The organism is Solimonas variicoloris DSM 15731, from assembly GCF_000382285.1.
GTDB lineage: Bacteria > Pseudomonadota > Gammaproteobacteria > Nevskiales > Nevskiaceae > Solimonas > Solimonas variicoloris.
Genome location: NZ_KB907927.1, coordinates 1 through 56,822, shown reverse-complemented (window position 1 = coordinate 56,822; position 56,822 = coordinate 1). Strand labels below are relative to the sequence as shown.

At 69.5% G+C, this 56,822-nt stretch carries 50 protein-coding genes, 2 tRNA genes and 1 pseudogene (1 of these 53 running past the window's edge); 27 read left to right on the top strand and 26 right to left on the bottom strand.

Annotated elements, in window-relative coordinates:
• The 11 genes from H149_RS0104945 to H149_RS23065 form a co-directional block, all read right to left on the bottom strand.
• Positions 1-277, bottom strand: the 5' portion of a protein-coding gene (locus tag H149_RS0104945; protein WP_020648631.1) for a molybdenum cofactor biosynthesis protein MoaE. 242 nt of this gene lie to the left of the window's left edge; the window shows 277 of its 519 coding nt (coding positions 1-277); it begins with the start codon at positions 275-277; its stop codon lies off the left edge, out of view.
• A gap of 49 nt (positions 278-326) precedes the next feature.
• Positions 327-674 carry a zinc ribbon domain-containing protein YjdM gene (locus tag H149_RS0104940; RefSeq protein ID WP_020648630.1) on the bottom strand — a complete coding sequence of 116 codons (348 nt, stop codon included), beginning with the start codon at positions 672-674 and terminating at the stop codon, positions 327-329.
• 92 nt (positions 675-766) lie between these two features.
• Positions 767-1,015 carry a MoaD/ThiS family protein gene (locus H149_RS0104935; protein ID WP_020648629.1) on the bottom strand — a complete coding sequence of 83 codons (249 nt, stop codon included), beginning with the start codon at positions 1,013-1,015 and terminating at the stop codon, positions 767-769.
• Positions 1,016-1,037: 22 nt separating this feature from the next.
• On the bottom strand, positions 1,038-2,036 hold the full coding sequence (gene moaA / locus H149_RS0104930; RefSeq protein WP_020648628.1) for a GTP 3',8-cyclase MoaA: 999 nt from the start codon (positions 2,034-2,036) through the stop codon (positions 1,038-1,040).
• Complete coding sequence (gene mobA, locus H149_RS19750) at positions 2,033-2,638, bottom strand: molybdenum cofactor guanylyltransferase MobA (RefSeq protein ID WP_020648627.1); 606 nt, start codon at positions 2,636-2,638, stop codon at positions 2,033-2,035. Before mobA ends, moaA begins: the two co-directional genes overlap by 4 nt.
• 3 nt (positions 2,639-2,641) lie before the next feature.
• Positions 2,642-5,344 (bottom strand): nitrate reductase, encoded by a 2,703-nt coding sequence (locus H149_RS0104920; protein WP_020648626.1) that lies wholly within the window; start codon positions 5,342-5,344, stop codon positions 2,642-2,644.
• Positions 5,345-5,417: 73 nt separating this feature from the next.
• Positions 5,418-7,013: a nitrite reductase small subunit NirD gene (gene nirD, locus H149_RS0104915; protein WP_020648625.1), complete on the bottom strand. Its 1,596-nt coding sequence runs from the start codon at positions 7,011-7,013 to the stop codon at positions 5,418-5,420.
• The gene (gene nirB, locus H149_RS0104910; protein ID WP_020648624.1) at positions 7,010-9,577 is read right to left on the bottom strand and encodes a nitrite reductase large subunit NirB; all 2,568 of its coding nucleotides are present in this window, start codon (positions 9,575-9,577) and stop codon (positions 7,010-7,012) included. The genes nirD and nirB overlap by 4 nt, the downstream gene beginning before the upstream one ends.
• A 37-nt stretch (positions 9,578-9,614) precedes the next feature.
• A complete protein-coding gene (locus tag H149_RS19745; RefSeq protein ID WP_051101795.1) occupies positions 9,615-10,970 on the bottom strand; it encodes a NarK family nitrate/nitrite MFS transporter in 1,356 nt (451 codons plus the stop codon).
• Positions 10,971-11,293: 323 nt separating this feature from the next.
• Positions 11,294-12,757 carry an OmpA family protein gene (locus H149_RS0104900; RefSeq protein WP_083930812.1) on the bottom strand — a complete coding sequence of 488 codons (1,464 nt, stop codon included), beginning with the start codon at positions 12,755-12,757 and terminating at the stop codon, positions 11,294-11,296.
• Positions 12,758-12,944: 187 nt separating this feature from the next.
• Positions 12,945-13,337 (bottom strand): hypothetical protein, encoded by a 393-nt coding sequence (locus H149_RS23065; RefSeq protein WP_154654644.1) that lies wholly within the window; start codon positions 13,335-13,337, stop codon positions 12,945-12,947.
• A 365-nt stretch (positions 13,338-13,702) separates the two neighbouring features.
• Between H149_RS23065 and H149_RS0104895 the strand changes: the two genes are divergently transcribed.
• The 6 genes from H149_RS0104895 (at position 13,703) to H149_RS0104870 (ending at position 18,394) form a co-directional block, all read left to right on the top strand.
• On the top strand, positions 13,703-14,755 hold the full coding sequence (locus H149_RS0104895; RefSeq protein ID WP_020648621.1) for a DUF3034 family protein: 1,053 nt from the start codon (positions 13,703-13,705) through the stop codon (positions 14,753-14,755).
• A gap of 25 nt (positions 14,756-14,780) precedes the next feature.
• Entirely contained in the window at positions 14,781-15,251 is a 471-nt protein-coding gene (locus tag H149_RS0104890; RefSeq protein ID WP_020648620.1) for a group I truncated hemoglobin, read from the top strand.
• A 129-nt stretch (positions 15,252-15,380) separates the two neighbouring features.
• Entirely contained in the window at positions 15,381-16,013 is a 633-nt protein-coding gene (locus tag H149_RS0104885) for an FMN-binding protein (protein ID WP_020648619.1), read from the top strand.
• A gap of 5 nt (positions 16,014-16,018) precedes the next feature.
• Positions 16,019-16,909 carry a PepSY-associated TM helix domain-containing protein gene (locus H149_RS0104880; RefSeq protein WP_020648618.1) on the top strand — a complete coding sequence of 297 codons (891 nt, stop codon included), beginning with the start codon at positions 16,019-16,021 and terminating at the stop codon, positions 16,907-16,909.
• Between the two features lie 123 nt (positions 16,910-17,032).
• The gene (locus H149_RS0104875; RefSeq protein WP_020648617.1) at positions 17,033-17,320 is read left to right on the top strand and encodes an EF-hand domain-containing protein; all 288 of its coding nucleotides are present in this window, start codon (positions 17,033-17,035) and stop codon (positions 17,318-17,320) included.
• 84 nt (positions 17,321-17,404) lie between these two features.
• Positions 17,405-18,394 (top strand): FAD:protein FMN transferase, encoded by a 990-nt coding sequence (locus tag H149_RS0104870; protein ID WP_020648616.1) that lies wholly within the window; start codon positions 17,405-17,407, stop codon positions 18,392-18,394.
• Positions 18,395-18,452: 58 nt separating this feature from the next.
• Here H149_RS0104870 and H149_RS0104865 read toward each other — a convergent pair whose 3' ends face one another.
• From H149_RS0104865 to pspF, 8 genes are all read right to left on the bottom strand, one after another.
• Positions 18,453-18,740 (bottom strand): hypothetical protein, encoded by a 288-nt coding sequence (locus H149_RS0104865; protein WP_020648615.1) that lies wholly within the window; start codon positions 18,738-18,740, stop codon positions 18,453-18,455.
• Positions 18,737-19,396 (bottom strand): tetratricopeptide repeat protein, encoded by a 660-nt coding sequence (locus tag H149_RS0104860; protein WP_020648614.1) that lies wholly within the window; start codon positions 19,394-19,396, stop codon positions 18,737-18,739. Before H149_RS0104860 ends, H149_RS0104865 begins: the two co-directional genes overlap by 4 nt.
• Entirely contained in the window at positions 19,380-22,205 is a 2,826-nt protein-coding gene (locus H149_RS0104855) for a tetratricopeptide repeat protein (protein WP_020648613.1), read from the bottom strand. Before H149_RS0104855 ends, H149_RS0104860 begins: the two co-directional genes overlap by 17 nt.
• Positions 22,202-23,878 (bottom strand): ATP-binding protein, encoded by a 1,677-nt coding sequence (locus tag H149_RS19740; protein WP_039748082.1) that lies wholly within the window; start codon positions 23,876-23,878, stop codon positions 22,202-22,204. The genes H149_RS0104855 and H149_RS19740 overlap by 4 nt, the downstream gene beginning before the upstream one ends.
• Positions 23,841-24,050, bottom strand: coding sequence for a hypothetical protein (locus tag H149_RS0104845; protein ID WP_020648612.1), 210 nt, complete (start codon positions 24,048-24,050; stop codon positions 23,841-23,843). Before H149_RS0104845 ends, H149_RS19740 begins: the two co-directional genes overlap by 38 nt.
• A 138-nt stretch (positions 24,051-24,188) precedes the next feature.
• Positions 24,189-25,403, bottom strand: a complete 1,215-nt coding sequence (locus H149_RS19735; RefSeq protein ID WP_020648611.1) for a CmpA/NrtA family ABC transporter substrate-binding protein — start codon at positions 25,401-25,403, stop codon at positions 24,189-24,191.
• Entirely contained in the window at positions 25,400-26,293 is an 894-nt protein-coding gene (locus H149_RS0104835; protein WP_245540465.1) for an ANTAR domain-containing response regulator, read from the bottom strand. Before H149_RS0104835 ends, H149_RS19735 begins: the two co-directional genes overlap by 4 nt.
• 41 nt (positions 26,294-26,334) lie before the next feature.
• On the bottom strand, positions 26,335-27,393 hold the full coding sequence (gene pspF, locus H149_RS0104830; protein WP_020648609.1) for a phage shock protein operon transcriptional activator: 1,059 nt from the start codon (positions 27,391-27,393) through the stop codon (positions 26,335-26,337).
• Positions 27,394-27,581: 188 nt separating this feature from the next.
• Here pspF and H149_RS0104825 point away from each other — a divergent pair, with 188 nt between their 5' ends.
• From H149_RS0104825 to H149_RS0104770, 11 genes are all read left to right on the top strand, one after another.
• The gene (locus H149_RS0104825) at positions 27,582-27,857 is read left to right on the top strand and encodes a hypothetical protein (protein WP_020648608.1); all 276 of its coding nucleotides are present in this window, start codon (positions 27,582-27,584) and stop codon (positions 27,855-27,857) included.
• Between the two features lie 53 nt (positions 27,858-27,910).
• Positions 27,911-28,597 (top strand): phage shock protein PspA, encoded by a 687-nt coding sequence (gene pspA / locus H149_RS0104820; RefSeq protein ID WP_026352863.1) that lies wholly within the window; start codon positions 27,911-27,913, stop codon positions 28,595-28,597.
• A 3-nt stretch (positions 28,598-28,600) separates the two neighbouring features.
• Positions 28,601-28,843 (top strand): envelope stress response membrane protein PspB, encoded by a 243-nt coding sequence (gene pspB / locus H149_RS0104815; RefSeq protein WP_026352862.1) that lies wholly within the window; start codon positions 28,601-28,603, stop codon positions 28,841-28,843.
• Positions 28,830-29,267, top strand: a complete 438-nt coding sequence (locus H149_RS0104810; protein WP_083930811.1) for a PspC domain-containing protein — start codon at positions 28,830-28,832, stop codon at positions 29,265-29,267. Before pspB ends, H149_RS0104810 begins: the two co-directional genes overlap by 14 nt.
• Positions 29,268-29,281: 14 nt before the next feature.
• Complete coding sequence (locus H149_RS0104805; protein ID WP_020648604.1) at positions 29,282-29,491, top strand: hypothetical protein; 210 nt, start codon at positions 29,282-29,284, stop codon at positions 29,489-29,491.
• Between the two features lie 95 nt (positions 29,492-29,586).
• Complete coding sequence (locus tag H149_RS0104800; RefSeq protein ID WP_020648603.1) at positions 29,587-30,222, top strand: TetR/AcrR family transcriptional regulator; 636 nt, start codon at positions 29,587-29,589, stop codon at positions 30,220-30,222.
• 135 nt (positions 30,223-30,357) lie between these two features.
• Positions 30,358-32,724, top strand: coding sequence for an efflux RND transporter permease subunit (locus H149_RS0104795; RefSeq protein WP_020648602.1), 2,367 nt, complete (start codon positions 30,358-30,360; stop codon positions 32,722-32,724).
• 52 nt (positions 32,725-32,776) lie between these two features.
• Positions 32,777-34,123, top strand: a complete 1,347-nt coding sequence (locus H149_RS0104790; protein ID WP_020648601.1) for a DUF1329 domain-containing protein — start codon at positions 32,777-32,779, stop codon at positions 34,121-34,123.
• A 247-nt stretch (positions 34,124-34,370) separates the two neighbouring features.
• Complete coding sequence (locus H149_RS19730; protein WP_020648599.1) at positions 34,371-34,664, top strand: hypothetical protein; 294 nt, start codon at positions 34,371-34,373, stop codon at positions 34,662-34,664.
• A gap of 54 nt (positions 34,665-34,718) precedes the next feature.
• Complete coding sequence (locus H149_RS0104775) at positions 34,719-35,396, top strand: response regulator transcription factor (protein WP_020648598.1); 678 nt, start codon at positions 34,719-34,721, stop codon at positions 35,394-35,396.
• 11 nt (positions 35,397-35,407) lie between these two features.
• Positions 35,408-36,754 (top strand): ATP-binding protein, encoded by a 1,347-nt coding sequence (locus H149_RS0104770; RefSeq protein ID WP_020648597.1) that lies wholly within the window; start codon positions 35,408-35,410, stop codon positions 36,752-36,754.
• 21 nt (positions 36,755-36,775) lie between these two features.
• On the opposite strand, the gene orn is transcribed toward H149_RS0104770, so the two are convergent.
• Positions 36,776-37,333: an oligoribonuclease gene (gene orn / locus H149_RS0104765; protein ID WP_020648596.1), complete on the bottom strand. Its 558-nt coding sequence runs from the start codon at positions 37,331-37,333 to the stop codon at positions 36,776-36,778.
• A gap of 137 nt (positions 37,334-37,470) precedes the next feature.
• Between orn and H149_RS0104760 the strand changes: the two genes are divergently transcribed.
• Positions 37,471-37,806 (top strand): 4a-hydroxytetrahydrobiopterin dehydratase, encoded by a 336-nt coding sequence (locus H149_RS0104760; protein WP_020648595.1) that lies wholly within the window; start codon positions 37,471-37,473, stop codon positions 37,804-37,806.
• A gap of 58 nt (positions 37,807-37,864) precedes the next feature.
• Here the strand turns inward: H149_RS0104760 and recR are convergent, their stop codons facing one another.
• From recR to ppsR, 3 genes are all read right to left on the bottom strand, one after another.
• On the bottom strand, positions 37,865-38,464 hold the full coding sequence (recR, locus tag H149_RS0104755; RefSeq protein ID WP_020648594.1) for a recombination mediator RecR: 600 nt from the start codon (positions 38,462-38,464) through the stop codon (positions 37,865-37,867).
• Between the two features lie 92 nt (positions 38,465-38,556).
• Entirely contained in the window at positions 38,557-40,158 is a 1,602-nt protein-coding gene (locus tag H149_RS0104750; protein ID WP_245540464.1) for an alkaline phosphatase D family protein, read from the bottom strand.
• Between the two features lie 205 nt (positions 40,159-40,363).
• Complete coding sequence (gene ppsR / locus H149_RS0104745) at positions 40,364-41,176, bottom strand: posphoenolpyruvate synthetase regulatory kinase/phosphorylase PpsR (protein ID WP_020648592.1); 813 nt, start codon at positions 41,174-41,176, stop codon at positions 40,364-40,366.
• A gap of 255 nt (positions 41,177-41,431) precedes the next feature.
• Between ppsR and ppsA the strand changes: the two genes are divergently transcribed.
• The 3 genes from ppsA (at position 41,432) to H149_RS19725 (ending at position 45,118) form a co-directional block, all read left to right on the top strand.
• The gene (gene ppsA / locus H149_RS0104740) at positions 41,432-43,804 is read left to right on the top strand and encodes a phosphoenolpyruvate synthase (RefSeq protein ID WP_026352861.1); all 2,373 of its coding nucleotides are present in this window, start codon (positions 41,432-41,434) and stop codon (positions 43,802-43,804) included.
• A gap of 125 nt (positions 43,805-43,929) precedes the next feature.
• The gene (locus H149_RS0104735; protein ID WP_020648590.1) at positions 43,930-44,550 is read left to right on the top strand and encodes a ribonuclease T2 family protein; all 621 of its coding nucleotides are present in this window, start codon (positions 43,930-43,932) and stop codon (positions 44,548-44,550) included.
• 172 nt (positions 44,551-44,722) lie between these two features.
• On the top strand, positions 44,723-45,118 hold the full coding sequence (locus H149_RS19725; protein ID WP_020648589.1) for a response regulator transcription factor: 396 nt from the start codon (positions 44,723-44,725) through the stop codon (positions 45,116-45,118).
• 114 nt (positions 45,119-45,232) lie between these two features.
• On the opposite strand, the gene H149_RS0104725 is transcribed toward H149_RS19725, so the two are convergent.
• Both H149_RS0104725 and H149_RS0104720 read right to left on the bottom strand, forming a co-directional pair.
• Positions 45,233-45,308: transfer RNA gene (locus tag H149_RS0104725), tRNA-Glu, on the bottom strand.
• A 15-nt stretch (positions 45,309-45,323) separates the two neighbouring features.
• Positions 45,324-45,399, bottom strand: a tRNA-Ala gene (locus tag H149_RS0104720).
• Positions 45,400-45,553: 154 nt separating this feature from the next.
• On the opposite strand from H149_RS0104720, the gene H149_RS19720 reads away from it, so the two are divergent.
• A complete protein-coding gene (locus tag H149_RS19720; RefSeq protein ID WP_020648588.1) occupies positions 45,554-48,538 on the top strand; it encodes a discoidin domain-containing protein in 2,985 nt (994 codons plus the stop codon).
• Between the two features lie 2 nt (positions 48,539-48,540).
• Positions 48,541-51,804: a GH36-type glycosyl hydrolase domain-containing protein gene (locus H149_RS0104710; protein WP_020648587.1), complete on the top strand. Its 3,264-nt coding sequence runs from the start codon at positions 48,541-48,543 to the stop codon at positions 51,802-51,804.
• Here the strand turns inward: H149_RS0104710 and H149_RS0104705 are convergent.
• On the bottom strand, positions 51,797-53,497 hold the full coding sequence (locus H149_RS0104705; RefSeq protein ID WP_020648586.1) for an ABC transporter ATP-binding protein/permease: 1,701 nt from the start codon (positions 53,495-53,497) through the stop codon (positions 51,797-51,799). The genes H149_RS0104710 and H149_RS0104705 overlap by 8 nt on opposite strands.
• A 285-nt stretch (positions 53,498-53,782) precedes the next feature.
• Here H149_RS0104705 and H149_RS23060 point away from each other — a divergent pair, with 285 nt between their 5' ends.
• The 4 genes and pseudogenes from H149_RS23060 to H149_RS0104690 form a co-directional block, all read left to right on the top strand.
• Entirely contained in the window at positions 53,783-54,154 is a 372-nt protein-coding gene (locus H149_RS23060; protein ID WP_169518310.1) for a c-type cytochrome, read from the top strand.
• A 174-nt stretch (positions 54,155-54,328) separates the two neighbouring features.
• Positions 54,329-55,225, top strand: coding sequence for a PD40 domain-containing protein (locus H149_RS19715; RefSeq protein ID WP_020648584.1), 897 nt, complete (start codon positions 54,329-54,331; stop codon positions 55,223-55,225).
• A 282-nt stretch (positions 55,226-55,507) separates the two neighbouring features.
• Positions 55,508-56,485 (top strand): annotated as a pseudogene (locus tag H149_RS24480) (AAA family ATPase); the annotation flags it as partial.
• Between the two features lie 109 nt (positions 56,486-56,594).
• A partial coding sequence (locus tag H149_RS0104690; RefSeq protein WP_020648583.1) for a transposase occupies positions 56,595-56,822 on the top strand: 228 nt, incomplete at its 3' end.

Here is a 56,822-nt window from a genome sequence, read left to right as displayed (position 1 = left end):
CGCCGATGGCCAGAGCGCCGACGCGGTGCACGACGCGCAGATACGGCACGCCGTGCTTCGCGGCGACGGCGCGCTCGATATCGCGGATCTGTTTCTCGGCGAGCGGCGCGTAGGCCGTGTAGGCCAGGCTCAGCACCGGCTTGGCGTCGTGATGATCGCGCACGGTGCCGGCGAACAGCGCCAGGCCGCCGCATTCCGGATGGGTGCCCCAGGCCAGCAGCGGCTCGAGCTGCAGCGGCTGGTCCTGGATGCGGGGAAGATCGGAAGTGCCGTTCATCTCGCCTGCCACCTCTTCGCGTTGGTCGTGCGCCGGCCCGCGCGCCGTCTCAGGCCTTGCGCACGAACTCGGACTTGAGCTTCATGTCGCCGATGCCGTCGATGCGGCAGTCGATGTTGTGATCGCCTTCGACGAGGCGGATGTTGCGCACCTTGGTGCCGACCTTGACGACGGCCGACGAGCCCTTGACCTTGAGGTCCTTGATGACCGTCACCGCGTCGCCGTCCTGCAGCAGATTGCCGTTGGCGTCCTTGACGACCAGACCGGTCTCGACCGGCTCCTCGGCGGCGGCGGCTTGCGCCGACCACTCGTGCGAGCACTCGGGGCAGATGTACAGCTCGCCGTCCTGATAGGTATAGGTGGAACCGCACTTCGGGCAATTCGGCAACTCGTTCATTCCGTTTCTTCGTCGAACAGGGATTGGTGGCTGGAATCGCCATTGTCCCATTTGCAGCGCCGCGCAGGGAAACGGGCGCCGTGCCGGGCGACTCAGCCGCCGGCGACCGGCGGCAGCAGCGCGACCGTCTCGCCGCCCTGCAGCGCGTCGCGGCGCAGGATCAGGCGGTCGCCGATCGCGCAGGCGCAGCGCGCCAGCGCGGTGCCCAGCTCGGGGCGCGCGACGGCGAGCGCGTCGAGCGCGGCGGCCAGCGTTGCCGGCGCCGGCACGCTGACGGCCTGCGTGGTGGCGCCGGCGAGGCGCAGCAGCTGGCCGTGGAATTCGAAGGTGATGGTCGTCATCGTCGGCAGATTCGCGGGCGCTTCAGCCGCCCATCGCGTGCATGGTGATCGGGCGCTCGACCGGCGCGCGCGGCTGCGCGGCATAGCCGGCCGGCTTGTGCCAGACCGCGTCGCGAATCCGTTCGAGCAGCTGCGCGTCGCTGTCGCCGCCGCGCAGGCGTTCGCGCAGCGGCGTGCCCTGGGTCGCGAACAGGCAGGTGTAGAGCTCGCCGGTCGCGGTCAGCCGCAGGCGGTCGCAGCTCGCGCAGAACGGGTTGCTGACGGTCGAGATCACGCCGACTTCGTATTCGCCGTCGAGGCGGTAGCGCGTCGCCGGATCGGCGCTGCGCGGCAGCGGCTCGACGCCGAAGCGGCCGCGCAGCGCGGCGAGGATCTCGGCTTCGGCGACGACCTGCGCGCGCTGCCAGCGGCCCGGTTCGTCGAGCGGCATGTATTCGATGAAGCGCAGCGGCAGGCCGCGCGCCCGCGCCCATTCGGCGAGCGCGACGATCTGCCCGCCGTTGTCGTCGCGCAGCAGCACGCTGTTGAGCTTGAGCGGCAGGCCGGCGGCGCGCGCCGCGTCGATGCCGTCGACGACCGGCGCCAGCTCGCGACCGGTCATGCGCCGGAAGGTGTCGGGATCGACGCTGTCGAGGCTGATGTTGAGGTCGTCGAGACCGGCCGCCTTCAGCGCCGCCGCCTGCGGCGCCAGCCGCGAGGCATTGCTGGTCATCGAGATGCGCGTCAGGCCGAGCGGGCGCAGCGCGTCGAGCGCGCGCACCACGTCGAGCAGGCCGCGGCGCAGCAGCGGCTCGCCGCCGGTCAGGCGGATGTGGCTGATGCCCTCGCCGATCATCAGCCGCGCGACGCGCACGATCTCCTCGATCGTCAGCACCTGCGACTTCGGCAGCCACTGCGGCGTGTCCGGCATGCAGTAGCGGCAGCGGAAGTTGCAGCGGTCGGTCAGCGAGATGCGCAGCTTGCGCTTGCGGCGTCCGTGCTGGTCGATCAGTTGCGACGGTATGTTCGGTCCCGCGTTCAAGGCCTTGCACTCTGGGCGGCGGCGAGCCGCTGCGGCGTGTTGAGGTTCAGCGGCAGGCGCGCGTCCCAGCCGTCGATGGCGACGGCGACGGCGCCCTGCCCGGCCAGCCAGCGGCCGACCGCATATTGTCCGTCCCGCAAGGCGCGCTGCAAGTCGTCGAAACACCCCTGCTGCACCAGACACAGCGGATAGACCGGCTCGCCGCGCACCACGGCGTAGGCGGCCGGCCGGCCGCGCGCGCGCGCCGCGCCGTGCAGGCGCGCGACCAGATCGGCCGGCAGGCCCGGCGTGTCGCAGGGCGCGGCCAGCCACCAGTCGTGCGTGCCGCGCGCCAGCGCCGCGTGCAGGCCGGCGAGCGGTCCGCGGAAGTCCGGCCAGGCATCGGCGATCACCTCGGCGCCGAGCGCACGGTAGGCCTCGGCGTGGCGGTTGGCGCTGATGCAGACCTCGGCGACCTGCGGGCGCAGCGCCTCGAGCACGTGCTGCGCGAGCGGCCGCCCGTCGAGCGCCTGCAGGCCCTTGTCGACGCCGCCCATGCGCGTGCCGCGTCCGCCGGCGAGCACGACGGCGGCGACTGCCCCGCGCAGGGCCTCGTCGCGCATCGCTCAGGCCGGCTCGGCGCGCTCGACGAGCGCGCACTCGGCGAGCAGGCCGCGGATTTCCGGCAGGCAGGAGCCGCAGTTGCCGCCGGCCTTGAGGCAGGCGGTGACCTGCCGGGGCGTGCTCAGGCCCTGCTCGCGGATCGCCTTGAGAATGGTGTTGCGGCCGACCTTGTAGCAGGAACAGACCTGCGGCCCGGCGTCGGCGCCGCCGCTGAACGGTTCGGCGGCCATCAGGCTGGCGCGGTCGCGCAGCGACAGGCGCAGGCGCTCGAACAGCCCGGCGAACCAGTCGCGGGCCGGCAGCATCTCGCGCGGCGCGATGTAAAGGCAGGCTTGCAGGCGTCCGTCCCGGATGTAGGCGGCGTGGTAGACGCCGCTGCCGTCGTCACGATACTCGATCCAGTCCGGCGCCGGCTCGTCGACGCCGAGGAAGGCGCGCGCCCACTGCGCGCGGTCGGCGATGACGCCGCGGCCGGCGAACTCGTAGCGCTGCGCCGCCGTGGTCTGCACGCGCGCCCACCAGGCGAGGCGCTGCAGATCGACCGTGCCGCGCGTGTAGGCCAGCCCATGCCAGTCGGCGCGGAACTCCTCGACGCGCACCGGCGTGTGCTTGAACTCGGGCTCGCCGCTGAGCGGATCGACGACCGGATTGACCAGCGCGCCGACGCGCGCATCGGACGCGAACTGGTCGTTCCAGTGGATCGGCACGAAGACCTGGCCGCGGCGCAGCTCGCCGCTGCTGCGCACGCGCACGACCAGCGAGCCCCAGCGCGAGATCACGCGCGCCAGGCCGCCGTCGCGCACGCCGCAGGCCAGGGCGTCGGCCGGATGCAGATCGACGTACGGTTCCGGCAGGTGGGCGCCGAGCGTCGGCGCCAGGCCGGTGCGCGTCATCGTGTGCCACTGGTCGCGCACGCGGCCGGTGTTGAGGACCAGCGGATAGCCGGCGTCCGGCGCATGCGCCGGTGCCACCGGTGCGGTCGGCACGAACACGGCGCGGCCGTCGGCGTGCGAGAAGCGGCCGTCGCCGTAGAGCCGGTCGGTGCCCTGCCCGCGTTCGAGCACCGGCCAGCGGATCGGCGCGAGCGCGTCGTATTCGGCGCGCGTCAGACCGGCCAGGCCGCGCAGGTCGAAGCGGCGGGCGCCGTCGTTCTCGAACGCCGACAGGCGCGCGTGCTCGTCGAAGATCGCCGCCGGCGTGTCGTAGGCGAAGGCCTCGGCCCAGCCCATGCGCGCGGCGACGCCGGCGAACGCCCACCAGTCCGGCCGCGCCTCGCCAGGTGCCGGCCGGAAGGCGCGCTGGCGCGAGATGCAGCGTTCGGAGTTGGTGACGGTGCCGTCCTTTTCGCCCCAGGCCAGCGCCGGCAGCAGCAGGTGCGCGAGCTGCGCGGTGTCGGTGTGCTGCACGACGTCGGAGACGACGACGAACTCGCAGCGGCGCAGCGCCTCGCGCACGCGATCGGCGTCGGGCAGGCTGACGACCGGATTGGTGGCGACGATCCAGATCGCCTTGATGCGCCCGGCGTGCACGGCCTCGAACAGGTCGACGGCCTTCAGGCCCGGCCGCTCGGCGATGCGCGGGCTCGCCCAGAAGCGCTGCACCAGCGCGCGCTGCGCCGGCTCGGCGAAATCGAGGTGCGCGGCCAGCGTGTTGGCGAGGCCGCCGACCTCGCGCCCGCCCATCGCGTTCGGCTGGCCGGTCATCGAGAACGGCCCCATGCCGGGCCGGCCGATGCGGCCGCTGAGCAGATGGCAGTTGATGATGCTGTTGACCTTGTCGGTGCCCTGCCCCGACTGGTTGACGCCCTGCGAGAACAGCGTGACGGTCTTTTCGGTGGCCGCGAACAGCGCGTAGAACGCTTCGAGGCGCTCGCGCTGCACGCCGCACTGGCGTGCCAGCGCGTCGAGGTCGCCGGCGCTGTCGCGGGCCACGGCCAGCGCCGCGTCGAGGCCGCGCGTGTGGCCGTCGACGAAGTCGCGGTCGACGGCACCGTGCGCGGCGAGCCAGACCAGCAGGCCATTGAACAGCGGCACGTCGCTGCCCGGCAGCAGCGGCAGATGCAGATCGGCGAGATCGCAGGTCGGCGTGCGCCGCGGGTCGACGACGACCAGCTTCAGCGCCGGGCGCCGCTCCTTGGCGGCGACGATGCGCTGGTACAGCACCGGGTGGCACCAGGCGGTGTTCGAGCCGACCAGCACGATCAGATCGGCGACCTCGAAGTCCTCGTAGCAGCCGGGCACCACGTCCTCGCCGAACGCGCGCTTGTGGCCGGCGACCGCCGAGGACATGCACAACCGAGAATTGGTGTCGATGTTGCCGGAGCCGATGTAGCCCTTCATCAGCTTGTTGGCGACGTAGTAGTCCTCGGTCAGCAGCTGGCCGGAGACGTAGAACGCGACGCTGTCGGGGCCGTGCTCGGCGATCGTGCGCGCGAAGCGAGCGGCGATCCGATCCAGCGCCGCATCCCAGGCCAGCGGCTGCAGCGTGTCCGGGCCGCTTTCGGCGACGCGCTGCAGCGGTTGCAGCAGGCGGCCCTGCGGCACCAGCGTCTCGTGCAGCGTGCTGCCTTTCACGCACAATCGCCCGCCGTTGGCCGGATGCGTGACGTCGCCCTGCACCGCGGCGTCGGCGGCCGGCACGCGCACGCCGCAGCCGACGCCGCAGTAAGGACAGGTGGTCAGCACGCCAGCATCCGCGCCGCTCATGCCCGCGCTCCTGCAAACGCCCCGCCGCAGCGGCGGCGGAGCATGATTCTTTTCGGAATGGCCATCGCGGGAATCAGCTGCGCAGGGCGAACTCGCGGCCGAACAGCAGCCGGTTGCGATAGCGGCCGACGTCGCTGCCATCGCTGATCAGTTCGAAGTACCAGGCGCCGTCGCGCGTGTCGCCGTACAGCACCGCGCCGACGACGCGGTGCTCGCGCAGGATCAGCCGCTTGTAGACGCCGCGCTGCGCGTCGTGCAGCACCAGATCCTCGGTGCCCTCGCCGCCCTCGAAGTCGCCGGCCGAGAACACCTCGATGCCGGCGACCTTGAGCTGCGTCGAGACCTGCGAACCGCGGTAGCGCATGTGGCCGCGCTCGGCGAGCTGCGCGGCGCAGACGTAGGCCTGGCCCCACAGCGGATCGACCAGGCCGTAAGTGCGGCCGCGGTGCTGCACGCATTCGCCGACCGCGTAGATGCGCGGATCGAAGGTCTGCATGGTGTCGTCGACCAGCACGCCGCGATCGCAGCGCAAGCCGCTGCTCTGCGCGAGCTCGATGTTCGGCCGGATGCCGACGGCCATGACCACGAGGTCGGCGTCGAGCACCCGGCCATCGGCGAGACGCACGCCGCTGACACGCCCGGAAGACTCCGGTCCGCCGAGGATGGCCTCGGTCTTGGCACCGAGGTGGATCTTCATGCCGCGCGCTTCGAGCTTGGCCTTGAGCAGCGCCGCCGCCGGCGCGTCGAGCTGGCGCTCCATCAGGCGGTCGACCAGATGCACGATCTCGACCTGCATGCCGCGCTTGGCCAGACCATGCGCGGCTTCGAGTCCGAGCAGGCCGCCGCCGATGACGACGGCGCGCCGGTGCGTGCTGGCGATCGCCAGCATGGTGTCGACGTCGTCGAGACCGCGGAAGGTCGTCACGCCTTCGAGATCGCGGCCCGGCAGCGGCAGCACGATCGGCTTCGAGCCGGTCGCCAGCAGCAGGCGGTCGTAGCTCGTGGTCTGGCCGGATTGCGAACGCACGGTGCGGCGCGGGCGGTCGATCGCCACGACCGGATCGCCGGCGTGGAAGGTGATGCCGCGCTCGGCGTACCACGACGGCGCGTGCAGCATGATGTCCGCCGCCTTCTTCTCGCCGGCGAGCACCGGCGACAGCAGGATGCGGTTGTAGTTGCCGTGCGTCTCGGCGCCGAACACTTCGATGTCGTAGAGCTCGGGCGCCGCCTCGATCAGCTCCTCGACGACGCGCATGCCGGCCATGCCGTTGCCGACCACGACCAGGCGCATGCGCTCGCGCGGCTTCGGCGCCGGCACGTAGCTGCGCAGCGGCGCCGGATCGACCCAGATCATGCCGTCGCCGACGCGCGTCGCGTAGGCCTGCACGTTGTGGGCGGCGTCCTCGAGGCAGCGGCCGGTGGCGAGGCTGAAGTGCTGCTTGTAGATCGGCGAGGCGACCACGCGCTCGCCCTGCAGATCGCCGACCAGGCCGCGCGCCAGCACATTGGCGCCGGAGAACGGATCGCGATTGTCGATCGCGTAGACGCGATCGTCGGCGCGCATGCGGAACACGGCGATCTGGCGGCCGCCGACGAGCGCCGCGACGCCGGTGTCCGGCACGATGTCGTCGATCGCGCAGACCGGCTGCCAGCTTGCGGAGACGTTCATCGGACCTCCTCCGCGCCGGCGGCCGCCGTCACCGGGATGCCCTTGAACGTCGCGCGCTCCTCGGCGCGCGCCGGCCGGATCTGGCCGCGCTCCTCGACGAAGACCACGTGATCGTCGGCCGCGTCGCTGTTGACGAAGGTGCGGAAGCGCTTGAGCGTCTGCTCGTCCTCGATCGCCGTCTTCCACTCGTCCTGGTAGGTGGCGACGACCAGTGCCATCTCGGCTTCCAGCTCCGCGCCGATGCCGAGGCTGTCGTTGACGATGACATCCTTCAGATAGTCGAGACCGCCTTCGAGGTTGTCGCGCCACACGCTGGTGCGCTGCAGGCGGTCGGCGGTGCGGATGTAGAACATCAGGAAGCGGTCGACGTAGCGGATCAGCGTCGCGCTGTCGAGATCGGCAGCGAGCAACTCGGCGTGGCGCGGCTTCATGCCGCCGTTGCCGCAGACGTAGAGATTCCAGCCCTTCTCGGTGGCGATGATGCCGACGTCCTTGCCCTGGGCCTCGGCGCACTCGCGTGTGCAGCCGGACACCGCGAACTTGATCTTGTGCGGCGAGCGCAGGCCCTTGTAGCGGTTTTCGAGATCGATCGCGAAACCGACCGAGTCCTGCACGCCGTAGCGGCACCAGGTGCTGCCGACGCAGGACTTCACCGTGCGCAGCGCCTTGCCGTAGGCGTGGCCGGACTCGAAGCCGGCGTCGATCAGCTCGCGCCAGATCGCCGGCAGCTGATGCACCTGCGCGCCGAACAGGTCGATGCGCTGGCCACCGGTGATCTTGGTGTAGAGGCCGTACTTCTTGGCGACCGCACCGATCGCGATCAGCTTGTCCGGCGTGATTTCGCCGCCCGGCACGCGCGGCACGACCGAGTACGTACCGTCCTTCTGCACGTTGGCGAGGTAGTAATCGTTGGAATCCTGCAGCGCGGCGTGCTCCTTCTGCAGCACGAAGGCGTTCCAGCAGCTGGCGAGGATCGAGCCGACGGTCGGTTTGCAGATGTCGCAGCCGAGGCCGCGGCCGTGCTTGTGCAGCACCTGCTCGAAGGTTTCGAGCTTGCCGACGCGCACCAGGTGATACAGCTCCTGGCGCGAGTACGGGAAGTGCTCGCAGAGGTGGTTGTTGACGGTGACGCCCTGGCGCTTCAGCTCCGCCTTCAGCACCTGCGTGACGAGCGGCGCGCACCCACCGCAGGTGGTCGCCGCCTTGGTGCTCTTCTTCAGCGCCGCCAGCGTCGTGCAGCCGCTGGCGATCGACTCGCACAGCGCCTGCTTGGAAACGTTGTTGCACGAGCAGATCTGCGCGCTCGCCGGCAGCGCGTCGACACCGACACCCGACGCCTTCGCCGCACCGGCGCCCGCCGCGAGCGGCAGGATCAGCGCCTCCGGCTGCTCGGGCAGCACCAGGCCGTTGAGCATCATCTGCAGCAGATCGCCGTATTCGGCCGCGTCGCCGACCAGCACCGCACCGAGCAGGCGCTGGCGGTCCGCGGAGATGACCAGCTTCTTGTAGACCTGCCGGACCTCGTCGGCGAACTGGTACGACAGCGCGCCCGCGGTGGCGCCGTGGGCGTCGCCGATCGACGCCACGTCGACGCCCATCAGCTTCAGCTTGGTGCTCATGTCGGCGCCGGCGAACGCCAGCGCCGCATTGCCGGCGATGTGATCGGCGGCGACGCGTGCCATCTCGTAGCCGGGCGCGACCAGACCGAAGATCTTGCCGTCCCACAGCGCGCATTCGCCGATCGCGTAGATGTCCGGATCGGAGGTGCGGCAGGCGTTGTCGACGACGATGCCGCCACGCGGGCCGACTTCGAGGCCGGCCTGGCGCGCGAGTTCGTCGCGCGGCCGGATGCCGGCCGAGAACACGATCATGTCGGTCTCGAGCTCGCTGCCGTCGGCGAACTTGAGCTTGTGTCTCGCCTTCTCGCCGTCGACGATCTCGGTCGTGCTCTTCTGCGTGTGCACGGTGACGCCGAGTTCCTCGATCTTCCGGCGCAGCAGCCGGCCGCCGCCGTCGTCGACCTGCACCGCCATCAGGCGCGGCGCGAACTCGACGACGTGCGTCGTCAGGCCCAGATCCTTCAGCGCCTTCGCCGCCTCGAGGCCGAGCAGGCCGCCGCCGATGACGACGCCGATCTTCGCGCTCGCCGCCGCCGCGCGCATCGCTTCGAGATCCTCGATCGTGCGATAGACGAAGCATCCCGGACGCTCCTTGCCCGGGATCGGCGGCACGAACGGAAACGAGCCCGTCGCCAGCACCAGCATGTCGTACGGCACGCTCGCGCCGTCGGCGAGCGTCACGCGCTTCGCGGCGCGATCGATCGCGGTGGCCTTCGCCGACAGCCGCAGGTCGACGCCGTAGGCCTCGGCGAAGTCCGGCCGCGCCAGCAGCAGGTCGTCGGCGCTGCGGCCGGAGAAGAAGTCGGTCAGATGGACCCGGTCATACGCGGGACGCGGCTCCTCCGCGAGCACGGTCAGGGAAAGCTCGGGGCGCTCGACGAGCGCCTCGAGCAGCTTGTGGCCGACCATGCCATGGCCGACGACGACAATCTTGCGGTGATTCATTTTGATTTTTGTCGTGACGAATGGATCGCGGGCGCCTTCACGCCGCTTCCGGCACCGCTCCCGCCGTCGACTGCCGCAGCGCCAGACGCTGCGCCAGCGCTTCCTCGTAGAGCGCGTTCTCGCGCGCCTTGTGCGCGGCGCTGAAGCGCACCGCGATCGCGCACAGCGACGACAGCACGACGAAACCGCCGAGCCAGGCGAAGGTCTGCTGCACATCGCCGACGCCCTTCATCACGAAGCCGGCCGCGACCGCGCCGACGTTGCCGCCCGCGCCGATGATGCCGGCGACGCCACCGAGCGAAGCGCGGTCGATGAACGGCACCAGCGCATAGGTCGCGCCGCAGGCCATGTGCGTGCAGAGGCCGAAGGCCAGCATCGCGACCACCGCCATCGTCACCGACGTGGTCGTCGAGAACCACAGCAGGCCGATACCCTCGCCGAGCATCAGCGCGAACAGCAGCAGCGTGCGCGCATCGAGGCCCTTGCGGCTGGCAACGCGGTCGGAGATCCAGCCGCCGAGCGCGCGCGCGAACAATGCGAGCAGGCCGAAGCTGCCGGCCGCCAGGCCCGCGGTCTTGAGGTCGAGGTCGAACCGGTCGACGTAGTAGCTCGCCGCGACGTTGTGGACGAACAGTTCGAGACCGAAGCAGGCGCCGTAGGTGACGAACAGCATCCACACGCGGTAGTTCGCCGAAGCCGCCTTGAACACCGCCCAGCCGCCCTTCTTGCCGCTCTCGATCTCGACGCCGCGCGCGCGCAATTCCTGATAGTTGCCGTCCGGGCAGTCTTGGGTGTAGCGCCAGTACAGCAGCGCGACGATCAGCATCAGCACGCCCGGCACGATCATCGACACGCGCCAGCCGAAGGCCTTGTCGACACCGAAGCTGATGATCGCCGCGAGCACCAGCGGCATGACCGTCTGCGTGACGCCGCCGCCGGCATTGCCCCAGCCGGCCGCCGCCGCGTTGGCGGTACCGACCACGTTCGGCGCGAACATCACCGAGGTGTGGTACTGGGTGATGACGAAGCTCGCGCCGATCGCGCCGATCAGCAGGCGGAAGAAGAGGAAGCCTTCATAGCTCTTCATCAGGGCGATGCCGAGCACCGGGATCGCGCCGAACACGAGCAGCGCGGTGTAGATCTTGCGCGGCCCGTACTTGTCGCACAAAGGGCCGATGATCAGTCGCGTGAGAATGGTGATCGCGACCGCCGCGATGTTGATGTTGGCGATCTGATCCTTGCTCAGGCCGAACTCGCCCTTGATGACCGGCATCAGCGGGGCGACCGCGAACCAGGCGAAGAAGCAGACGAAAAACGCCAGCCAGGAAAGATGGAACGCCCGCATCTGCGGGCTGGACAAACTGAACAGCTGAATGGATGTGGCCTTCGACATGCTCGTGCTCCCAAAAGAAGAAACGGGGCGCGGGCGTCGTTGACCGCAGACGGTTATGCAAGATCGTCGCTGATCCTGCCTGGCATATCGCAAACCGTATGCCAGAAAATGTGACAGCTCTACTAAAAACGGTGCAGATCCGGGCTCCGCCTGCCTCGCAACGGAACACGCGGGCGACGGCGACGCGCTGCCGTCGGTCCTCTGCGCACTGCATCCGCGCATGCTGCTCCGCCAGAGGGCGCAAGCCGCACCACAAAAATCTCCGCACCGCCTCGCCCGGAGCGCGCCGGCCGTTGCCGGCCGGCGTGCCCGGGCAACGGCGTTTACTGCACGATGATCTTGCCGCTCATCGTCGGGTGAATCATGCACACGTACGGATATTCACCCGGCGTCGTGAAGGTCCGCGTCCACGTGCGGCCCATCGGCAGGCGCGGACTCTGCTGACCGTCGGCGAAGCGCACGATGTGATTCGAGCCGTCGTTGTTCAGGAACGTCACGGTGCTGCCGGCGGCGACCGTCAGCACGCCGGGACCGAACGCCATGTTCTCGATCGTCACCGTCGTGCCGCCGGTGGCCGCCGCGACCGGGGCCGGCGCCGGAGCCGGTGTCGCCATCGGCATCGGCATCGGCGTCTCGTGCTCGTGCATCGCGGCCGGCACTGCGGCCGGCGCTGGCGCCGGCGCGACGGCCGGGGCATAGGTCTGCGCCGGCTGCCCGGCCTGCTCGACCGTCACCGCGCCCTGACTCGATTCGACGACCTTGAGCTCGACGCGGCGGTTGATCGCGCGTCCCTCGTCGCTCGCGTTGTCGGCGATCGGCATCGATTCGCCGAAGCCCTTCGACGCCAGCCGCGACGGCGCGATGCCCTTGGCGAGCAGATAGTCCATCACCGATTTGGCGCGGCGGTCCGAGAGCTTCAGGTTGTAGCTGTCGGAGCCCTTGCTGTCGGTGTGGCCGTCGATTTCGACCTTGATGTCGGCACGCTTCTGCAGCGCATCGACGACCAGGTCGAGCAGACCCTTGGCGTTGAGCGTGAGATTCCACTTGTCGAACTCGAAGTTCACGCCGCGCAGCACGACCGTGTCGCCGGTCTTGCAGCCGCTGAGGTCGACGCTGCCGTCGGCGCCCATGGTGCACGGCGCCGGTGGCGGCGGCGGCGGTGGCGGCGGCGCGACCGGTTCGACGACCTGCACCGGCTCGGCCGGCTGGTAGACCTTGGGCTCGCGATGCGAACCGAGCGGAATGCGCAGGCCGAGGTTGAAGACCGGTTCCTTCAGATCCCAGTCGTAGTTCGACTGCCACAGCGCCTCGGCGCGGACCGCGAAGCCGCGATCGTTGAGCGGCAGGTCGAGGCCGAGACCGGCGTGGTAGACCGCATTGCTGGCCGCCATCACGTCGAGGTGCAGGAACAGGCCGCCGAAGGTGTACGGCGTCAGGAACAGGTTGGTGCCGACGCCGCCGCCGGACACTTCCTGATCCTCGTAAGGCGTGCAGCGCCGCAGCAAACCGCAGGGTTCGTTGGAATTGCCGTCGTCGGCCTTGTACTGCAGGTAGGTGCCGAGCAACTCGATTTCGACGCGATCGGACAGGCGCCAGCCGAGACCCAGCGTGCCGCCGAACGCATCGTCGGTATGGCGATCGCTGTCGGCGATCGAGTACGACGCCATCGGCGCGACGTAGGTGTCGTCGAGCCAGCTGTCCTGCGCCTGCGCGGCCGGCGCCGCGAACGCGGTCAGCACCGCCATCGGCACCAGGCCGCGTCGAAATCCTTTTCTCAACGTCTTCATGCAATCCCCTTGCAGCGCTCTTGTGGTGGACGAGCGACGCCGCGGCCGCGCCGCGCGAGCCGACGATGCGCGAGCCACGCACCGCACGCTTTTCGTTGGCGCAACAAAAAAGTCCACGCCGGTCGGGGGACCGGCGTGGACTTCGATGTCCGTGAACGGGCGACGATGCCTGCTCGTGCGCTGATTCCTAATCACGCGCGCGAAATGCGCAGCAAGCGTTGTGCCACAAGGCGAGGCGCGGCGTCGCAGCGATCGCGCGACGCATCGCCGCGACGCCTGGCGCCCGCGATCCGCGCACGCGCCCTGGCTTCGCGTCGCCATCGCTCGCCATTCCATTTAAGGAACGCGCGAGCAGGCGCCGCGCGTCATCCCGCTCGCCGACACGCCGGCCTGCCACCGCGCCGACGAGCACGATGCGCGGCCGCGCGCGCAGCGCCACAGCGCGGTGCGCGGCGCCCCAGTACGAAACATTTCTGCGCCAGCATGCGGCAACGCACCATGCGGCGCGCGCCGCCGGCCGCAGCGCGCCATGCGCGCGTGCGCCGCGATCAAGACGTGCACGCACGCTGTCGTCCGGCATCACGACGCATGTCGATTTCTCCTACGCAGAACTGCGTTTCAGCGCGGCGTGACGGCGACGCTCCGCGGTCTTCTCCGGCCTTCGGCTGCCATCGTTCGGCAATGATTGGCACAGGCTTTGCGTTTCGTTCCACCGTGCGCCACGGATAGGCACACGAGACGCGTCAAAGGGAGTCGGGCAAAGCCGCTCGATTTCAAACCGGACATCGACGTCCACGTCGCTGGAGACCCCAGCACGTGGACGTTTTTTTTTGCTCGCGATGTCCGCGGCGGTACCGACGGAGCACGTCGGCTGACTCACGCGCCCGGCATGGGCGCGGTCATTTCAGGCTTTGCTTTTCATTCAAACAAAAGGAGTTGGGGCAAATGAATCGGGCACACACGAACAAATGGCGGGGCCTGCGTGGCGTAGCGCTGCTGCTGGCGGGATTGGCCAGCGGTGCCGCGCACGCCGACTGGTACAACAACGGCAAGGTGCTGCTGACCGGCGGCGTGTTCACGGTCGACGGCGCCGGCGGTGGCGGTGCGGTGCCGTGGGCGACGATCAGCGGCTATGAAACGCGCGACGGCATCAACGCCAGCGCCGGCTTCACCTATGCCAACGTGCCGGCGCTGCAGGACTCGGTGTTCGGCGTGAACATCGGTTTCTACGATCGCCTCGAACTGTCGTATGCCTCGCACAAGCTGTCGCTGAATCTGTCGAACCTCGACACCGTGGCGCTGCTGCTCAACACGCTCGGCGTCGGCGGCGGCACCGATCCGTGGAATTCGACGCTGCAGATGGACGTCTTCGGCGCCAAGCTGCGCCTGTTCGGCGACGCGGTCTACACCTCGGACAGCTGGATTCCGCAGGTCTCGATCGGCGGCCTGTACAAGAAGAACCACAGCGAGGCGCTGGTCCACACGCTCGGCGCCGACAAGACCAAGGACTGGGAAGCCTACATCGCGGCGACCAAGGTCTTCTTCCCGATCAGCACGCTGGTCAACGTCGCGGCGCGCTACACCGCCGCCAACGAGATCGGCCTGACCGGCTTCGGCTCCTGCGATAGCGGCCTGCTCACCCAGGGTGACTGCGACTCGAAGAAGGAAGTGCGCTGGGAAGTGTCGATCGCGCACCTGGTGGCCAAGAACACGGCGATCGGCGCCGAATGGCAGCAGCACGGCAACAATCTCGACGGCAAGAGCGTCAAGGTTGCCGGTCTCGATCTGACCAGCATCACCGACATCCTCGGCAGCATCGGCCTCGGCGGCCTGTCGAACACGCTGCAGCAGAAGAAGGAAGGCGACTGGTACGACATCTTCATGGCCTACGCGCCGAACAAGAACATCTCGTTCGTCGTCGCCTACCTGATGCTCGGCAACATCTCGGTGTCGCAGGACAACAACGGCTTCTACTTCTCCACCCACCTGACGTTCTGATCCGGACCGCAACAGGAGATCTTCGATGAAAGTCAGCAAGGCAAAACTCGCGATCGCGGCCGGCACGGCGCTGATGGTCGCCTCCCTGCAGCCGGCCTTCGCCGCCGAGCAGAAAACCAAACCGATCCTCGGCATCCCGAGCTCGGCAGTCGCCAGCTTCGGCGGCGAGTACGGCGTCCACAACTGGGTCGAGTCGCTGTTCTACTACATCATGCTCGACAACCGCATCAACTACATCTTCAAGGAGTTCGGCAACGTCGAGCGCCAGATCGCGCTGAACACGCAGCTGGAGCAGATGGTGCTCGGCGCCAAGGTCGAGTACCAGGGCGCCAGCATGAGCGCCGCGCACGCCGATCTCGGCATCACGATGACGCAGTTCAACGCCGTCGTCGAAGCCGCGTACAACGCCTGCGAGCGCAACCAGATCCCGTACTACAGCTGCAACCACCTGATCGCCGCGCTGGCGCCGTTCACGCGCGTGATCGTCACCAAGTAAGGAGCGCCGCGCACCGGCCTGGAGGAGATCCGGAAGCGGAGCACGCCGCCCCGGCACGCGCCAACGTCCGGCGCGGCGTGTTCCGCCTTTCCGTATCCCGGCCGCCCTCTTCCCGTTTCGAGAACCGCCGTGACAATTCATAAAGCAAAGCGTCCCGCCCGCCTCACGACTGCCTCCCCCGACTTCCCAAATCCCCGCGCGGCTTCGTCCGCCGGGGCTCTTTTCGATCGCCGCCGCCTGCTGCAGGCGCTGGCCGCGCTGCCGCTGCTCGGCCTGGCCTCGCGCAAGGCCGAGGCGATCGACATCTACAAGACTTTCCAGACGCCCGACGCCTTCATCGCCGAGGCGTTCGCCCCCGGCACGCCGCCCTCGCCCACCGTCCTCGATCTCGACGCCGCCAAGCAGGCGCAGATCAGCGCCGTGTTCGGCCGTCCGTATCCGCAGGCGCGCCTGCGCTACTGGAAGGCCGACGGCCGCAGTGCCTGGATCTTCGACGACATCGGCAAGGAGGGTTACGTGCCGACCACCTGCGGTTTCGTCGTCGCCGGCGGCGCGATCGAGCACGCGCGCGTACTGATCTACCGCGAATCGCGCGGCGAGCAGGTCGCGCAGCCGAGCTTCCTGCAGCAGCTGATCGGCGCCAAGGCCGCCGGCGGCAGCCTCGACAAGAAGGTCGACAACATCTCCGGCGCGACGCTGTCGGTGAAGATGATGCAGCGCATGGCCCGCACCGCGCTGGTGTTCGATTCGCTGACCGCCTGAACGCCATGAACCCGGCACACGTGGCGATGAAGGAGCCCTTGTCCCCGCATCCGGCGCCGGCGCGGCAGAAGCTGCTGCCGCGTCTGCGCGCCTGGCGCGGCACGCGCCCGCCGCACAAGGCGGCGAAGCCCAAGCGCAACATCATCGCGCTGCTGCGCGAGTGGCATTCGCGCGCCGGCCTCGTCGCCTTCGCGTTCCTGATCTGGCTGGCCTGCACCGGCGTGCTGCTGACGCGCAGCGTCGAGCTCGGCCTCGACACCGCGCGCGTCGACTGGCCGTGGCTGATGCAGATGTACGGCCTGCACGCCGAGCCGCCGCAGAGCGGCTTCAGCGCCGGCGGGCACTGGCTCAGTGCGACCAACGACTACACGCTGATCGACGGCAAGCCGCTGGCCACGCAGATCGCCGCGCCGCTCGGTTTCGTCGTCGCCGGCCAGAGCAGTCCGCTGCTGTACGTCGCCGGACCGGCGAGCCTGGTGCTGCTGCGCGCGGACGGCGAGCGCGTCGACGAGCTGACGCCGCCGATCCTGCCGGTGTCGACGATCCGCCGCGTCGGCGTGCTCAAGCGCGATCCGCAGATCATCGCCGTGCAGGATCTCGACGCCTATCAGAGCGCCGACGAGGGCAACAGCTGGGCGCCGGTCTCGCCGACCGAGGTCGACTGGTCGCAGGCGCAGGCCCTGCCCGACGCCGAGCGCGAGAAGGCGCTGCCGTATGCCAAGCCGCGCGTGATCGTCGAGCAGGTGCTGATCGACCTGCACAGCGGCCGTCTGTTCGGACCGGTCGGAGCCTGGCTGATCACGCTGATCGGCCTGGTCGCGATGGTGCTGGCGGTCAGCGGCATCTGGATGTGGTGGCGCATCCGCCAGAACCGCAAGCGTCTGGCGCCGCGCTGAAACGACGCGAGGCGGATTCGCCGCCGCCTCGCGCGCATGGCGGCGTCGCACGGCCCAAGGACGGGCCGCGCGGCGCCGCGTCGGCGACTACGCGGGACTCATGGATTCGACAGGGAGATAGACATGGATCGGTCACACCTGCTGTTCATTGCAATGTTCGCCGTTGCCGGCGCCGCCTCGGCGGGAACCGGCACGCTGCCCGGGCACAGCACCGACGCGCCGGGTTCGGCCTCGGTCGGCGCGCCCGGCGGCACCGCTGCCGCCAGCGAGCTGTGGGTCGACAAGAACGGCGACGGCATCATCCAGCGCGACGAAGTCGTGCCGGGCTCGCAACTCGACAAGCGCTTCGAGCGCCGCGATACCAATCATGACGGCCAGCTCACCCAGGACGAATACTTTCCGCCGAAATGAGCGGATGAAGCGGTGCGGCAGCGGGCGGCCGGATCGCGGCCGCCCGCCGGCCCTGCCCGCTTCCCGCTCAACATGATTCCGACCATGGGCTGGCTACGCCGGCCATCGCCGCTGCAGCGTCGCTTCATGGCGATGGGCACATTCGTTACCGTCACCGTGATGACCGAGCCGCGCGGCCGGGTCGCGGCCGATGCGGCGATCAGCGCGATCGAGCGCGAGATCGACGATTTCGGCCGCGATGCCTGGGCCTGGGGCCAGGGCGCGCTGGCGCAATTCAACCGCCGCGTCGCCGCCGGCGAGCGCGTCGCGGTGCCGCTCGAACTGCGCCCGCTGTTCCGCCGCGCCTGGCAGATCCACGAACACAGCGGCGGCCTGTTCGAGCCGCGCATCGGCGCGCTCGTGCGCCTCTGGGGCTTCGACGACATCGCCCGGCTGCGCGCCGAGCCGCCGACCACGGCGCAGATCGACGCGCTGCTGGCGGCGCTGCGCGCGGCGCCAGCCTACGACGGCGGCGAGCACTACGGCCCGGCACCGGACACCGCCTGGGATTTCGGCGGCATCGGCAAGGGTTACATCGTCGACTGCATGCTCGAACGTCTGCAGTCGCGCGGCTACGCCAATGTCAGCATCGACGCCGGCGGCAACCTCGCCGTGCGCGGCCGTCGCAACGAGCGCGCCTGGCGCATCGGCATCCGCGATCCGCGCAACCCCGACGCGCCGCGCCTGCTGGCGACGATGGACGCCTGCGACGAAGCGGTCATCACCCATGGCGACGACCAGCGCTATTTCGAACATCGCGGCACGCGCTACGCGCACCTGCTCGATCCGCGCAGCGGCTGGCCGTGCCGCGGCCTGCGCAGCCTGACCGTCGTGCACGCCGATGCCGCGTTCGCCGATGCCGCCGGCGGCGCGCTGTTCGTCGCCGGCGCCGCCGGCTGGCGGGCGCTCGCCGCGCGCCTCGGCGTCAGTCAGGCGCTCGCGCTCACCGACGACGGCGAACTGCTGGCGACGCCGGCGCTGGCGCCGCGGCTGCGCGCACAGCCCGGCGTGCGCATCCGCGCCATCGCCCGCTGACGCGCGCACCGCCGCCTCGACGCGGCACGCCGCGCCGGGGCGAGCCGGCCCTGGACGCTCAGCGCGGCTCGGTGCGCACGCGCCGATAGGCGGCGCCGGCCTCGTCGGCCGCGCTCAGCGCGCGCAGCCGTTCGCCGTCCGGCGCCTGCGCCGGCATCTCGAAGTGCGCCGGCGGGCGATCGATGTCGCTCGGCGCTTCCTCCTGCCAGGGCAGCAGATAGAGACCGACCGCGGTCTCGCGTTCGCCGACGATGGTGGTGCCGCTGCCGTCCGCCGGCGGCGGTTCGGCGAACGCCGGCGCCGCGATCGCCGTTGCGAACAGTACGAGGTTGAAGAGCCGCTTCATTTCTGCGCTCCGGCCGGCGTGCCGCCGGCGGCGGCGACGGTGCGCGATTCGAGTTCGCGTATCCACACGGCGACCATCGGCTGCGCCGCGTCGCCGGCGAGCTGCTGGTACTGCCGGTAATGCGCCAGCGCGTCCTGCGGCCGGCGCAGCGTCAGGTCATAGAGGATCGCGAGGTTGTAGTGCGCCTTGGCGTAGTCCGGCTGAGCGGCCAGCGCGCGCCGGTAGCACTGCTCGGCGCGCGCGGCGTCACCGCCTTCGCGGTAGAGCACGCCGCGCGCGTTCCAGGCGACGGCGTTGTCTGGATTGGCGCGCACCGCCCTGTCGAAGGCGTCGCCGGCCTCGCGCGGCCGGCGCAGCTGCGCATAGAGGATGCCGAGATCGGTCCACGGCCCCGAGTACTGCGGGAAATCGCTGGTCAGCACCTGCAGGACGGTGATCGCCTCGTCGCGCCGCCCTTCCCGCATCAGCTGCAGCGCGGCGGCGAAGCGCTGCTGCGGATCGGCCTTGTCGGGATCGGCCGGCGCGGTCGCCGCCGACGGCGGCAGCGCGCGCGCGCGCGTTGGCGTCGGGACCGGACTCTGGCTCGCGCAAGCGGCGAGCAGCGCGCCCGTCAGCAGGGCGGCAAGGCCGGCAGTGGCATCAGGGCAGCGCTTCATAGCGATCCTCGCGCAGTTCGTGTTTGCCGTAGCGGGCCGGCGCCAGTTCGGTCAGCGACGCGGCGCTGCGCCGGATCCACTCGTTCCACAGACCCTGGCGCGCGCGCTGCAGATTGGCCGCATGCGCCTCGATCGATTTCTGTTCGAACGGATCGGCCTGCTCCTCGAGCAGGATCTGGTATTGCTCGAGCGCGTCGCCCTGCAGCTTGGCCGGGCGCTCGGAGTCGAGCAGCGCGCTGCCGAAATCGCGATAGACCGCGCCGATCTCGTAGGTCGCCGCCGTCGTGATCTCGGCGTCGCCGCTGCCGGCAGCGCGCAGCAGCGCGGCGATCGCCGTCTCGCTGGCCTGCTTGCGGCGCGACAGGTTCTTGTTGATCGGCGCGGCCAGCGCGATGCGGCGCGCCGCATCGGCGTCGAGCCGGCCGAGCTCGAGATTGGCCTGCGCCGCCATCAGCGCGGTCTGCGCGTTGTGCGCGGCGCCGGCATCGACCGCGACCAGCGTCTGCAGCCAGTGGCGGTAGCGACCCTCGTCGTCCTGCGCGTCGCGGGCCAGATCGGCGAGCCGGCGGCGCGCCTGCAGACTGCGTTCGAGCGGCTGCGGATAGACGTCGAGGCAGGCCTCGTAGGCCTGCACCGCGGCGGCCGTCGCTTGCGCGCGGTCGTAGAGCAGTGCCGCCTGCCAGGCGGCGTCGCGGCGCAGTGCCGGCGTCTCGCCGTCGCGCGCGGCGACGCGGCGATAGACCTCGGCGGCGGCGGCCGGCTGCGCGTCCTGCTCGTAGGCGTAGGCGAGTTTCTTGTCGGCCTCGGCGCTCAAGGCGTGCTGCGGATAGCGCGAGCGGAAAGTCTCCAGCGCCGCCGCCGCGGCGTGCCAGTCCTGCAGGCCCATCAGCGCCGCGGCGGCGTCGTATTCGGCGGTGGCGCGGATGCGCGCATCCGGCACCAGCGCGCCGACGCGCTGGAAATGGCGCGCCGCACCGCGCAGGTCGCCGCCGGCGCGCGCCGCCTCGCCCTGGCGGTAGACGGCGGCGGCGAGCTGCTCGGACGCCGCACTGCGCGCCTCGGCCGGCAGCGCGCTCTCGCGCAGCAGCGCCCCATAGGCGGTCTCGGCCTGCGCGTAGTCGCGCCGTGCGAACTGCGCTGCGGCGAGCACGCCGTAGAGCTCGACCCGCTGCGCCGGCGTCGCGCGGCCGGCGGCGAGCGTGCGCTGCGCGACCGCGACCGCCTGCGCCTCGTCGCCGATCTCGTAGAGATCCTGCGCGCCGCGCGTCAGCGCCGCGCTCCACTGCGGGTGCTCGGCGTAGGCGTCGGCGAAGCGCAGCGTCGCGGCGATCGACGCGCGCAGCGCCTCCGGCCGCTGCGCCGGCGACAGTTCGCTGCCGAGGCGCTGCCAGGCCTGCACGGCCGCATACGCGGCCTCGGCCGAATGCGCGTTCGGCCGTTCATAGGCGACCTGCTCGTAGGCCTGCGCCGCCTCGCGCGTGCGCCCGCCGTCGTAGAGCGCATCGGCGCGCAGCAGGGCGATGGCGGCGGCCGTCTCACCCGGCGCCTCCAGCGCGAGCCGGCGCCGATACCACTCGGCGGCGGCCAGAAAGCCGGCCTGCCGCGCCGCCACGTCGGACGCCGGCAGACGCTGCGCGCGCGCCTGATGCCAGCGCCCGAGATCGTCGAGATCGGCGCGCAGCGCGTCGAGCACGGCCGCGGGCGGCGCGGCGCCGTTCCAGTACGGCGCGCCGGGGCTGTAGCGCTCTACGTAAGTCTCCTGCGCGGCGATCGTCGGCTCGGCGAAGCCGCCCGCCTCGTAGGCGGCGATCACACGCTGCTGGAAGTCCGGCGCCAGGCGGTGCTGCGGATGGCGTTCGATGAACGCGGCGTAGACGCGCGCGGCGTCGTGATAGCGGCGCTGTTCGAGCAGCGCGCCGCCGAGCGCGGCGTAGAGCAGCGTCGAGAAGCGCGGCTCGCCGCGCTGCGCGAAGTAGGCGTTCATCGCTGCGCCACCGCCAAGCGCCGCGAACGAGCGGCCGGCGAGGTTCAGCGCGTCGGCGGCGAAATCGCCCTTGCGCCGGTCGACGGCGGCCAGCGCGGTCTTCGGATCCTCCAGCGTGCCGGGCGGCAGGTCGCTGTCGAGAATCGCCAGCAGCACCGGCAGCGCCGCCTCGTAGCGGCCCTGCTGATACAGCGTCCAGCCGTACTTGCCGCGCGCCGGCACGAAGTACGGCGTGCCGCTGCCCTGCGCGACGACCGCAGCGTAGAGCGGTTCGGCCTCGTCGTAGCGGCGCGCCAGATAGAGCAGCTCGGCGGCGCGAAAGCGCGCGTCGGCGACCAGCGTCGATTGCGGATGCTCGGCACCGAGCGTGCGCAGCGCCGCGATCGCCGCTTCGCTGTCGCCGGCGATCTGCTCGGCACGCGCCAGCTGGTACAGCGCCAGATCGTTGGCCGCGTCCTGCGGATGCTCGGCGAGCAGGCGCCGGTAGAGCGCGATCGCCTGCTGCAGTTCGGTGGCGTCGGCCTGCCCTTGGTCGACGCGGCGCACGCGCAGATAGGCGGCGCGGCGCATCGCCTCGGCGCGCAGCGCCGGATCGACGCCGTCGAGCGCGATCAGGCGGTCGTAGTGCGCGATCGCGCGCACCGCATCGGGCGCGACCGGCGCCGAGGTCTCGACGCGCAGGATGCCCGGCGTGCGCACGATGAAGCGGCCGTTTTCCTGCAGGCCGTTGTTGCGCGTCACCGAGCCGACCGTCGGCGGCTCGTCGCCGCGCGCCGGCAGCGCGGCCGTCAGGCACAGCAGGGCCAGGCCGATGCGGCGAATCATGAGCCGTCTCCGTGCGGGTCGCGGTCGTAGACGCGGGCAAGCGCGAACTCGGCTTCGGCGAGCGCGCGCGTGGTCTGCCGGTCGAGACGCAGCAGCACCACCTGCAGCGCCGCGCGCAGGCGCGCCGCCGCCTCATCGCCGGCCCGCGCCAGCCGCGCGCGCTGCGCGTCGACGCGCGCCGCCAGCGCGGCGTCGCCGTCGTGCGCGGCGAGCTGCGCGGCGGCGGCGTCGAGCGCGCGCGTCAGGGTGCGCAGCTGGCGGTACTCGCGCAGCGGCGCGGCAGCCTCGTCGGCGGCGGCGAACACCCGCAGCGGCACCGCCTCGGCATCGTCGCGCTGTTCGACCAGCAGGCGCGGCCAGCCGCTCGCGGGGTCGGCGTCGCGCGCGTCGAGCGCCGCGAGCAGGCGGCCGTCGGCGATCTCGGCGCGCGCCGCGACGAGCGTGGCGCGGGCGCCTTCGAGCGCGGTGATCGCGCGCGCGTAGTGGCGCTCGGCCTGCTCGTGCGCGCCGAGATGATCGAGCGCGTACGGGATCGCCAGCATGCCTTCCTGCACCGCCGGGTCGAGTGGATCGCGACCGAGCAGCTCGGCCCACGGAATCAGCGCGCGGCGCAGGTCGTCGGCGCGCGCACCGCTCGCCACCGCCTGCAGGTAGCGGAACGGCGACTGGCGCCGCGCCGCGGCCAGCGCGTCGGCCGAGGCCGGCCGCAGCGGCGCGTCGCCCGGGCGCGCGCCCTCGGCGCTCGGCCACAGATAGCACCAGCCGAGACCGAGCATCGCCGCGTTCGAGTACGGACCCGGACTGCGCACGCGCTGGAAATGCTCGATCGCCGCCGCGCCGCGACCGGCGCGCAGCTCGCGATAGCCGAGCGTGACGTTGGCCAGATCGCGCAGACGCAGCCCCTGCGGCGACAGCGCGCCGGCGTCGCCGAGCGCGCGCAGCGCCGCGTCGCCGTCGGCCGCGGCGAGCGCCTGGCGGTAGCGCTCGGCCGGCGCCGCCGCGTCGCTCGCCGCGGCCGACAGCCCGAGCGCTTGCCAGGCGGCGTCGCGGCGCGGCGCATCATCGCGGCCGCTGACGGCGAGGCGCAGCGCCGCCTCGAACGGCCGCTCGCTGCCGAGCAGGTAGTCGACTTCGCGCAGCGCGACGTCGCCGGCCGCGGCCTGCAGTTCGAGGCTGGCGCCGGCCAGCAGGCTGCCGGCGCTGAAGCGCAGTTCGAGCGGCGCACCGTCGGCCGTGAAGCGGCGATCGAGCTGGGCGGCGTAGCGAGTCGCGCCGGGCTTGCCGCCGGCGGCGCGGGCGACGAATTCGGCGCGCAGCCGGTGCGCGCCCGGCGCCAGCGGCAGCAAGGGCTTGAGCGCACCGGCGGCGAGCGCCCGTGCCTCGTCCTCGCTGAACTGGTAGCGCAGCGCCGCGTCATCGTCGAGCTGCACGCGCAGCTCGCGCAGCAGCACACCGTCGGCGACGACGGCGGCGTACAGCGCCGGTTGCGGCTCGGCGCTGCGGCGTCCGGCCTCGGCGGCCAGCTCCAGCGTGGTGCCGGTCAGCGCCGGCAGGGTGTCGGCAGCGGCGGCGGGACCGGCGCACAGGCTCAGCGCGCCGGCGACGGCCGCGGCCAGCCAGCGCGGCCGGCGCGCTTCAGCGCGGCTCGCGTTCGGAGGTGGAGTCCTGGGCATGGGATACCGGATCGGCGCGCCTCGGTGCCTGCGTCCGCCGTGCGCGGCGTTCGCGGGCGCGCCAGGCGTCGCTCAGCGAGAAACAGAAGAACAGCAGGACGAATCCGCCGGCGCAGACGACGATGACCTGCACGGCGGGATCGATGAACGGGAACAGGGCGGCTTCCGGCATGACGACGACTCCTGGCGAACGAGAGCTGGGACAGTCGCGGACAGCGTTGGCCGCATCATTGGCGGGCGGATCAGCTGCGATCCGCCGGTACTTCAACCGCTGCATCACGACGGGCGCCGCGCATCCGGCGCCCGCACCTCAACCGGCGACCGCGGCGCGCGCCGCCTCGCGGTTCCAGCCGCGCGCGGCCAGATACGCGGCCGGGTCGGCCGGGTCGAGTTCGCCGCCGTCGATGAAGCGCGATTCGACGGTCGCGCCGTCGGCGCCGAGCGCGACCGCACCGGCTCCCTCGCGGATCGAATCGACGAGCGGCAGCGGCAGATCGAGCGTCGCCGCGGCGTCGCAGAACGCGGCGACGTCACAGACCGACGCGGTCAGCTGGGCGAGGCTCAGCGGCCGGCTCCACTGCCGCCAGCGCAGCATCTGCAGCGCGCACCACATCAGCTGCGAGCGGCGCGGAAATGCCTGCAGGCCGCTGGTGAAGCGCGGCGCGGCGCCGACGCCCTGGCCGCGCAGCACCGCCTCGACCCAGGAATCCGGCACCGCCAGCACCTGCAGGCGGTGCAGCAGCGCGGCGAGCTCGCGGGTGACGTCGCGGCTGGACAGTTCCTGCAGCGCTGCCATCACCGCGGCCAGCAGCGCACGATGCGTGTGCGGGAACTGCTGCGCCCACTCGCGGGTGACGCCGAGCACTTTCTCGGCGCCGCCGTCCCAGATGTTGCTGGTCGGCGTCACCACGAAGCCGAGCCCGCCCTTGACCGCAGCCGTGTTCCACGGCTCGCCGACGCAGAAGCCGTCGACCGCGCCGCTTTCGAGCAGGCGCACCATCTGCGGCGGCGGCGCGACGGTGAATTCGATGCCGGGCACGTCGCTGTCGAGACCGCCGAGCGCGAGCCAGTCGCGCAGCAGGTAGTGGTGCATCGAGAACGCGAACACGTGCGCGAGACGCAGGCGCCCGCCGCCACGCACGTACTGGGCGACGGCGGCAGCGCTGTCGACCACGCTCATGCCGCTGCGCAGGCCGATGCGATCGGCCATCGTGCGCGAGAAAGTGATCGCCGAGCCGCCCTGCGAAAGGCACAGGCCGGTGACCATCGGCACGCCGACGCCGTCGGCGCCGAGCGTCGCCGCGACCGGCATCGGCGCCAGGCACTGTGCGGCGTCGAGCGCACCGTACGCGAGGCGGTCGCGCAGGCTCGCCCACGAAACCTCGCGGACCAGTTCGACGTCGAGGCCGGCGGCGCGGAAATAGCCGCGGTGCGCCGCCCACAGCAGCGGCGCCGAATCGAGCAGCGGCATGTAGCCGACCGTGAGGTGGCTGATCTCGGGACGAAACGGCAGAACCAGATTCATGAAGACTCCTCCGGCGCGGCACCGCCCAGCGGTTCCTGGCCGGCATCGAGCAGTTCGGCGGCGGCGAGCACGGTGCGTGCGGCCTCGCCGATGGTGATGCGGCGCGCCATCGCGCTCTTGCGCAGCAGCGTGTAGGCCTGCGCTTCGTCGAGCTTGCGCAGGCGCACCAGCAGCGCCTTGGCACGCTCGACGTCGCGGCGGTCGGCCAGACGCGTGCGCATTTCGTCGAGTTCGTTGCGCAGCTTCTGGTGTTCGTGGAAACGCGCGATCGCGACATCGAGGATCGGCTTCAGTCGATGTGCCGCCATGCCGTCGACGATGTAGGCGGAGACGCCGGCGCGCACCGCGCGCGAGATCGTGTCCGGATCGGAGTCGCGGGCGAAGAAAATGATCGGACGCGGCACTTGTTGGGTCACTGCCGCACAGTTATCGAGCACGTCGCGCGCCGGGTTGTCCATGTCGACGAGGATCACGTCCGGACGCACGCGCCGCACGGCGGCGAGCAGGTCCTCGTTGGCGGAGAGGCGTGCCACCACATCGTGGCCGGCGGCGCGCAGCGCCTGCGTCACGAACGCGGCGCGCGCGCCGTCGTCGTCGACGAGCACCACGCGCAGGCTGGCGGCCGGCCGGTTCATGGCGGCAGCTCGCTTGTCCCACGACGGTTCGGCTTCATCCAGCGTACGCATCTCCATCTTCCCCGGTGTCTGTCCTTCCCTGCATCCGACCGACGCCTGCCCGCAAACGAAAAAGGCGTCGGCTGCCTGTTGCGCAGCGGACGCCCTTGTCCTGCGATCGAAACCCAACGGATCAGGGATCTGGAGCCGGAGGCACCGGCGCGGCGTCGTTGCCGCAATCCCTGGGATTTTCGTGTGCCAATTCCGTGCCAGCATCGCCGGCCGGCAAGCCCGCCGCGCGCGATGTCGGCAAATTCCTACTCGGCATCGAGCAGCTTGTACTTACGCAACAGTCCGCGGAACTGGTGGTAGGTCAGCTGCAGCAGCTCGGCCGCCTTGCGCTGGTTGTAGCGCGCCTCTTCGAGCGCCTGACGCAGCAGGCGCGTCTCGAAGACGGCGACCGCCTCCTCGAAGGCCAGCGGCAGGCCCGGCGCGGCCTCGGCGGCAAGCGCCGGCGCCGGCGCCGCTTCGGACGCGCGCGCGGCGGCGGCCGGCGCCGCGGCCGGCAGCTGCGCGGCCATCGCCCGCGGCCGGTACGGCGAGGCGAAGGGATCGAACTCGATGCGCTCGACGACACGCCGCTCGTTCTCGAGCCGGTAGACGGCGCGCTCGATGACGTTGCGCAGTTCGCGGACGTTGCCCGGCCATTCGTATTCGAGCAGGGCGCGCTCGGCTGCCGGCGCGAAGCCGGCGAAGTACTCGCGCCCGAGCTCGCGGGCCATGCCCTCGGCGAATTTCTGTGCGAGCAGCGGGATGTCCTCGCGGCGCTCGCGCAGCGGCGGCACGGTGATGACGTCGAACGAAAGGCGGTCGAGCAGGTCCTCGCGGAACCTGCCGGCGCGTGCCATCGCCGGCAGATCGACGTTGGCGGCGCCGATCAGACGCAGATTGACCTTGACCGTCTCGCTGGAGCCGACGCGCTCGAACTCGCCGTACTCGACGACGCGCAGCAGCTTCTCCTGCAGGCGCAGCGACATCGAAGCCAGCTCGTCGAGAAAGATCGAACCGTTGTTGGCGAGCTCGAAGCGCCCGATGCGGGCCTTGGCGGCGCCGGTGTAGGCGCCGGCGACATGGCCGAACAGCTCCGATTCGAGCAGCTCCTCGTTGAGCGCCGCGCAGTTGAATTTCACGTACGGCCGCGCCCAGCGCTCCGACAGATAGTGCAGACGGGCGGCGATCAGCTCCTTGCCCGAGCCGCGCTCGCCGATGATCAGCACCGGCTTCGACAGCGGCGCGACCCGTGAGACTTTTTCCAGCACCGCCAGGAAGTTATCGGCCTGGCCGAGGATCGGATCGGGACTGTCGCGGAGCTCCATTGCGCCATTGTGCTCGATGTTGGCGAATATCGCCAACTGGCGGCGCCAGATGCCAACAGACGATCCGCATCGCGCCGACCTTCCGATTTTAATCTATTAAATATCAATAGCTTGAATATCGACAACGAGATGGCACGGAGCTGGCGTTATTTCTCCCGTCGCCAACACCAAACCCAAGGGGAACTGACATGAACATTCAAATGCATCTCGCCGGCGCCGCTGCCGCCATCGCCATGACCGTCGCCACTTTCGGCGGCATCAATGGCTATGCCGCGCACGTCAAGCACGTCGAAGTCGCCGCCGCGTCGCAGCACGTCGCCGCCGACAGCGTCGACGCGCAGCTGCAGCGCAGCCTGCGCCAAAGCCGGCGCGAAGTGCGGGACAATGTACTGACCAACCTGCAGGCCATGCTGCCGCCAGTGTCGATCGAAGTGCCGACGCTGATGGTGATCGCGCGCCGCTGAGGCCCTGCGACACGATACGCTGCCGGAGCACGGCGGTTTTCGAGGATTGATGGATGGGAATTTTTTCCAGAACACGGGACGTCATTGATTCGAATCTGGGCGCCTTGCTCAACAAGGCCGAGGATCCGGAAAAGATGGCGCGTCTGATCATCCAGGAGATGGAGGACACGCTCGTGGAAGTCCGCTCGACCGCGGTGCGCTTCCTGGCGCGCAAGAAAGAGCTGCAGCGGGCAATCGACACGCTGCGCGCGGAAGCCGCCGACTGGGAGGCCAAGGCCGAACTGGCGATCCGCAAGGAGCGCGAGGATCTGGCGCGCGGCGCGCTCACCGCCAAGCGCCGCGCCGGCGAACGCCTCGACGAGGCGGGCCGCGAGCTCGCGCACGTCGAGACCGAGATCGGCAAGCTCGACGAAGACATCGGCAAGCTGCGCGGCAAGCTCTCGGAAGCCCGCCAGCGGCAGAAGAACATCAATCTGCGCAGCCAGTCGGCCAGTTCGCGCATCAAGCTGCGCGAGCAGATGGACGACAAACGCTCGGCGGCGACCCGGGCCGCGCTCGATCAGGCCGAGCGCGCCGCCGACGAGCTCGAATCGCGCGTCGACGCCTACGATCTGGGCGCCGATCGCCTGCGTGACGAATTCGCCCGTCTCGCCGACGACAAGCTCGATGACGAGCTGGCAAGATTGCGCGCCAAGGTCGGCCAGAACGCGCCGGCGAACAAAGACAACGCGCAGGAGTAAGGGGTGGAAACTTTCTTCGAGAACTTGATCCCGCTGATCGCCGTCACGGGCATCTTCATCGTCATCCCGCTGCTGGTGTTCCGCGCCATCTCGCGGCGCCGCGAACTCGAACTGCAGCACAAGACGGTCGCCGGCGGGGAACTCGTCGAGCTGGCGGACCGACTGGAAAAACGCATCGACACGCTCGAGCGCCTGCTCGACGTGGAGGCACCCGGCTGGAGACAGAAGCACCATGACCAACACTAAAGCCCCGCGCAACTCCGACGGCATGCTGGCGTCGATGCGCCGCTATCCCGGCGAAGGCTGGGTCGCCGGCGTCTGCGCCGGCATCGCCGACTACTTCGGCTGGAGCGTCAAGCTGATCCGCGTGCTGGTGATCCTCGCACTGCTGTTCAGCGGCTTCTTCCCGGTCGGCATCGTCTATCTGGCGCTGTGGTACCTGATGGACCCCGCCGACGCGCCGGCCGACTACGGCCGCCCGCGCCCGGCCGACGGCGGCGACCGTCCGGCGCCGTCGGGCTCCGGCGGCGACCGCAACGGCGCCGGGGTCTCGGCGAACGAAGCCAAAGCCCGCTTCGAGAAACTGGAGCGGCGCCTGCAACAGATCGAAGCCTGCGTGACGCAGGAAGAGCTCGAGCTGCGCCGCCAGTTCAAGAATCTCGAAGCCTGAATCCGGAGCGCACCATGAACGCCCTGCTCCTGTTCGTCGGCTGGTGCCTGCTGCTGGCGCTGTGCTGGCCGCTGGCCCTGCTTGCGCTGCTGCTGGCGCCGCTGGTCTGGCTGATCTCGCTGCCGCTGCGCCTGCTCGGCATCGGTGTCGGCGCGACGTTCGCGCTGATCGGCGCGCTGCTGTTCCTGCCGGCTCGTCTGCTCGGTTACCGGCGCACGGCCTGAGGTTGCGAACGGCCGCCGCCGCGTGCGGTCGCGGTGGCGGCGCTGGCATGCGATGGCGGTTTCGCCGACAATCCGCGCGCCCCAGATCCACCGCCATGCCGCGCAAACCCGCCCACGAACAGTTCGACACGCTGAAAGCCATCGAAGAACACGCCTTCGAGCTGTTCGGCCGCTACGGCTACGAGGGCGTCTCGATCGGCGATATCGCCAAGGCTGCCAAGCTGTCGAAAGGCGCGCTGTACTGGCACTTCAAGGGCAAGGAAGCGCTGTACCTCGACTGCCTGAAGCGCCTGCACGCGATCTTCGACCAGTACGTGTTCACGCCGATGCGCACCGAAACCGATCCGGTGCGCGCGATCCTGCATATCTTCAGCGGCCTGCAGAAGTTGCTGCAGGATCCGCGCGTCGACAAGGGCGTCGCCGGCTACTGGCTGATCCCGTCGCGCCCGGAAACCGCGGCGCTGACCGCCGCGCAGCGCGCGTTCGAAGCCGCCTCGGTCGACACGCTGCGCCAGGCCCTGGCGCAGGCCAGCGAGCGCAAGCTGCTGGAACTCGGCGGCGACGCCGACGAGATGGCGCGCGCCGTGATCGCCCTGATCGAAGCCTGCGTGGTGCCGCTGCGGCATTACAGCAGCGAGGAGATGCGCGGCATCCTCGCCGTGCTCGCGCGCACCCTGTTTCGCGCCTACGCCAAGTCCGACGAGCTGCTGCAGCTCGCGCGCAGCATCTGAGCCGCCGCGGCGGCTGACGCCGTCGCCACAGCCGGCTGCCGGCACGGCGCTTGTCGGCGCGGGCGGCGCGCGCCGACAATCGAGCGCACGCGGACAGGATCGCCGCGTCAAACCAAGAACGTCGGGAGGAGCACGGTGGGTCAATACGCCGGACGCGTACTGCGCTTCGTCGAACCGCTCATCTATGCGCGGCGCTGGCTGACATTCGGCGTGCTGCTCGGCTTCACGATCTGGATGGCGTGGCTGGCGCTGCAGCTGCAGCCGGACGCCGGCTTCGAGAAGCAGATTCCGCTCGACCACCCGTACATGCAGGTGTTCAAGCGCTACGAGCAGGCCTTCGGCGGCGCCAATCTCGTGTCGATCGCCGTGATGCGCAAGCCCGGCGCGGCGGGCGACATCTACGAGCCCGGCTTTCTCGACACCCTGCGCAAGGTCACCGACGACGTCTTCTTCCTGCCGGGCGTCGACCGCTCGCGCGTCACCTCGCTGTTCACGCCCGGCGTGCGCTACCTGGAGAACGTCGAGGGCGGCTTCGAATCCGGCGACGTGGTGCCGCGCGACTACCAGCCGACGCCGGCGATGCTGGCGCGCATTCGCGCCAACGTCGGCAAGGCCGGCCTGATCGGCCGTCTGGTGTCGCTCGACCAGCGCGGCGCGCTGGTCGTCGCCGAACTGCTCGAGCACGATCCTTCGAGCGGCGCCAAGCTCGATTACCGCGAGGTCGCCCGCCAGCTCGAAGCGATCCGCGCGCGCTACCAGAGCGATGCCGTCGACATCCGCATCATCGGCTTCGCCAAGGTGGTCGGCGACGTCGGCGACGCCAGCTACGAGGTCATCGCCTTCTTCGCGGTCGCGCTGCTGGCGACCTTCTTCCTGCTGTGGATCTTCTGCGGCAGCTGGCGACTGGCGCTGCTGCCGCTGTTCGCGGCGCTGACCGCGGTGATCTGGGAGCTGGGCCTGCTGCACTTCGCCGGCTTCGGCCTCGATCCGTTCGCGATCCTGGTGCCGTTCCTGATCCTGGCGATCGGCGTCTCGCACGGCGTGCAGTACGTCAACGCCTGGCGTTTCGAGGTCGCCGTCAACGGCCTCGACTCCTACCACGCCTCGGTCGCGACCTTCCGCCAGCTGTTCATTCCCGGCACCGTCGCGATCCTGACCGACGTGATCGGCTTCGCGACGCTGGCCTTCATCCAGATCGAGATCGTGCGCGAGATGGCGCTCAACGCGGCGATGGGCATGGCGGCGGTGATCGTCACCAACAAGTTCATGCTGCCGATCGTGCTGTCCTGGGTGCGTGTCGACGACGTCGCCCGCTTCCGTGCCCGGCAGCGGGCCCGGGTCGCGGTCTCCGACCACCTCTGGCAGCGCCTGTCGGTCTTCGCGACCGCGCGCGCCGCGGTACCGGCCCTGCTGCTCGCCCTCGCCGCGCTGGCCTGGGCGCTGTGGATGTACCCGAAGCTGATCGTCGGCGACCGCCAGGCCGGCGTGCCGGAGCTGCGCCCGGACAGCCGCTACAACGTCGATTCGCGGGAAATCGGCCACAACTTCGCGATCGGCGTCGACGTGCTCAAGGTGCTGTCGGTGGCCGGCCCGTACGGCTGCGTCGATCCGCACAAGATGGAAGTCGTCGACCGCCTCGCCTGGCATCTGCAGAACACCGACAGCGTGCAGTCGGTGCTGTCGCTGCCGCAGATCGCCAAGCAGGTGCGCGCCGGCTGGTTCGAGGGCGCGCCGAAATGGCGCGTGCTGCCGCGCAACCAGGATCTGTCGCAGCTGGTCTCGCCGATCCCGAGCCAGCTCGGCCTCGCCAATCCGGACTGCAGCGTCATGCCGGTGCTGGTGTTCACGCGCGACCATCGCGCCGAAACCATCGATCGCGTCGTCGATGCCGTGAACGCGTTCAACAAGGCCAACGCCGGCAGCGGCGTCGACTTCCAGCTGGCGTCCGGCAACGTCGGCGTGTGGGCGGCGACCAACGAGGAAATCCGCGCGCGCGAACTGCTCGTCATCATCTGGGTCCACGCCACGCTGGCGCTGTTCGCCTGGCTGAGCTTCCGCAGCGGCGTCGCCGTACTGTGCATCCTCACGCCGCTGGTGCTGTGTTCGCTGCTGACCTACGGCCTGATGGCGATGCTCGGCATCGGCATGAAGCCGGCGACGCTGCCGGTCGCGGCATTCGGCGTCGGCATCGGCGTCGACTACAGCATCTACCTGTGGAGCGTGTTCGCACGTCATCTCGAAGCCGGCACCGCGCTGCGCGATGCGTACTACGAGGCCTTGCGCCATACCGGCAAGGCCGTGGTGTTCACTTCGGCCTCGCTACTGCTGAGCGTCTTCACCTGGCTGTTCTCGGGGCTGCAGTTCCAGGCTGACATGGGCCTGCTGCTGCTGTTCATGTTCAGCACCAATCTGCTCGGCGCCATTCTGCTGCTGCCGGCGCTCGCCTGGCTGGCGCTCGGCCGGCGCCAGAACCCGGCACCGCCGGCGGCGGTCCAAGCCTGAAAGCCCTACGATCGAGCCAGGAGACCGCCGCAGGCGCGGCGAGGAAAGCAAAATGAAAAAAGGCATTGCCCCGCTCGCCGCTGCGCTCTGCATCCTGCTGGCCGGCCCTGCGCCGGCCAAGGTCGGTGCCGACGAGGCGGCCCGGCTCGGCCACGAGCTGACGCCGCTCGGCGCCGAGACCGCCGGCAACGCCCAGGGCACGATTCCGAAATGGAGCGGCGGCCTGCCGAAGGCCGACATGCCGCGCGGCAGCAATCCTTATGCGTCGGACAAGCCGCTGTACACGATCACGGCGCAGAACGCCGCGCAGTACGAGGGAATGCTTACGGAAGGCTACAAGGCGCTGTTCAAGACCTTCCCCGACTACAAGATGATCGTCTACCCGACGCATCGCAGCGCCTCGTATCCGCAATGGTTCTACGACGCGACGAAGAAGAATGCGAGCGCCGTCGAACTGACCGACAGCGGCTACGGCTTCTGCTGCGCGGCACAGGGCTATCCGTTCCCGATCCCGAAGAACGGCACGGAAGTGATGTGGAACCACATCATGCGCTACAACACGCGCGGCTTCCGCGGCTATCTGAATTCCGCGGCGACTGCTGCCGACGGCAGCTTCGTGGTGCAGCGCGACTACGTCGAGCTGGCGTTCATGTACAACGACCCGACGGCGACGCCGGATTCGATCAAGGGCATGAACCTGTATGCGTTCCAGAAGACGATCGCGCCGCCGAACCTGGCCGGCGAAGCGCACCTGCTGCACGTGCCGATCGACCGCATCGCCAACCAGACCAACGTCTGGGTCTACAACAACACCGTCGGCCGCGCGCGCCGCATCGGCGAAGTCGGCTACGACAACCCGCTGTTCGACGGCCTGATGACGCATGACCAGCTCGACATGTTCAACGGTCCGCTCGACCGCTACACGATCAAGCTGCTCGGCAAGAAGGAAATGCTGATTCCGTACAACAGCTACAAGCTCTACGACCCCAAACTGAAGTACAAGGACATCGTCACCCGCGGCCACATCAATCAGGACCTCGCGCGCTACGAGCTGCACCGCGTGTGGGTCATCGAGGCCAGCGTCAAGCCGGGCTTCGCGCATCGCTACAAGAAGCGCGTGTTCTATCTCGACGAGGATTCGTGGATCGTCCACGCGCAGGACATCTACGACGAACGCGACCAGTTCTGGCGCACCGCGGAGTCGCATTCGATCGCGTTCGCCAACGTGCCGGTCGTCGTCAACGGCGTGCAGGTCCATTACGACCTGCAGTCGCGACGCTACGTCGTCATCAACATGACGAACGAGGAGCGCAAGCTGATCGAGTACGACTGGGAGGCGGAGCCGGCCTACTTCTCGCCGGCCACGCTGAAGCGCTTCGCGACCACCGCACAACAGTAGAACGCGCAAGAAGTCGCTGAAATAACGCGAAAAATTAAGGGCGAATTCAGTTTCTCCGGCTAGGCTTCGCGCATCGGCCCGCAATGACGGGCTCCCTGGCCTCAGCGGAGGCACGTCCATGGATCAGTCGTCGATCGCCGCCAGCGGCTGCCGGACAGGCCCGCGGCGGCAGCGCCGCGGCGGCGCCGCGCGGGCGCCCGGCGCCGCCCGCGTGGACGTGCCGGACGCCGATCAGTAAATTCCCGCGATGCACTTCTCCCGGACCCTCGCCGCCTGCGTGCTCAGCGGTGTGCTGCTGCACGCCGGTGCCGCTGGTGCGCGCCCGGCGGGCGCGGAACGGGAGCGTCCGGAACTGGCGCCGCCGACGTCGCTGCTGCCGAGCCAGCGCGACGCGCGACCGTCGTTCACGCCGGACGAAGCCGCGCGCGAGATCCAGCGCCGCCATGGTGGCCGCGTGCTCGCGGTGCAGCCGGACGGCGCCGGCTACCGCGTCAAGCTCCTGCGGGACGGCGAAGTGCGGATCTACCAGGTCGACCCGTGAGCGGCGCCGCCGCCCGCCCCACCTCGAACACATGCAGCAGCAGGGAGAAATGGCATGCGTGCCCTCGTGATTGAAGATGATCCGGATCTGCGCGAGCAGGTCGCCCGCTTTCTCGGCGACGAAGGCTTCGCCGTCGACGTTGCCGCCGACGGCGACAACGGCGCCTACATGGCCGAGGAATATCCGGCCGACGTCGCCATCATCGACCTCGGCCTGCCCGGCCTGCCCGGCATCGAGCTGATCCGCCGCGTGCGCAAGGCCGGCCGCAAGTATCCGATCCTGATCCTGACCGCGCGCGACGGCTGGCAAAGCAAGGTCGAAGGCCTGGAGGCCGGTGCCGACGACTACCTCGTCAAGCCGTTCCACAAGGAAGAGCTGATCGCGCGCGTGCGCGCGCTGGTGCGCCGCGTCGGCGGCTGGGCACAGGCAACGCTGAACTCCGGCCCGTACGCGGTCGATACCAGCGCCAAGTCGGTGCTGGTCGACGGCAAGCCGGTCGATCTAACCAGCTACGAGTTCCGCGTGCTCGAATATCTGCTGACGCACGCCGGCAAGGTGATCTCCAAGAGCGAGCTGACCGAGCACCTCTACACCGAGGACGAGGAGCGCGACAGCAACGTCATCGAGGTCTTCATCCGTCGCCTGCGCGCCAAGCTGGATCCGGACAGCCAGTACAACCCGATCACGACGCTGCGCGGCGCAGGCTACCGGTGGGACCTGCCGCGCGCCTGAAAGCCCGAGCCGTGCGTCGCCCGCATGTCACCTCGCTGCGGGCGCGGCTGCTGCTGTCGACGGCGATCGTGCTGTTCGCGTTCGTCGGCCTCGGCGGCCTGGCGCTCGAGAAAGCGTTCGAGAGCTCGCTGCTGCAGGCCCAGCAGGACAAGCTCGAAGGCTTGATCTACGCCCTGCTCGGCGCCGCCTCGACGACCGCCGACGGCGAGCTGACGATCGCCCTCGACGCGGTTCCCGATCGCCGGCTGCGCGAACCGCTGTCCGGCCTGCAGGCAGCGCTTTTCAACGAGATCGGCGTCATGGTCTGGAGCTCGTCGCGCTCGCTCGACGTGCCGCCGCCGGCGCATCTCAAGGTCGGCGAGTGGCATTTCCAGCGCCTGGCCAAACCGGACGCGTTCCGCCTGAGCTTCGGTCTGCGCTGGATCGATTCCGAAAGCGACGAGCCGCGCCAGTACACGGTCAGCGTGATCGACGACACCAGCGCCTTCGACCGCCAGCTGCAGATCTTCCGGCGCACGCTGTGGGCCTGGCTCGGCGGCACGGCGCTCACCCTGGTGGCGATCCTGCTGCTGATCCTGCGCTGGAGCCTAGCGCCGCTGCGCCGCCTCGGTCGCGAGCTGCATCGCATCGAATCGGGCGTGCAGACGGAGATCGAAGGGTCCTACCCGGACGAACTCAAGCCGCTGACGCGCGACCTCAACGCGATGATCGTCAGCGAGCGCAGCCAGCAGACGCGCTACCGCAATGCGCTCGGCGACCTCGCGCATACACTGAAGACGCCGCTGGCGGTGCTGCGCGGCATCAGCAGCGAGGCCGAGATCCCGGTTGCGCAGCGCCAGCAGCTGCACGAGCAGGTCGGCCGCATGCAGCACATCGTCGATCACCAGCTGCGGCGCGCCGCCGCCGCCGGCAGCCGCACGCTGACCGAGCCGGTCCAGCTCAAGCCGCTCGCCGACAAGCTGATCGCGGCGCTCGCCAAGGTCTACGGCGATCGCCAGATCCGCTTCGACAATGCGCTCGACACGACGCTGAAGCTGCGCGCCGATCAGGGCGACCTCTACGAACTGCTCGGCAATCTGCTCGACAACGCTGCCAAGTACGGCCACCGCCAGGTGCGCCTGTCGGCGCAGGTCGACAAAAAATTCTGCCGGCTCGACATCGACGACGACGGCCCCGGCTTTCCCGAAGCTCCGGAGCAATTGCTGGAGCGCGGCGCGCGCGCCGATACGCGCCAGCCCGGCCAGGGCATCGGCCTGGCCTCGGTCAGCGAGATCGTGCAGGCCTACGGCGGCCGCCTGCTGCTCGAACGCTCGCCGCTCGGCGGCGCCCGCGTCGGCGTCGTGCTGCCGCTGCGCTGAGCCCCGCCGCGCCGGCGGCGCTCAGATCGCCGGAAAGCGCAGGAAGTGGTTGCGGTAGTAGCGCAGTTCCTCGATCGACTCCTTGATGTCGTCGAGCGCGAGGTGCCGGGACTGCTTGCTGTAGCCGCGCGCGATGTCCGGCGCCCAGCGCACACACAGCTCCTTGAGGGTGCTGACGTCGAGATTGCGGTAGTGGAAGAAGTGCTCGAGCTTCGGCATCCAGCGCGCCAGGAAGCGGCGGTCCTGGCAGATCGAGTTGCCGCACATCGGCGACTTGCCCGGCGGCACCCATTTCTCGAGGAAGGCGATCGTCTGGCGCTCGGCTTCGGCATCGTCAGTCTGGCTCTCGTGCACGCGCTTGATCAGCCCGGACTTGCCGTGCTGCGCGACGTTCCAGTCGTCCATGATCGCCAGCTCCTCGCTGCTGCGGCGGATCGCCAGCACCGGGCCTTCGGCGAGAATGTTGAGATGCAGATCGGTGACGATGGTGGCGATCTCGATGATGCGATGATGCTCCGGGATCAGCCCGGTCATTTCGAGGTCGATCCAGATCAGGTTCAGCGGGTTCGGCTCGGTCACGGTCTCTCTGCTCGTTTCGGTCGGCGAATTCGGAGCCGATGTTATCGTGCCGCGCCGGCGCGCACGAACGCGCCGCCGGACGGTCGCGGCCGACGCGGGCTAGAATCCCGCCCCCGCAGGCGAACCGGAGCACGACGATGGAAAAACTGGCCGAACGACGCTGCAAGCCCTGCGAGGGCGGCGTGCCCGCGCTCGATCTCGCCGCGGCGACCAAGCTCAAGGAGCAGCTGGCCAAACGCTGGAAGTGGGCGCGCGACGGCAAGGCGATCGAAGCCGCGTTCGAGTTCGACAACTACTGGCAGACCACCGCTTTCGTGAACGCGGTCGCGTGGATCGCGCATACCACCGACCATCACCCGGACATCAGCTTCGGCTACAACAAGTGCAGCGTCGCCTACTGGACGCACGCCGTCGACGGACTCACCGAAAACGATTTCATCTGCGCCGCGAAGATCGACGCGCTGCTCGACTAGCGTCGGCGCCACGACCCGGTTCGGGCCCGCGCGCGGGCCGATTCGACGCGCGGGCGGATCACACCGCGCGGCGATCACTCAGCGCATGCGCGAGCGTGCCACCGTCGATGTATTCGAGCTCGCCGCCCATCGGCACGCCGTGCGCGATGCGGGTGACGCGCAGGCTGCGGGTCTTCGCCATTTCCGCCAGGTAGTAGGCCGTCGCCTCGCCCTCGACCGTGGGGTTGGTGGCGATGATGAGCTCCTGCACCCAGCCCTCATCGAGCAAGGCGCCGAGCTGCGGCAGGCCGAGTTCGTCGGGGCCGATGCCGTCGAGCGGCGACAGGCGCCCCATCAGCACGAAATAGCGCCCGCGATACGATGTCCCCTGCTCGATCGCCATCAGATCGGCCGGGCCCTCGACGATGCAGAGCTGGCCGTGTCCGGCGCGCGCGTCCGTGCAGTAGCGACAGGCTTCGTCCTCGCAGAACATGCGGCATTTCGGGCAGCGACCGATGCCGGCGAGCGCATCGCCGAGACTGGCGGCCAGCTGCGCGGCCGCCTCGCGGTCGCGGTCGAGCAGGTGGAAGGCCATGCGCTGTGCGGATTTCGGGCCGACGCCGGGCAGGCGGCGCAGGGCCTCGATCAGGCGGTTGAGGCGGGGACTGTACAGGCTCACGGGGCGCGAAGAACGATGGCACGGCGCCCGCAGCCGGGCGCAAGGCGGCAAGAATAGCGCGGCGCGCGGCGAACCGGGGCGCCCGCGAACCTTTACGGGGCCGGTGCCGGCGCCTCGGCGGCTTCGGACGGCGCGTCGGCGGCGACCAGATGCCGGCTGCCGGCCGCGACCCGGTAGCCGGCGCCGTAGCGCTCGCCGGCGCCCGGCGCGTCGATGGCATCGACGTACCACCACTCGCCCTGCGTGCGCTCCGGCGTGATGTCGAGCAGCAGATAGCCCTTCCTGGCGAGGTCGACGTACTTCATGTGCGGATTGAGCAGCTGCAGCACCGGCGCCAGCGGCGCCGCCGCCTCGAGGCCCGGCGAGGTCACCGAGGTGGCGACGAACTCGACGCCGACCGAGCCCTCGCCGGTCAGCGCGTTGTAGACCAGCGGATTGCCCGGATCGCGCGACAGATCCATCGCCCACGACGTGTGGATGTCGCCGGTCAGCACGACCGGATTGGCCACGCTGTAGGCCTCGAGCAGATCGAACACGCGGGTCCGTTCGGCGCGGTAGCCGTCCCACTGGTCGGTGTTGATGACCAGGCCGCCGGTGCTGACGATCGGCAGCCCCTGCAGCAGCGCCTGCAGCTGCTCGACCGGGATATTGGTCAGCAGCGACAGCTCCGGCAGGCTCGGGATGCGCAGCTGCCCGAACATCACCTGCTGGCCGATGATCTTCCAGGTCACGCCCGGCGCCGCGAGCTGCTCGCCGAGGAAGGCCATCTGCGTGTCGCCGATCAGGCGGCGGTTGTCGTCGTTGACGGCACCGGCGTCGACGAGGCTGGCCTGCAGATCGCGGTCGTAGAGGCGCGTGTCGAGCATGATGAAATCGGCCAGATCGCCGTAGCGGAAGCGGCGGAAGATGCGCTCGCGCGTGTTGGCGTCGATCTGGCGGATCGGCATCCACTCGTAGTAGGCCTGGATCGCGGCCGCCTTGCGGTCGACCCAGGCGCCCTCGACGCCTTCGGTATGGTTGTTGGCGCCGTCGCGCCACGAGTTGTCGGCGGTCTCGTGGTCGTCCCAAACCGCGATCATCGGATGCTGGCGATGCAGGGCCTGGACATCGCCGTCGCCCTTGTACTGGCCGTGGCGGGTGCGGTAGTCCTCGAGCGTGAGAATCTCGTGCGCCGGCTCATACGCGCGCACATCGCCGTACTCGCCGCTGCCATATTCATAGATGTAGTCGCCGAGATGCAGCACGACATCGAGGTCGGCGCGCTCGGCCAGGCGGCTGTAGGCATTGAAGTAGCCGTGCGCGAGGCTGGCGCAGGAGACCACGCCGACGCGCAGGCGCGCGACGCTGCCTTCCGGCGCGGTCCGCGTGCGGCCGACCGGCGATTGCGCGCCGCCGGCGCTGAAACGGTAGTAATAGGTCGTTGCCGGCGCGAGCCCGGTCGGATCGACCTTGACGGTGTAGTCGCTGGCGCTTTCCGCGCGCGCCGAGCCACGCTGGACGACCTCGGTCAGCGCCGGGTCGCGGGCGATCACGTAGTGCACGTCGACCGCGCGCGTCGCGCCGCTGACGCGGGTCCACAGGATCACGCGGTCCGGCAACGGGTCGCCGCTGGCGACGCCGTGGCGGAACTCGACCGGCCCGGCATCGCCGCGGCCGCCGGGCGAACTGCTGCCGCAGCCCGGCAGGATCGGCATCAGACCGACCGCGGCCGACGACAGGCCGGCCCTTTTCAGAAACGAACGACGGCTGAGGCCGCGGCGGCGCGGCTTGCGTGGACCCGACATCGAAACCCCCGATTCCCCGGCGGCGGCGCATCGCGCCACCGCTCTGCTTCACGAAAGGCCCAGCATATGACGGCGATGTTGCGGCGGCTTGACAGTTTCCGCCGCGCCGCCGGCTTCAGTGACGCAACTGTTTCTCCTGCATGACGGTGGCCGCGATCTCCTCGACCGACATGTTCGTCGAATCGACATACGGAATGTTGTAGCGGGCATAGAGCTGCTGCGCCTGGCGCAGCTCGTACGAGCACTGCGCCAGCGAGGCGTAGCGCGAGCCGGGCCGGCGCTCGTTGCGGATCTGCATCAGGCGCTCGGCGTCGATGATCAGGCCAAAGCAGCGCGATTCCAGGCCCTGCAGCGCGTTCGGCAGGCGCAGGTGCTCGAGGTCGTCCTCGGTCAGCGGGAAATTGGCGGCGAACAGCCCCTGTTGCAGCGCCAGGTACAGGGAGGTCGGCGTTTTGCCGCAGCGCGACGGGGCGATGAGGATCACGTCGGCACGGCCGAGGTCGCGCGTCGAGGCGCCGTCGTCGTGCTCCATCGAGTAGTTCATCGCCGCGATGCGGGCGTTGTAGCGGGCGGTATTGGCGCCGCCGTGCGCGCGGCCGGCCGCGTGCGACGAGGCCAGGCCGATCTCGGCTTCCAGCAGATGGATGAAGTGATCGAACAGATCGAGGAACAAGCCATTGACGCTGCGAAGGATTTCACGGACTTCGTCGTTGACCGTGGTGCTGAAGACAAGCGGCCTCACCCCGCTTTGGGTAGCGACGAAATTGATATAGTCGACTATGCTTCGCGCCCGCTCGACGGAGTTGATGAACGGCAGGGTGGTCTTTTCGACACCAAGGCCGTCGAATTGCGTCAGGAGCGTGTTGCCGAGGGTTTCGGCGGTGATGCCCGTGCCGTCCGAAACGAAGAAAACCGTGCGTTGTGTCATTGATGCAGTTTCGATTTTTTTCGTCGGGCTTTCCAGTCCGGTCCGCGGCGAGGGAAAATAAAGACCTTCGAGGCCGGCAGCTGCCGCCCGCGACTCACCCGGAGGAAATGTGCCGCGACAGCGGCCAGCGCGTTCCGGTCGCCGCGTGCGCAGCCTTCAGCCTCAAGACAGCTTTGCCACCCGATAGTCCGCACGTTTGCGTTCTCGGCCAAGAGCCATGACGTGCGTAACCCTGTACATCATCGAGATTTGATCGTGACCCGCAACGTCCTCTGGTACTCCGAACTTGGCATGCACGACGTCGAGATCGTCGGCGGCAAGAATGCCTCGCTCGGCGAAATGATCCGCAACCTCGCGCAGTCCGGCGTGCGCGTGCCGAACGGATTCGCGACCACGGCCGAGGCGTACCGCCACTTCCTGGCGCACGAGGGCCTCGCCCAGCGCATCAACGAGATGCTGGCCAAGCTCGACATCGAGGACGTCACGGCGCTGGCGCAGACCGGCAAGGCGATCCGCGAGGCGGTGCTGAAGGCGCCGTTCCCGGCCGCGCTCGAGCAGGAAATCCGCGAGCACTACACGCAGCTGGTCGCCGAATCGGGCGCCGAGATCTCGGTCGCCGTGCGCTCGTCGGCCACCGCCGAGGACCTGCCGGACGCCTCCTTCGCCGGCCAGCAGGAAACCTTCCTCAACGTGCACGGCATCGACAACGTCCTGCACGCGATCAAGGAAGTGTTCGCGTCGCTGTACAACGATCGCGCGATCGCCTACCGCGTCCACCATCACTTCGACCACGCCGCCGTCGCCCTGTCGGCCGGCGTGCAGCGCATGGTCCGTTCGGACCTCGGCGCCTCGGGCGTCATGTTCACGATGGACACCGAGTCGGGCTTCCGCGACGCCGTGTTCGTCACCTCCAGCTACGGCCTCGGCGAAGCCGTCGTGCAGGGTTCGGTCAATCCGGACGAGTTCTACGTCTACAAGCCGAACATCCGCGCCAAGCGCCCGGCGATCCTCAAGCGCGGCCTCGGCGAGAAGGCCAAGAAGCTGGTCTACTCGGCCGACAAGTCGGTCGGCAAGACCATCGAATTTGCGCCGGTGGCGGTCGAAGACCGCATTCGCTTCTCGCTGAACGACGCCGAAGTCGAAGCCCTCGCCGTGCAGGCCCTGACGATCGAGGAGCACTACGGCCGGCCGATGGACATCGAGTGGGGCAAGGACGGCGTCGACGGCCAGCTCTACATTCTGCAGGCCCGCCCGGAACCCGTGCAGTCGCGCGCCAGTGCCAACGTGCTGCGCCGCTACAAGCTCAAGGGCAAGGGTCCGAAGCTGACCGAAGGCCGCGCCATCGGCCAGAAGATCGGCGCCGGCACCGTGCGCCTGCTGAGCTCGATCAGCGAGATGCACCGCGTGCAGGCCGGCGACGTGCTCGTCACCGACATGACCGACCCGGACTGGGAGCCGATCATGAAGCGCGCCAGCGCGATCGTCACCAACCGCGGTGGCCGCACCTGCCACGCGGCGATCATCGCCCGCGAACTCGGCATCCCGGCGGTCGTCGGCTGTGGTAACGCGACCGAAGTGCTGAAGGACGGCGCCAAGGTCACGGTCTCCTGCGCCGAAGGCGACACCGGCTTCGTCTACGACGGCAACATCGACTTCGCGGTCGACGAGATCGCGCTCGACAAGATGCCGGACATCCCGGTCAAGATCATGATGAACGTCGGCACGCCGGAGCAGGCCTTCGGCTTCGCCGCGCTGCCGAACAAGGGCGTCGGCCTCGCCCGCCTCGAATTCATCATCAACCGCCAGATCGGCATCCACCCGCAGGCGCTGCTCGAACTCGACCAGCAGCCGGCTGACCTGCGCCGCATCATTGACCCGATGATCGCGCCGTACGGCAGCCCGGTGGACTACTTCGTCAAGCGCCTCGCCGAAGGCGTGGCGACGATCGCCGCGGCCTTCGCGCCGGAGCCGGTGATCGTGCGCATGTCCGACTTCAAGTCGAACGAGTACGCCAACCTCATCGGCGGCAAGCGCTACGAGCCGCACGAAGAGAACCCGATGATCGGCTTCCGCGGCGCCTCGCGCTACATCGCGCCGTCGTTCCGTCCGTGCTTCGAGCTCGAGTGCAAAGCGCTCAAGTACGTGCGCGACGAGATGGGCCTGACCAACATCAAGATCATGATCCCGTTCGTGCGCACGCTCGACGAGGCCCGTCAGGTCAACGAGATCCTCGCCGCCAACGGCCTCAAGCGCGGCGACAACGGCCTGCAGCTGATCATGATGTGCGAGCTGCCGAGCAACGCCGTGCTCGCCGACAAATTCCTCGAATACTTCGACGGCTTCTCGATCGGCTCGAACGACATGACCCAGCTGACGCTCGGCCTGGACCGCGACTCGGGTCTGGTCGCGCACCTGTTCGACGAGCGCGACGAGGCGGTCAAGCGCATGCTGCACATGGCGATCGAAGCCTGCCGCAAGCACGGCAAGTACGTCGGCATCTGCGGCCAGGGCCCCTCCGACCATCCGGACCTCGCGCGCTGGCTGCTCGACGAAGGCATCGAGTCGATGTCGCTGAACCCGGACACCGTGGTGGAAACCTGGCTCTATCTCTCGCAGCAAGCCAAATGAGTGGAGCCATCCACGGCGCCGTGACCTGCTCCGCCATCGATGGCGGAGCGTACGCGGGGGAAAACGTCCGCCGGACGTTTTCCTGGTTCCCGCTCACCTCGGCCGGCCAGAAGGCCTGAGGGCGCATGCGGCGCAGCGGATTCCTGGCGGCGCTGCTGTTCCTGCTGTGCAGCGCCCGGGCGGCCGCCGACGGCCAGCCCGGGCGTTTCGATTACTGGGTGCTGGCGCTGTCCTGGTCGCCCGAGTATTGCGAGCTCAACGTCGGTGACGAGCAGTGCCGGCAGCGTTACGGCTTCGTCGTGCACGGCCTGTGGCCGCAGTACGAGCGCGGCTATCCCTCGCGCTGCGGCGGTCGCGGGCGCGTGCCGAAGGATCTCGTCACGCGCCTACTGCCGACGATGCCGAGCGAAAAGCTCATCCAGCATGAATGGGACACGCACGGCACCTGCTCGGGCCTCAGCCAGGACGAGTACTTCACGCTCGTCGAGCGCGTGCGCCGCAAGGTCGCGATCCCGATCGCCTACCAGGGTCCGGACGATTACCTCAGCACCAGCGTGACCGACATCGAGCGCAGCTTCGCGCGCGAGAATCACGGGTTCGACGCCGACGGCATCGCCGTGCAATGCCGCGGCCGCTGGCTGCGCGAGGTGCGGCTGTGCTTCGACACCGCGCTGAATCCGCGCGCCTGTGGCACCGATCTCGACGATCGCTGCCGCGCCCAGGTCGTGCTGCGGCCGAACCGCTAGAAGACCGCTGTCACGCGCACCGATCGTGCGCGACCTCGAAGCCAGCAGCGGTGGCCGCCCGCCGAGTGCCGGTACGAAATCTCTATGGCGCGTCCGGCGCGACTTGACCTGCGTCAGTTCCGTCATCGACCGCCGCCCTCACACTGCCTGCGCATCGTGAGGAACCGCCGTCATGTATACCGATCCGCAGCGTTTGATTTATGTCGTCGACGACGACGGACCGGTGCGCAACTCGCTCGCGAGCCTGCTCAAGTTCGATGCGTGGCGGGTCCGCGAGTTCGACTCGATCGCCAGTTGCATCGCCGCCACGCACAGCGAGACACCGGCCTGCATCCTCACCGATCTCAGCATGCCGGCCGGCGGTGGCGTCGAACTCATCACCGCGCTCGGCGGGCAGCATGCCGACATTCCGGTGATCGTGCTCACCGCGCACTGGCCCGACAGCCGTGCCGTCGCGCACGCGCGCGAGGCCGGCGCTTATCGCGTGCTGTTCAAGCCGGTCACGGACAGCGCGCTATTCTCGGCATTGCACGACGCCGTTCAGCCCGAGGCGCTCGCCGCGCGCTGAACAGCGTCGCCAACGCAAGCAAGGGCGCGCGCGAAACGGCGCGGCACACGGTACCAACAAGCAGAAAGGAAACGTTCGAAACGGATCGCCGGATGCCGCGTCGCGCGGCCATGATGGCGTCCCCACGGGGATTCGAACCCCGGTACTTACCGTGAAAGGGTAATGTCCTAGGCCTCTAGACGATGGGGACGAGGCAATCCTGAAATGGTGGAGCTAGTCGGGATCGAACCGACGACCTCTTGCATGCCATGCAAGCGCTCTCCCAGCTGAGCTATAGCCCCACAACAGGGGCGCGCATTATACCCAATGAAAGCGCCTTGGGAAGCCCATTTTTCATCTTCGCTTCAAGAATTTTTTCGGCGCTGGCCGCGCCCGCCATTCCGGCTTGACGACGATCCATGCGCGACCCGCTGCCGGCCGCTAATCTGCGGCGTCATGTCCCACAACATCGCCCCCGCCGATCTGCTCGACGTCGCCAGCTGGCGCTGCATCACACCAGGCACCGGCCAGCTCGCGCTGACGCAGACCCGTGTCGCCGCACGCCCCGCCCTGCGCCTCGACTTCGACTTCCTCGATGGCAGCGGCTACGTCATCGCCCATCGCGACTGGCGTCGCCGCATGCCGGAGACTTACACCCTGGTGCTGCGCCTGCGCGGTCAGGGCCCGCTGAACCATCTCGAAATCAAGTTCGCCGACCCGAGCGGCCTCAATGTCTGGCGCCACGTGCTGCACGATCTGCAGTTGCCGGCGCGCTGGCATCGCATCCGCATTCCGAGCAGCGCGATCCCGTTCGCCTGGGGCCCGGCCAGCGGCGGACGGCTCGAAGAACTCGGCTCGATCGAGTTCGCCGTGGTCGCCGGTGAAGGCGGACGCGGCACGCTCAGCATCGCCGACGTCGAACTGATCGACGAGACGGTGCGCACGGCGCCGAAGGCCGTCACGTCGAGCGGGCACACGCCGCTCGACGGCGCCACGCCGCTGACACTCGACTGGCACCCGGACAGCGCCGATGCCGCGCCCTGGCTCGCGCTCGATCTGCACGCGCCGCGCGAACTCGGCGGCCTGCAACTCGACTGGCACGGCGGCGCGCCGGCGCGCGGCTTGCGCGTGCGCACCTCGGCCGGCGGCCGGCGCTGGCAGACCGTCTACGACACCGATCGCGCCGGCGGCGAGCGCAGTTATGTGTTCCTGCCGGGTCTGCGCACACGGCATCTGCGCATCGAACTGCGCGAGCCGTCGCCCGGCGCGCGCCTGCAGCTGCAGGACTTCGAATTCGCACGCTCGCTCGAATCATTCTGGCAACACATCGCGCAGCATGAGCCGCGCGGCTGGCATCCGCGCTGGCTGCATCGCGAGCAGCGGCCGTGGACACCGACCGGCAGTGCGCACGGCCACGACTGCGCACTGCTGTCGGCCGACGGCAGCGTCGAACCGCAGCGTGGCGCCTACACGCTGGAGCCGATGCTGTGGATCGGCGGCCATCTGCACACCTGGGCCGACATTCCGTCCCGTCCGGCGCTGAAAGCCGGCTGGATGCCGCAGCCGAGCGTGAACTGGGAGCACGAGCGCTGGCGCCTGCAGATCGAACTCGACGTCGACGCGCAGGGCACGCCACGCGTGCACTACCGGTTCGCGCACGACGGCGCCAGCCCGCTCGCGGCGCGGCTGTTCATCGTGCTGCGCCCGTTCCAGGTCACGCCGCCGTGGCAGCACTTCGACCAGATCGGCGGCGTGCGGCCGATCCGCACGCTGGCCTGGCGCGACGGCGCCGTCGAGATCGACGGCCGGGCGCGCGTATGGCCCCGGCAGGCGCCGACCCGCTTCGGCGCGCAGCGCTTCGCCGAAGGCCCGATCGCCGCGCATCTCGCCGCCGGCGACGTGCCGGCCGCCGCGCAAGCCGAGGACCCGTTCAACTTCGCCTGCGGCGCGCTGCGCTTCGATCTCGCACCGGCCGCCGGCGAGACCGCCGAAGTGACGCTGTACTGCCCCGGCGAGACCGCCGAATGGAGCGATGCCGCCGTCATGCGCCCGGCCTACGACTGGAGCACGCTGTTCGACACCTCGCGCTGGTCGGCGCCCGGCTGGGGCGGCGACGCGCTGCGCTGCATGCACACGGCCGCCGCGCACATCCTCGTCACGCGCAGCGGCGCGGCGCTGCAGCCGGGGCCGCGCCGCTACACGCGCGCGTGGATCCGCGACGGCGCGACGATGGGCGGCGCCTTGCTGCGCATGGGCATCGACGCGCCGGTACGCGAGTTCGTCGACTGGTATGCGCCGTACCAGCGCGACGACGGTTTCGTGCCCTGCTGCATCGACCAGAATGGCCCGGACTGGCTGGTCGAGCACGACAGCCACGGCCAGCTCGTCGCCCTGATCGCCGATCTCTACCGCTTCGGCGGCGACCGCGCCGCGCTCGACCGCCACTGGCCGCATCTGGAACGCGCGCTCGCCTGCATCGAGAAGCTGCTCGACGACAGCGGCCTGCTGCCGCGCTCGGCGAGCCACGAAGGCTATCTCGGCAACCCCTCGCATTCGTACTGGGACGATTTCTGGGCGCTGCGCGGACTGCGCGACGGCGCGCATCTGGCGACGCTGCGCGGCTGCGCCGACCTCGCCCGTCACTGGCAAGCCCTCTATGAACGGCTGGCGACGGCGACGTTGGCATCGATCCGCAAGACCTGCGCCGACAACGGCATCGACTACGTGCCCGGCAGCGTCGAGAACCACGACCTCGACCCGACTGCGACCGCCGACGGCATCTCGCGGCTCGAAGTACCGCCGGGCCTCGACCGCACCGCCATCAACCACACCTTCGACCGCTACCTCGAAAACTGGCGCGCGCGCCGCGACGGCACGCTGGCCTGGTCCAACTACACGCCGTACGAGATCCGCATCATCGGCGCCCTCGTGCGCCTCGGCCGTCGCGGCGACGCACTCGATCTGCTGCGCTACTTCCTCGACGAACGCGATCCGCCGGCGTGGAACCAGTGGCCCGAGATCGTCTGGCGCGAGCGCGGCGCACCGGCGCATCTCGGCGACCTGCCGCATACCTGGATCGCCGCCGAATACGTGCTCGCGCTGCGCGCGCTGTTCGTCTACGAAAGCGATCTCGAACAGGCGCTGATACTCGGCGCCGGCCTCGCGCCCGAATGGATCGACGGCGACGGCGTGCAGGTCCGCGACGTGCCGACCGGCGCCGGCCCGCTGCGCTACGCCCTGCGCCGCCTCGGCGACGGCAGCCTGCACTGCGAGATCGGCGGCGGCGTGCACGGCGCGCTGGTCCTGCGGCCGCCGCTCGGCGGCGCGGCGATCGCCGCCGTCGAAAGCGAAGACGGCGGCCAATTCCACTTCGACGCGCAGTCCGTGACGCTGACCTCGGCGCCGGCGCGCCTGCGCCTCCATCTCACGAAGACCGACTGACCATGAATGCTTCCTCCACGACCCCGCTGCACGAACTCGCGCGCGGCGAGTACCGCGTCCACCTCGGCGAGGCCGGCGGCGGCGGCTCGCTGTGGAACGGCCTGGCGCTGAACCGCTGGGCCGCGGACCCGGTCGAGGACGCGCACGGCTTCTTCATCTATCTGCGCGATCTCGACGACGGCCGCCTCTGGTCGGCGGCGCAGCGGCCGACGGCGACCGTGCCCGAGCACTACGCCTTCGACGCCCAGCCGCAGCGCCTGCGCATCGTGCGCCGCGGCGCCGGCATCGCGACGACGCTCGACGTCGAGCTGATCGACGACAGCGTCGAACGCCGCCGCCTACAGCTGCGCAACGACTCGCCACGCCGTCGCCGCATCGAGCTGACCAGCCTGCTCGAAGTCGCACTGGCACCGCCGCAGGCCGACCTCGGCCATCCCGCGTTCCTCAAGCTGTTCGTGCAGACCGCGTGGCAAGCTGCGCCCGCCGCCCTGTTCGCGCAGCGCCGGCCGCGCGCCGCCGGCGAGCACTGGCCGACCTTGTTCCACACGCTGCGCGGCGCGCCGATCCTGCAGTGGGAGACCGACCGCGCGCGCTGCATCGGCCGCGGCCGCGGCGTCGCGCAGCCGGCGCTCGATCTGCGCGGCACGGTCGGCAACGTGCTCGACGCCGCGTTCTGCCTGCGCACGCAGGTCGAGCTCGCGCCCGGCGAGACGCGCACGCTGGACTTCCTGCTCGGCGCCGCCGCCGACCCCGACGGCGCGCGCCTGCTGCTGCAGCGTCACGCCGCGGATGCCAGCGCCGCCGCGCCGCTCGCCGAGCCCGGCGTCGCGTCCTGCGCGATCCGCTCCGGCTTCAGCGCCGACGGCCGCGAATACCACATCACGCTCGAAGCCGGCGCCGACGGTCTGCGCCTGCCGCCGATGCCGTGGATCAACGTCATCGCCAATCCGCGCTTCGGCACGATGCTCAGCGAAACCGGTGCGGCCTGCACCTGGGCCGGCAACAGCCAGGCCGGGCGCCTGACGCCCTGGGCCAACGACCCGGTCGGCGATCCGCACGACGAGGCCCTCTACCTGCGCGACGAGGACGACGGCCACCGCTGGTCGCCGCTGCCGGGACCGGTGCCGGCCGCACAGCCCTACGAGGTCCACCACGGCTTCGGCTACTCGCGCTACGAACTGCGGGCCGACGACCTGCACCACGAGACCACCGTCTTCGTCGCCGCGCAGGACCCGCTCAAGCTGGTGCGACTGCGCCTGCGCAACGACGGCGCGCGACCGCGCCGCCTGTCGCTGTTCGCCTACCAGCGCCTCGTGCTCGGCACGCTGCCGGACGCCGCCGGCGTGCGCAGCTGGCACGCCGACGGCGTGCTCTGCGCACAACGCGACGGCGGCCCGATCGCCTTCGCGCTGACTCTCGGCGACGGCGAAACGCTCGGCAGCGGCGCCGACCGCGCGCACTTCCTCGGCATCGGCGGCAGCCCGCGCGCGCCGCGCGCGCTCGGCGATGCGCGCCTCGACGGCCCGTTCGGCGCCGGGCTCGATCCCTGCTTCGCGCAGCAGATCGAACTGCGTCTGCCGCCCGGCGGCAGCATCGACTGCTGCATCGCCCTCGGCGCCGCCGCCGACGCCGATGAACTCGAACGTCTGCTCGCTGCGTACCGGCGACCCGGCGCGGTCGACGCCGCCTACACTGCGGCCTGCGCCGCGTGGCGCGACGGGCTCGACGGCCTGCGCGTGCAGACGCCGTCGCCGGAGATCGACGCGATGCTCAACGGCTGGCTGCCGTACCAGGCGCTGTCCTGCCGCATCCACGGGCGCAGCGCGCTGTATCAGTCGAGCGGCGCCTACGGCTTTCGCGACCAGCTGCAGGACGCCGGCAACCTGAGCCTGCTGTGGCCGCAGCTGACGCGCGCGCAGATCCTGCTGCACGCCAGCCGCCAGTTCGCCGAGGGCGACGTGCTGCACTGGTGGCACGAGGAAACGCCGCCGCGCGGCGTGCGCACGCGCTTCTCCGACGATCTGCTGTGGCTGCCGTTCGTGGCCCTGCGCTACGTGCGCGAAACCGGCGACGCCACCGTGTTCGACGAGCTGGTGCCGTTTCTCAGCGGTGCCCCGCTCGCCGCCGGCGAGGACGAGCGCTACGCGGCGTTCGCGAGCGGCGCCGAAAGCGCGAGCGTCTACGAACATTGCGCGCGCGCCATCGAGCGCTCGCTGAGCACCGGCGCGCACGGCCTGCCGCTGATGGGCACCGGCGACTGGAATGACGGCATGAACCGCGTCGGCCGCGAGGGTCATGGCGAGAGCGTGTGGCTCGGCTTCTTCCTCTGCGAGATCCTCGCCGGCTTCATCCCGCTCGCGCAGGCGCGCGGCGACGTCGCCCGCGCGCAGCGCTGTGCCGCCTACCGCGAACGGCTCGCGCTGGCGCTCAACGACAGCGGCTGGGACGGCGCCTGGTATCGCCGCGCCTACTACGACGACGGCACGCCGCTCGGCACGCACAGCGCATCGGAATGCCGCATCGACGGCCTCGCGCAGGCCTGGGCGGTGCTGTCCGGCATCGCGCCGCCGGCCCGCGCCGCGCAGGCGATGGACGCCGTCGAGGCGCAGCTCGTCGACGACGAACACGGCCTGATCCGCTTGCTGACGCCGGCCTTCGTCGACGCCGCCGAGGATCCCGGCTACATCAAGGGCTACGTCGCCGGCGTGCGCGAAAACGGCGGCCAGTACACGCACGCGGCCTGCTGGGCGGTCGCCGCCTTTGCCGCGCTCGGCCGCCGCGAGCGCGCCGCCGCGCTGCTCGCGCGGCTCGGACCGCTGTGGCACACGCGCGACGCCGAGGCGATCGCCCGCTATCAGGTCGAGCCCTACGTGATCGCCGCCGATATCTACAGCGTCGCCCCGCATGCCGGCCGCGGCGGCTGGACCTGGTACACCGGCTCGGCCGGTTGGGCCTACCGGGTCGCGATCGAATCGGTGCTCGGCCTCGCGCTCGAAAGCGGCCGCACGTTGCGCCTGCAGCCCTGCGTGCCGGACGACTGGCCGGGCTACCGCATCGACTACCGCATTCCCGGCCGCGCTACGCGCTACGCGATCGAGGTCCGCAACCCGCAGCACTGCGCCGAGGCGGTGATCGCAGCGACGCTCGACGGCGCCGCGCTGACGATCGAGAACGGCGTCGCCCGCGTGCCGCTGCGCGACGATGGCGGCACACACCGCGTCACGCTCGACCTCGGCGCCGCCGAGGGACGCGCGCCGCCTACCTGACGGCGCTCAGCGGCCGCCAGGTCCAGCGGCCCTCGCCGTCGATGTCGAGCAGCGCGTTGAAGTAGCCGCCGGCCACGTCCTCGGGCTTGCCGAGCACGAGGTAGCCGATGCCGCTGGCGGCGACCGCCTGCAGCACGCGCGCGACCTGGTCGGGATGGAACGCCAGGCTCATGCGGTCGAAGAACACGAACTGCGGGCGGTCGAGCAGCACGCGCACGACCGCCATCGACAGCTGCTCGCCGGCACCGAGCAGGCCACTCCAGTCGTGCTCGGCGTCGAGGCCGCCGGCCTGCCGGACCGCGGCGTCGAGATGCATCTGCTCGAGGGCCGCCCAGATCTCGCTGTCGACGCCGGCGTCGCGGCCGTCGTCACGGCGCAGCAGCTCGCGCACGCTGCCGCGCGGCAGAAACGGCATGTCGGGCACGAACAGAATGCCCTCGGCGCCGGGCCGCACGATGCGGCCCTCGCCCTCGCCTTCGGCCAGCAGCCCGGCGGTGGCCTTGAACAGCGCGACCTTGGCGTGGCCGTAGGTGCCGGTGACGAGCACGCGCGCGCCGGCGTCGATCGCCAGCGTCAGCTGGTCGAGCAGCAGGCGGCCGTCGGGACGACGCAGGCTCAGGCCTTCGTAAGCCAGCCGGCCATCCTCTTCGCGGATCTCAAGCGCGGTCGGATGCGGACCGGCTTGCTCCAGCGCTTCCGCCAGCTTGCCGAGACGGCCGACCACCGCCGCGTAGGTCGAGATCGACTGGAACTGAGTGATGGCGATCGAGAACGCGCCCATCAGCGTCGAGAACGCCATCGCCGCCTGCGTGACGACGCCGAACTGCACCTCGCCGCGGATGAACATCGGCGCGACGATCAGCGTCGGGATGATCTGCACGAGGTAGTTGTAGCCGTTGGTGAAGCCGTTGAGATTGCGGTTGATCGAGATCATCCGCCGCGTGTTGTCGACGATCGCGCCGAGCCGCTGCAACAGCCGCCGGTGCTCGTGCTCCTCGCCGTGCGTCAGCGCCAGCGGCGCGGCGTTGTCGCGGACCAGGATCAGCTCGGTGCGGAAGTTCGCTTCCTTGTCGAGCTGCGCGCTGTTGAGGCCGATCAGGCGCCGGCCGAGCAGCACCGCGATCAGCGAGCCCGCCAGCGCGTAGGTGACGGCGACGATGAACAGCTGCGGACTGATCGACCACAGCACGCCGGAGAAGGCGATGATCGTGAACGAGGCGTTGAGTACCAGCAGCAGGAACGACAGCGAAGTCGTCGTGAACGAGCGCACGTCCTCGGCGATGCGCTGGTCCGGGTTCAGCAGCTGGCCGTTCTCCTCGATGCGGAAATAGCGACGCTGCGCGAGGTAACGGTCGAGCAGCTGCCGCGTCTGCCAGGTGCGCCACAACAGCGCCAGCCGTTCCTCCAGATAGCGCCAGGTCACGGCGACCACCGTCGAGGCGGCGAACACCGCCACGTACAGCCAGGCCTCGCGGATGAAGGCGGCGAAATCGCGACGCTCGATCGCCGACATGAAGTCGCGGCCGACATAGCTGTTCAACACATTGAGCGCGTTGAACGAGATCAGCGAGGCGACCAGCAGGCCCAGCATCGCCAGTGCCTTGAGGCCCTCCGGCGTCGCCACGAACAGCCGCAGGTAGCGCGCGACGCGCAGCCAGGCCTCGCGGCCGAAGCGTTCGCCGTTGCCGTTCATCGCCGGGTGCCGCCGCAGGCCGGCGGCCGGGCATGGCGCTGCGGCAACTCAGGGCCGGCCTCGGGGAGCGGCCGGCGGGCCGGAGCAGCGGAACCTGGGTGCATGCGGTTGCGAAAAAGTGAGCGCAGGAGGGGCGCCGCGGCATTCTCGCCGCAAGGCCGTGGGCGCAGCAATCGCGGCAGGCGCCGCCGCCACGGCCCGGGATTGACCGCCGTCATGGCGTCGCCGATGGCGAGGGTTATGATAGAAAAGCCAAAAGGCAAAATAACACTGGGAGGAGCAACCATGCGGATTCTGGTTTCATCTGCACTGCTGATGCTGGCAGCCGCCGGCCCCGCGTTCGCGGCCGACAAGTCGACCGAAAAGCCGTCCGAGCCGATGAGCCCGGGCGAGGCGCTGGCCAACGAGAAGGACTGCCTGCGCTGCCACGGCGTACGTCACGAAGTGATCGGTCCGTCGTTCCTCGAAATCTCGCGCCGCAACCGTTCGCGCAAGAACGGCGACATCTTCCTGCGCGACGCGGTCGCGCACGGCACCGAGATGCACTGGAAGAGCGGCCCCTGGCCCGGCCAGATGCCGGCACCGGCGGTGCGCGGCGTCAAGCTCTCGGACGAGGACGTCAAGCAGCTGGTCGACTGGATCCTGAGTCTGAAGTAAGTCTTTCCCCGCCAGCCGGGCGGACGCCGAACGGCGCCGTCCGGCTTTTTCTTGCGCGACGCACACCGCAGGCGAGCAGCCCGCCGCCCGCTCGCAAATCATGCCGCCGGAGGCATGACGGGTTCGGTGTGGCCTCACATAATGCCGGTCACCCAATTGACTGACGGTGACGCCGTGCCGAAGACGAAGACGCTGCTGAAAACCCTGCTGGCGGCACTGAGTCTCGGGGCACTGCCGGCCACGGCCGGAGATGACGCCGACATCACGCCCGGCAGCAAGATTGCCTACATCGACGCCGTCGATCACGGCCAGACACGGCGCTGGCAGCTGGTGATCGCCGAGGCCGACGGCAGCGAACCGCGCGCCGTCATGCGCTCCGATGCCCTGCTGATGTCGCCGGCCTGGTCGCCGGACCGGCGGCGCATCGCCCTCGTCGCCTACGACCGCGGCCAGGCCGGCCTCTACCTCTACGAGCTGGCGAGCGGCGCCCTCCGGCGCATCACGTTCCTGCCCGGCATCAACGGCTCGCCTGCGTGGTCGCCCGACGGCAATACGCTGGCAATGACGATCAGCGACGGCAAAGGCAACACCGACATCGCCCTGATCGACCCGCACAAGGAAACCAAAACCTTCGACGACGTCCGCAAGCTGACCGACTCGCCGGCCATCGACACCGAAGCCTCGTGGTCGCCGGACGGCCGCCGCATCGCCTTCACCTCCGACCGCAGCGGCACGCCGCAGATCTGGCTGATGAACGCCGACGGCAGCGAGCCACGCATGCTGACCCGCGAAGGCCAGAACATGCGCCCGCGCTGGTCGCCGGACGGAAAATCGATCGCTTACGTCAGCAACAGCGAAGGCCTACTGCGCATCGCCCGCGTCCGCATCTCGACCGGCCAGACCGAGTTGCTGACCCAAGGCCCCCGCGACAGCGGCCCCAGCTTCTCGCCGACCGGCGATGCGCTGCTCTATTCGCAAAGCGGCCATCTCGCCATGCTGACGTTCGACGGCGTACCGCGGGTGATGACGAGCACGGCGATGGAAGTGCAGGAAACGGATTGGGCGCGATAAGAGTGCGGCCGGGTTGGATAGGCTGCATTCAGCCCAAAGCGGACGGTCGCGCCGAATCGTTCGGTCGGGCTGTTGCGTGCGTCTGCCTCACCATCTCACGGGACAGAGCACTGATCGATACGGCATCATGAGGCGGGGATTGCTCAGCGTGCTTATAAGGCCTCGCGAGGAAACGGGTTATAGGGATCAATCGCTTATCCGAATTATCCGCCGTTATGTGCGGAGTGAATACGCTGACCCCGGCGTCCGGCTATTAGCTGTTGGGCTTCTTGAGGATCGTCCATGAAGATTGAATCCCTTGCCATTTCCAATTGGCGCTCGATCAAGTATCTCGAAATTGCGTTCCAGGATCTGATGATCTTCATCGGCCAGAACAATCACGGTAAATCGAACGTCCTTTCTGCTTTGCTGTTCTTCTTCGGAGAGATCAAGCCCCAAGACCTGGATTTCAACAGAGGGGCGCAGGAACTGTTCGTTGAAATCACATTCGGCGATCTCGACCAAACAGACAAGACGACCTTCAAGAAATACCTGACGGCGGGGGGATCAATAAGGGTTCGCAAGTTTGCATATGTTGGCGGCAGCTTTGAATATCGCGGCTACATTCAGAACCCGACTGAGGAATGGCTACGCGAAGCGAACGCCTCCACTCTATCGAAGAGAGAGGTTGCTGAAAGCTTGCCGTTTCACCCATTACTTCCCGCCACTGGGAGACTAACAAAGCAAGACATCGTGGATGCTCAGACGAAGTACATTGAGCAGAACCAAGGCGCCATTGCATTCAATTTCGAAATCGAGGAAACAAACTTTCTCGGTCTGAAGTCAGTTGCAAAAGGCATTTTTGGAGACATCTATTTCATCCCAGCGGTCAAAGATGCCACGGACGACTTCTCGTCAAAAGAGGCAAGCGCATTCGGGAAGTTGTATTCCAGCATTATTGAGTCGATGTCTGCGAACAATCCAGACTGGAAAGACACGAAGGCCAAGCTCTCTTCATTGTTCAGTACGCTCAATCGACTGAATGACGAGGGTCACGACAATCCCCATCGCCCTGAAGAACTAGTTAATTTTGAGAAGGCGCTCAGCGCCGAACTGAACTCGTGGGGAGCAGAGATTGATGTTGAAGTTATTCCGCCCAATATCGACGACGTATTCAGGGCCAATACGCAAGTCTGGATCAATGACGGCGTAAGAACAGATATTCGACGAAAGGGGCATGGGCTTCAGCGCGCGCTCACATTCGCACTAATCAAGGTCATCTCAGATAATTTGAAAGCTGAACGCGCGAAGGCTGCACCGGAGCCGGCGGCGACGCGAACTGAACCGCCCCGACTATCTCGGAGGCTCCACTCTTTGAGAGGATGGAGCTATGAGCAAGAAGCAGACGCGGTATTCACCGGAGGTCAGGGAGCGCGCGGTGCGGATGGTATTCGAGCACCGTGGCGAGCACGGATCGCAGTGGGCGGCGATCCAGTCGATTGCGGCGAAGATCGGCTGCGAGGCCGAGACGCTGCGGCTGTGGGTTCGCCGGCATGAGCGGGACCACGGGCTGCGGCCCGGCGTGACGACGGCCGAGCAGGACCGGCTCAAGCAGCTG

What these genes read in the sequence shown, in the direction of transcription:
- H149_RS0104940 (WP_020648630.1), bottom strand. Translation starts at nt 674, where the DNA reads ATGAACGAGTTGCCGAATTGCCCGAAGTGCGGTTCCACCTATACCTAT.
- H149_RS0104935 (WP_020648629.1), bottom strand. Translation starts at nt 1,015, where the DNA reads ATGACGACCATCACCTTCGAATTCCACGGCCAGCTGCTGCGCCTCGCC.
- mobA (WP_020648627.1), bottom strand. Translation starts at nt 2,638, where the DNA reads ATGCGCGACGAGGCCCTGCGCGGGGCAGTCGCCGCCGTCGTGCTCGCC.
- H149_RS0104920 (WP_020648626.1), bottom strand. Translation starts at nt 5,344, where the DNA reads ATGAGCGGCGCGGATGCTGGCGTGCTGACCACCTGTCCTTACTGCGGC.
- nirD (WP_020648625.1), bottom strand. Translation starts at nt 7,013, where the DNA reads ATGAACGTCTCCGCAAGCTGGCAGCCGGTCTGCGCGATCGACGACATC.
- nirB (WP_020648624.1), bottom strand. Translation starts at nt 9,577, where the DNA reads ATGAATCACCGCAAGATTGTCGTCGTCGGCCATGGCATGGTCGGCCAC.
- H149_RS19745 (WP_051101795.1), bottom strand. Translation starts at nt 10,970, where the DNA reads ATGTCGAAGGCCACATCCATTCAGCTGTTCAGTTTGTCCAGCCCGCAG.
- H149_RS0104900 (WP_083930812.1), bottom strand. Translation starts at nt 12,757, where the DNA reads ATGAAGACGTTGAGAAAAGGATTTCGACGCGGCCTGGTGCCGATGGCG.
- H149_RS23065 (WP_154654644.1), bottom strand. Translation starts at nt 13,337, where the DNA reads ATGCCGGACGACAGCGTGCGTGCACGTCTTGATCGCGGCGCACGCGCG.
- H149_RS0104895 (WP_020648621.1), top strand. Translation starts at nt 13,703, where the DNA reads ATGAATCGGGCACACACGAACAAATGGCGGGGCCTGCGTGGCGTAGCG.
- H149_RS0104890 (WP_020648620.1), top strand. Translation starts at nt 14,781, where the DNA reads ATGAAAGTCAGCAAGGCAAAACTCGCGATCGCGGCCGGCACGGCGCTG.
- H149_RS0104880 (WP_020648618.1), top strand. Translation starts at nt 16,019, where the DNA reads ATGAACCCGGCACACGTGGCGATGAAGGAGCCCTTGTCCCCGCATCCG.
- H149_RS0104875 (WP_020648617.1), top strand. Translation starts at nt 17,033, where the DNA reads ATGGATCGGTCACACCTGCTGTTCATTGCAATGTTCGCCGTTGCCGGC.
- H149_RS0104870 (WP_020648616.1), top strand. Translation starts at nt 17,405, where the DNA reads ATGGGCTGGCTACGCCGGCCATCGCCGCTGCAGCGTCGCTTCATGGCG.
- H149_RS0104865 (WP_020648615.1), bottom strand. Translation starts at nt 18,740, where the DNA reads ATGAAGCGGCTCTTCAACCTCGTACTGTTCGCAACGGCGATCGCGGCG.
- H149_RS0104860 (WP_020648614.1), bottom strand. Translation starts at nt 19,396, where the DNA reads ATGAAGCGCTGCCCTGATGCCACTGCCGGCCTTGCCGCCCTGCTGACG.
- H149_RS0104855 (WP_020648613.1), bottom strand. Translation starts at nt 22,205, where the DNA reads ATGATTCGCCGCATCGGCCTGGCCCTGCTGTGCCTGACGGCCGCGCTG.
- H149_RS19740 (WP_039748082.1), bottom strand. Translation starts at nt 23,878, where the DNA reads ATGCCCAGGACTCCACCTCCGAACGCGAGCCGCGCTGAAGCGCGCCGG.
- H149_RS0104845 (WP_020648612.1), bottom strand. Translation starts at nt 24,050, where the DNA reads ATGCCGGAAGCCGCCCTGTTCCCGTTCATCGATCCCGCCGTGCAGGTC.
- H149_RS19735 (WP_020648611.1), bottom strand. Translation starts at nt 25,403, where the DNA reads ATGAATCTGGTTCTGCCGTTTCGTCCCGAGATCAGCCACCTCACGGTC.
- H149_RS0104835 (WP_245540465.1), bottom strand. Translation starts at nt 26,293, where the DNA reads ATGCTGGCACGGAATTGGCACACGAAAATCCCAGGGATTGCGGCAACG.
- pspF (WP_020648609.1), bottom strand. Translation starts at nt 27,393, where the DNA reads ATGGAGCTCCGCGACAGTCCCGATCCGATCCTCGGCCAGGCCGATAAC.
- H149_RS0104825 (WP_020648608.1), top strand. Translation starts at nt 27,582, where the DNA reads ATGAACATTCAAATGCATCTCGCCGGCGCCGCTGCCGCCATCGCCATG.
- pspA (WP_026352863.1), top strand. Translation starts at nt 27,911, where the DNA reads ATGGGAATTTTTTCCAGAACACGGGACGTCATTGATTCGAATCTGGGC.
- H149_RS0104810 (WP_083930811.1), top strand. Translation starts at nt 28,830, where the DNA reads ATGACCAACACTAAAGCCCCGCGCAACTCCGACGGCATGCTGGCGTCG.
- H149_RS0104805 (WP_020648604.1), top strand. Translation starts at nt 29,282, where the DNA reads ATGAACGCCCTGCTCCTGTTCGTCGGCTGGTGCCTGCTGCTGGCGCTG.
- H149_RS0104800 (WP_020648603.1), top strand. Translation starts at nt 29,587, where the DNA reads ATGCCGCGCAAACCCGCCCACGAACAGTTCGACACGCTGAAAGCCATC.
- H149_RS0104790 (WP_020648601.1), top strand. Translation starts at nt 32,777, where the DNA reads ATGAAAAAAGGCATTGCCCCGCTCGCCGCTGCGCTCTGCATCCTGCTG.
- H149_RS19730 (WP_020648599.1), top strand. Translation starts at nt 34,371, where the DNA reads ATGCACTTCTCCCGGACCCTCGCCGCCTGCGTGCTCAGCGGTGTGCTG.
- H149_RS0104775 (WP_020648598.1), top strand. Translation starts at nt 34,719, where the DNA reads ATGCGTGCCCTCGTGATTGAAGATGATCCGGATCTGCGCGAGCAGGTC.
- H149_RS0104760 (WP_020648595.1), top strand. Translation starts at nt 37,471, where the DNA reads ATGGAAAAACTGGCCGAACGACGCTGCAAGCCCTGCGAGGGCGGCGTG.
- H149_RS0104750 (WP_245540464.1), bottom strand. Translation starts at nt 40,158, where the DNA reads ATGCCGATCCTGCCGGGCTGCGGCAGCAGTTCGCCCGGCGGCCGCGGC.
- ppsR (WP_020648592.1), bottom strand. Translation starts at nt 41,176, where the DNA reads ATGACACAACGCACGGTTTTCTTCGTTTCGGACGGCACGGGCATCACC.
- H149_RS0104735 (WP_020648590.1), top strand. Translation starts at nt 43,930, where the DNA reads ATGCGGCGCAGCGGATTCCTGGCGGCGCTGCTGTTCCTGCTGTGCAGC.
- H149_RS19725 (WP_020648589.1), top strand. Translation starts at nt 44,723, where the DNA reads ATGTATACCGATCCGCAGCGTTTGATTTATGTCGTCGACGACGACGGA.
- H149_RS19720 (WP_020648588.1), top strand. Translation starts at nt 45,554, where the DNA reads ATGTCCCACAACATCGCCCCCGCCGATCTGCTCGACGTCGCCAGCTGG.
- H149_RS0104710 (WP_020648587.1), top strand. Translation starts at nt 48,541, where the DNA reads ATGAATGCTTCCTCCACGACCCCGCTGCACGAACTCGCGCGCGGCGAG.
- H149_RS0104705 (WP_020648586.1), bottom strand. Translation starts at nt 53,497, where the DNA reads ATGAACGGCAACGGCGAACGCTTCGGCCGCGAGGCCTGGCTGCGCGTC.
- H149_RS23060 (WP_169518310.1), top strand. Translation starts at nt 53,783, where the DNA reads ATGCGGATTCTGGTTTCATCTGCACTGCTGATGCTGGCAGCCGCCGGC.